Below are 56431 nucleotides of genomic sequence, written 5' to 3'. Positions count from 1 at the left end.
TAGCGTATGTTCCCAATGTGTACAAACTGTAAACCTGTTTTTGCACACTTATGATTTCCATTGCAGAGTGCCGCCGCCAATCCGTTTCACGCCGCGGATTGAGCTCAATTCATCCATCAGCCGGAGAAGCGCCTTGTCCTTCTGTTTCGCCTCGATCATAAAATCAATATTGGTTCCCCATTGCCTGAAGCGCTCCAAAAGCGGCAGCAAGAAGTTGGCGTCTACATATTCCGCATGGCTGCGCACCGCTTGCTCCGATTTTGGAGAGGAAAGATGGACCTTCGGCTGCAATCCGATCCGCTGCCATGTGTTGATCATCCGGGGCAGTGCTTCATTCAGGTCTGCATGATCATCCGAGTTTGCGTAAAAATGATGAAAATCAAAGACAAACGGAACATTCTCTTGTTCACAGACCTGAAGCGTCTCTTCCGTGGTGTACGTTTTATCGTCATTTTCCAGCGTCATCCGCTGTTTGATCTCTTTCGGAAGCATTTTCATGTTTTGATGAAATTGTTTCAGAGCGTTTTCTTTGTTTCCGTAAGCGCCGCCGATATGGATGTTGATAACTGAGCGGTCTGCAATCCCCATCGCTTCAAGCATGCGGTAGTGATAAGCCATATCGGTTACTGCATTTGCTGTAATGGATTCTTTAGGGCTAGTAAACAGGGTAAACTGGTTAGGATGAAAGCTTGTGCGCAGATTGTATTTTTTCACGAGCTCTCCAATCTCACGGAACTCCTTGCGAAACGGCGTCACAAAGTCCCACATCACGTCAGGATGAGTGGCCAGCGGCACAATTGAGCTGGAAAAACGGTACAATGGAATATCGTGGCCGATGATATAGTGAAGGGTTCTCGTGGTATTGCGCAAGTTGGCTTTCGTCACAGCCAAAAGGGCTTCTTTTCTCTCATCCTCGGGCAGCTTTGAATAACGGGCGAATGTCAGTGTTTTGGCGGGAGACGCATCCCAAAGGCTCATCGCATTTGAGACGAACCCGAATCTGAAAATCATAGGAACTCTCCTTTATAAAAAATAAGATAATGCTTTACCGAGCCATTCCGCCGGTCGCTGCCTGAACGTGCGCTTTTTGAAATTTTCTTTTGTCAGCAGCTCCGACTTTTTAATATCCTCTTCAATCGTGGCATAGACTTCTTTTGTAAATGCAACATCATCAATTTCAACGTTTACCTCTTCATTTAAAAACAGGCTGCGCTGATCAAAATTGGCTGTGCCGATGATGCTGAAGTGATCGTCAATGATCAAGGCTTTCACATGATAAAACCCTTGGTAAAAACGGTAGATGAGACAGCCGGCATCCAGCAGGTCCGAATAATATGTAAAAGCAGCTTCTCTGACCAGCGGGTGATCTGATTTCATCGGCACAATCAATGTAACGTCTACACCGTTTTTTCTTGCTTTGACCAAGGCCTGCTGAAGCGGTTTAGTCGGAATATAATATGGCGTGCAAATCGTAATGCGCTGTTTCGCCTGTGAGATATTTGCCAAATACGTTTTTTCAAGAGAATAGCCGTCAGTCGCATAAATCTTATGAGGGATATTCCCTTGGGGAAGCTCAGGCCAAACATCCGGACCCAGTTCGGCTGATCCGGTATTTCGTTTCAGGTCGGCTGTAAAAAGCGTTTGAAGATCTCGGACACCTTCTCCCGTCATACGCAGATGATAATCCTCCCAATTGCCGAACTTCGCCTTCTTCCCAAGGTATTCCTCACCAATGTTAAACCCGCCGACATAGCCGACTTTTCCATCCATCACAGCAATTTTCCGGTGATTTCGTTTTTGTATATGAAAAAAGAAATAAGGGAAACGGGGCCGATTCAGAAAATGAACGTGAACGCCGGCGTTTTTCATTGTCTCCAGCGCCGGTTTTTTAATTTTTTGGCTGCCCGACCAATCCAGAAGCAAATAAACCGATACGCCGGCCTGGGCTTTTGTTTTCAGCAGTGTGAACATATTGTGGCTGACCTCATCGTTTTTCATAATGAAAAACATCACGTGAACGGAAGAGACGGCATCGCGTATATCTTCCAGCATTCGTTCAACAAGATCAGCGCCGCAGTGAATCAATTCGATATCACTTTTCTTTTTTGAAAAAACAGGCTCGTACGCTTTCTTTCTGTATGCGGCGCGGCCCATAAAGATATCCAGCAGGATTAAAGCTAATAGTATGATGACAATGATGAGAATCACGAAAAATACCTTCATCCCGGCACTCCTTTCCGTAGTTGTAAGTAGTGTGCCCGAACAGCAGGAATTTAATTATTGACTGAACACTCATTCATTATTTATCATAAAGATAATCTTATACAGATTTTGGGGCAGGGGATCACGGTCTTCATCAGTAAAAAGGGGGAATTGGAATGAGCGGCTTTCTCATTGTCAATGCATTATTATTTCTGATTGTAACCGCTTACGCTGTTTATTTGTTTGTCTATTTGGTCAAAACAAGGCTTGCTTACATCAGGCTCGGCCAAAAGGAACAGTTCGATAAACGGATCAAGGAACGGCTTCAGGCCATATGGGTGAATGTATTCGGGCAGAAAAAACTGCTCAAGGATAAGAAAAGCGGCATCATTCACGTCATGTTTTTCTACGGCTTTATATTGGTTCAGTTCGGAGCGATTGACTTTATCATCAAAGGGCTGGTCCCGGATCGAAATCTGCCGCTTGGCCCGATCTATCCCGCCTTCACTTTTTTTCAGGAAATCGTTACGTTTCTGATCTTAATTGCGGTTGGCTGGGCATTTTACAGACGCTATATCGAAAAGCTCGTCAGGCTGAAACGAGGCTTTAAATCTGGACTTGTTCTCATTTTTATCGGCGGTTTAATGCTGACGGTTTTACTGGGGAACGCAATGAATCTGATCTGGCATGATCACGGGCTTTCTTGGAGCGAGCCGATCGCTTCAGGCATCGCGTTTTTGCTTGGGGGCGTCGGGGAGACGGGCGCCGCGGTGATTTTCTATATCGCATGGTGGGTGCATCTGCTGTTTTTACTGAGCTTTTTAGTGTATGTGCCGCAGTCAAAGCACGCTCATTTAATTGCCGGTCCTGCCAACGTCTTTTTCAACAGGCTTGAAGCGCCCGGAAAGCTCGAAAAAATTGATTTTACAGACGAAACGAAAGAAAGCTACGGAGCGGGAAAAATTGAGGATTTCAGGCAGTCCCAGTTGATTGATCTGTATGCGTGTGTCGAGTGCGGCCGCTGCACCAATATGTGCCCTGCGACAGGCACCGGAAAAATGCTGTCGCCGATGGATTTAATTTTACGCCTCAGGGACCACCTCACAGAAAAAGGCGCTGCCGTCACTTCGCGCTCGCCATGGGTGCCGGCTGCAGCTTTCCGGCATACGAAAGGGAACCAGCTGGCTGCGGCAGCCTCAGGGAGCGGATCACAGGAAGCCGCCGCCGCGCTAGATTACAGTCCGAGCTTAATCGGCGATGTCATTACCGAAGAAGAAATTTGGGCCTGCACCACTTGCCGGAACTGTGAAGATCAGTGCCCCGTCATGAACGAGCATGTTGATAAAATCATTGACCTTCGCCGCTATCTCGTGCTGACTGAAGGAAAAATGGACAGTGACGCACAGCGGGCGATGACGAGTATTGAGCGGCAGGGAAATCCGTGGGGCCTCAACCGCAAGGAACGTGAAAATTGGCGCGACGCAGCCCCAGATGCCGATATTCCGACAGTAAAAGAATTAAAAAAAGAGGAAAAAGAATTCGAATATCTTTTTTGGGTCGGTTCCATGGGTTCATACGACAACAGAAGCCAAAAGATCGCCATCTCCTTTGCAAGACTGCTGAACCAAGCAGGTGTGACCTTTGCGATCCTCGGCAACAAAGAAAAAAATTCAGGGGATACCCCGCGCCGCCTCGGAAATGAATTTTTATTTCAAGAACTGGCCGAAAAGAATATCTCGGAATTTGAAAAAAATAATGTGGAAAAAATCGTTACGATTGATCCGCACGCATACAATTTATTTAAAAACGAATATCCTGATTTCGGCTTTGAAGGCGAAGTGTATCATCATACGGAAGTGCTGGCCGATCTGGTGAAGAGCGGGAAACTAAAACCGCAGCACCCAGTTCATGAAACGATCACCTTCCACGACTCGTGTTACTTGGGACGGTACAACGAAGTCTATGATCCGCCGAGAGAGATTTTAAAAGCCATTCCGGGTGTGCGGCTTATTGAAATGGAGAGAAACCGGGAAACCGGCATGTGCTGCGGAGCTGGCGGAGGCTTGATGTGGATGGAGGAAGAGTCAGGCAACAGGATTAATGTCGCCAGAACAGAGCAAGCGCTGGCAGTTAATCCGTCGGTAATCAGCTCCGGCTGTCCGTACTGCCTCACGATGCTTGGGGACGGCACAAAGGCAAAAGAAGCGGAAGATCGTGTCAAAACGTATGACGTCGCGGAGCTTCTGGCTCAATCTGTCTTGGGCGCTGATATGACAATGGGGGAGAAGCGATGAATTTTTCATTAACAGAAGAACACGAAATGATTCGGAAATTGGTTCGTGATTTTGCGAAGCATGAGGTTGCACCGACAGCGGCAGAACGTGACGAACAAGAACGCTTCGATCGTGACCTGTTTCGGGAAATGGCGGATTTAGGATTAACAGGGATTCCGTGGCCTGAAGCTTACGGCGGAATCGGAAGTGACTACCTGGCTTATGTCATAGCGGTGGAGGAACTGTCAAAAGTCTGTGCCTCCACCGGCGTGACGCTTTCAGCCCATATCTCGCTTTGCGGCTGGCCGCTGTTTGCATTTGGCACGGAAGAACAAAAGGCAGCGTACTTAACACAGCTGGCCCTTGGGCAGAAAATCGGGGCTTTCGCTTTGACTGAAGCAGGCTCCGGTTCAGACGCCGGCGGGATGAAAACAACCGCTGAGCGAATCGGTGATGACTATGTATTAAACGGATCAAAAGTGTTTATCACAAACGGCGGCGCCGCTGATATTTATATTGTGTTTGCAGTCACTGACGCTGAGAAAAAGAAAAAAGGCATTTCCGCTTTTATTGTAGAAAAGGATTTTGAAGGATTTTTGACAGGCAAGAAAGAAAAGAAACTAGGCATCCGTTCTTCTCCGACAACAGAGATCATCTTTGAAGACTGTGTCGTTCCCGCAGAAAATCGTCTCGGTGAAGAAGGAGAAGGCTTCAAAATCGCGATGAAGACGCTTGACGGAGGAAGAAACGGCATTGCGGCGCAGGCTGTTGGCATCGCTCAGGGAGCGCTTGATGCGGCGCTTCAATACGCAAAAGAAAGAAAACAGTTCGGCAAATCGATTGCCGAGCAGCAGGGCATAGCTTTTAAACTTGCAGATATGGCGACAATGATAGAAGCTTCAAGGCTACTGACCTACCAGGCCGCATGGCTGGAGTCGTCAGGCCTTCCGTATGGAAAAGCCTCCGCTATGTCCAAACTGCTGGCGGGGGATACGGCGATGAAGGTGACGACCGAAGCTGTGCAGATTTTCGGCGGCTACGGCTATACGAAGGATTATCCGGTTGAACGCTATATGCGCGACGCGAAAATTACGCAAATCTACGAAGGCACCCAAGAAATTCAAAGGCTGGTTATCTCCAGAATGCTCGCAGAATAAGGCAAAACATCTATCAGTCGGATCACTCTTGTAAAATTATTTAAATTAACGCTGTTAAGGGTAGCATATTCTGTTTTATTTTGTTTATAATGAGAGGTATGGTTTGTATAAGAACGATACAATATCGCTTTCATTATTGATAAAACAGATACATATAAGTAATAGAAAGGGAGTGTCCGACCTTGGGTATCAAACAATATTCACAGGAACAGCTAAAGGAAATGGCTTTAGTTGAAATCGCTCACGAATTATTTGAAGATCATAAAAAACCAGTTCCTTTTCAGGAGCTTTTAAATGAAATTGCATCATTGCTCGGCGTAAAAAAAGAAGAGCTTGGAGACCGCGTCGCACAATTTTATACAGATTTAAACATTGACGGCCGCTTCTTGGCGCTCTCTGACCAGACTTGGGGCCTTCGCAGCTGGTATCCGTACGATCAGCTTGATGAAGAAACACAGCCGACAGTTAAGGCGAAAAAGAAAAAAGCGAAAAAAGCTGTTGAAGAAGATCTTGATCTTGATGAATTTGAAGAGGTTGACGAAGACGAGCTCGATTTGGCTGAGGTTGAGGAAGAGCTTGATCTCGATGCTGATGAGTTTGACGATATCGATGAAGATGACGACGAAGACGAGCTCGAAATTGATGATGATCTCATTGATGACGATGAAGAAGAAGATGAAGATGACTATGATGAAGGCGATGAGGATAAAAAATAGTAAAAGAATTTCATCCTCAAATCGATCTTGACTTTCATAGTCGAACTATGTAGTATGTATTTTGGGCTCTTCAAAAACGAAGAGAGAACATAGAACGTTATGCTCCCTTTCAAGAAATTGAAAGGGAGCTTTCTTATTTTCACCCCTCATTTTTCTTATAAATCATTTAAAAGGCTAAATGATTTCCTATAAAACGGTACATTTTAAGAAATGTAGCTTAGAGCGAAGAGAGGAGCAAACGAAATGACGAAATATATTTTTGTAACCGGGGGAGTCGTATCCTCACTTGGAAAGGGTATTGTAGCAGCTTCATTAGGGCGTTTGCTGAAAAACCGCGGACTGAACGTCACAATTCAAAAATTCGATCCATACATCAACGTCGATCCGGGAACAATGAGCCCTTACCAGCACGGTGAAGTATTCGTAACAGATGACGGCGCTGAAACAGACTTAGACCTGGGCCACTATGAGCGTTTTATCGACATCAACCTGAATAAATTCAGCAACGTAACAACAGGTAAAATCTATTCAACAGTTCTTAAAAAAGAACGACGCGGCGATTACCTCGGCGGAACAGTGCAGGTTATTCCGCACATCACAAATGAATTGAAAGACCGCGTATATCGCGCGGGTAAAGAAACAAACGCGGATGTCGTGATTACAGAAATCGGCGGTACTGTCGGAGACATCGAATCTCTGCCATTCCTTGAAGCGATCCGCCAAATGAAGAGTGACATCGGCCGTGAAAACGTGATGTACATCCACTGTACACTTGTGCCTTACATTAAAGCTGCCGGCGAACTGAAAACAAAACCGACACAGCACAGCGTAAAAGAATTAAGAAGCCTGGGCATTCAGCCAAACATTATCGTTGTTCGTACAGAAATGCCGATTTCTCAAGATATGAAGGACAAAATCGCATTATTCTGCGACATCGATACAAAAGCGGTTATTGAATGTGAAGATGCGGACAACCTCTATTCCATTCCGCTTGAGCTTCAAAAACAAGGACTTGATAAGCTTGTTTGCCAGCATATGCAGCTGGAATGCAAAGAAGCGGAAATGTCCGAGTGGAAAGAGCTTGTGAACAAGGTCAGCAACCTGTCTCAAACGACCACAATCGGACTTGTCGGAAAATATGTTGAGCTTCCTGACGCTTACATCTCTGTCGTTGAATCACTTCGCCACGCGGGCTACGCGTTTGACACTGATGTAAAAGTGAAATGGATTAACGCTGAGGAAGTAACAGAAAGCAACATCGGAGAGCTTACTAGCGGCACAGACGGTATTATCGTACCGGGCGGCTTCGGTGACCGCGGTGTTGAAGGTAAAATCATTGCGACAAAACATGCCCGCGAAAACAAGATTCCGTTCTTGGGCATTTGCTTAGGCATGCAGGTTGCATCTATTGAGTATGCCCGAAACGTATTAGGCTTAAAAGGCGCTCACTCTGCGGAAATTGATCCGTCAACTCAATACCCGATCATCGACCTTCTTCCTGAACAGAAGGATGTTGAAGATCTTGGAGGAACACTTCGTCTCGGCCTTTACCCTTGTAAGCTTGAAGAGGGCACGAAAGCATTTGAAGTGTATCAGGATGAAGTGGTATACGAGCGTCACCGCCACCGTTATGAATTCAACAACGAATTCAGACAGCAAATGGAAGACCAAGGCTTCGTATTCTCAGGCACCAGCCCGGACGGACGCCTTGTTGAAATTATTGAGCTGAAAGACCATCCTTGGTTCGTGGCTTCTCAGTTCCACCCAGAGTTCAAGTCAAGACCGACAAGACCTCAGCCATTATTCAAAGGCTTTATCGGAGCGTCTGTTGAAGCTGCAAATCAGAAGTAATAAAAAAAGACTTGCCGTTTGTCAAAAGCGGACAAGTCTTTTTTATTTGTTTCCGGCAAGATACAGCATGTACAATAAGTGATTATGCATACTCTTGCAGAATTTCTTTTAATGTAAATGATAGAGCATGGTAGACATACAATGCTGTCATTAATGAAGGGAAGCCGTAGCGGGTGCCGTCTTCATCGGGAACAAGCGGCATTTTCAGCTTTGAATCAATATGCACATCGCAATATTGTTCGATTCCGGCGCTGTCTTTGGATGCCGGTGATACGCAGACGACCCCCGCGCCTTTTTCATAAAGCTCTTTCGCGAGCGCCTGTTCTTCATCTGTACCTGTCCCTGAGCAAAACATCAGCACCCTGTCGCTTTCTGTCACATCATCAGCGTTAGCGGGAAACGCTTTGACGGAAGGAAGCGGTTCTTTGCTTTCGGTTGCCTCATGTAAGATGCCCTGAAGCTCATTAGCCCCGTATATATAGATGGAATGTCCGCTGATCACCGCTTGAGCGAGCAATCGCGCCCCATCTTCAATCGCGTCAGATTCCTTATCCTGAATGCGGGAAAAAATACCTGTTAACTGTGTTGTAAATATTTTCAACATAAGTGAATCCTCCTTTATAACGTACAATAACAGTATACAACAAAAGAGAAAATGCTCAGAAAATGTCGTAAAGTAGACTATTATAATTAAAGGAAATAGGAAAATCAAACAGAATACATAAACTACTGCTTACTTTTGACGAAAATCATAATATTGGGGTGTAAAATGATGAATGAAAAAATTTTAATCGTTGATGATCAATACGGAATACGTATTTTGCTTAACGAAGTGTTCAATAAAGAGGGCTATCAGACATTTCAGGCTGCGAACGGCCTTCAAGCGCTTGATATCGTGACAAAAGAACGCCCGGACCTTGTCCTTCTGGATATGAAAATTCCGGGTATGGACGGAATCGAAATTTTAAAACGGATGAAGGTCATTGATGAAAACATACGCGTGATCATCATGACGGCTTACGGAGAACTCGATATGATCCAAGAATCAAAGGAACTGGGCGCATTGACGCACTTTGCGAAGCCGTTTGACATCGACGAAATCAGAGACGCCGTCAAAAAATATCTGCCCCTGAAGTCTAACTGACAAAAAGAAGAAACAATTGAATGAGGTCATTGTGTTGCCGATTTGTCGAAAAGTTGGTATTCTAGTTATGGAGAAAAAGCGATCTGAGTATTTACATATGACAGCAAATTATGGGTCATGCTAGGGTGGAAAGCTTTTTTCGCTAGAAGACAATCAGGCTACATAAGGAGGACATTCGACATGCCTTTAGTTTCAATGACGGAAATGTTGAATACAGCTAAAGAAAAAGGTTATGCTGTAGGACAATTTAACTTAAACAACCTTGAGTTTACTCAAGCGATTTTACAAGCAGCTGAAGAAGAAAAATCTCCAGTGATCCTTGGTGTTTCCGAAGGTGCGGGACGCTACATGGGCGGCTTCAAAACAGTCGTAGCTATGGTAAAAGCACTAATGGAAGAGTACAAAGTGACAGTTCCTGTTGCGATCCACTTAGACCACGGTTCAAGCTTTGAATCTTGTGCGAAAGCGATTCATGCAGGTTTCACATCTGTAATGATCGACGCTTCTCACCATCCATTTGAAGAAAACGTAGCAACAACTTCTAAAGTTGTTGAGCTTGCTCATTTCCACGGTGTATCTGTAGAAGCTGAGCTAGGAACAGTCGGCGGACAAGAGGACGACGTTATCGCTGAAGGCGTAATCTACGCTGATCCTAAAGAGTGCCAAGAGCTTGTTGAGCGCACTGGCATCGACTGCCTTGCACCTGCATTAGGTTCTGTTCACGGCCCTTACAAAGGTGAGCCAAACCTTGGCTTCAAAGAAATGGAAGAGATCGGAAATTCAACTGGTCTTCCGCTCGTTCTTCACGGCGGTACTGGAATTCCGACTGCTGACATCAAAAAATCAATCTCACTTGGTACAGCTAAAATCAACGTAAATACTGAAAACCAAATCTCTTCTGCAAAAGCTGTTCGCGAAACGTTGGCAGCTAAGCCTGACGAGTACGATCCTCGTAAATACCTTGGACCTGCTCGCGAAGCGATTAAAGAAACTGTTATCGGTAAAATGCGTGAATTTGGTTCTTCAAACCAAGCTTAATTCAATTGGAACTTTTTATAGCCGCCTGACAGCTTGACAGGCGGTTTTCCGTCTATCTTTAGAAAGCGCAATCATATTCACAGTTCTGAAAATTCTTACTCAGGGAGGCTTTTTGTAAATGTTATTTTTTATTGATACAGCTAATATCGATGAGATTAAAGAAGCGTATGAATTAGGAGTTCTTGCCGGTGTAACAACGAATCCTAGTTTAGTAGCAAAAGAAGCTAACGTATCATTCCATGACCGCCTTCGTGAAATCACAGAAGTCGTTCCGGGCTCTGTAAGCGCGGAGGTTATTTCTCTGAAAGCTGAGGAAATGATCGAGGAAGGAAAAGAACTGGCGAAAATCGCTCCGAACATCACGGTGAAAATCCCGATGACGGCTGACGGTTTAAAAGCCGTAAAAGCACTTACTGACTTAAACATCAAAACAAATGTCACATTGATCTTCAATGCAAACCAAGCGCTTCTTGCTGCAAGAGCGGGCGCTACATATGTATCTCCATTCTTAGGCCGCTTAGATGATATCGGCCATAACGGGCTTGACCTGATTTCAGAAGTCAAGCAGATTTTTGATATCCACGGGCTTGATACGCAAATCATTGCGGCGTCAATCCGCCATCCTCAGCATGTAACTGAAGCTGCATTAAGAGGGGCTCATATCGGTACAATGCCGCTTAAAGTCATTTATCAGCTGACAAAGCACCCGTTAACAGACAAAGGAATCGAACAATTCCTGGCAGACTGGAACAAGTAATTCAAGCGGCGGCAAACAGAGTGTAATGTCTGTTTGCCGCGGCCTTTGCTTTTCACCGTCCTGATCCAGCGGACCTTCAGATGCACGCCGCTTACAGAGAAGGAATCATTGGGCTGCAGAAGCTGATATCGGAATGAGGGTTGCGTGCTGCTTTTGCCGGATGACGAAGATGTCTCTTTAGCCGGCGGGTCTCTGTCGATTTTTTGAAACCTATGCCCCCGCAAAGCTTCGCTATTTTCTTCCTGATATTTTACAATGTGTTGTATTCTTTCTCTTCGAATTGGCTAGATTTTGGACATGAGCTTTATTTGCAGAGACAGAATAAAATGCCATTTTATTTAGCTCCGCAGCTATCTTCTTATGGAAGGAGACTATCATGGAAAAGTTGAATATTGCCGGCGGTGACTCGTTAAACGGTACAGTACACATCAGCGGCGCTAAAAACAGTGCTGTTGCATTAATACCAGCAACCATTTTGGCAAATTCCGAGGTGACAATAGAAGGGCTTCCTGAGATTTCAGATATTGAAACGCTGCGTGACCTGTTACAGGAAATCGGCGGCAATGTGCATTTTGAGAATGGGGATATGATTGTAGACCCCACATCAATGATCAGCATGCCGCTTCCTAACGGAAAAGTGAAAAAACTGCGCGCGTCGTATTATTTAATGGGGGCGATGCTCGGCCGCTTTAAACAGGCCGTCATCGGATTGCCTGGCGGCTGCCACTTGGGCCCCCGTCCGATTGACCAGCACATCAAGGGCTTCGAAGCGCTCGGAGCTGAAGTGACCAATGAACAGGGCGCGATTTATTTGCGCGCTGAAAGGCTGAGAGGCGCACGTATTTATTTAGATGTCGTAAGCGTCGGGGCAACGATTAACATTATGCTTGCGGCTGTTTTGGCAGAAGGGAAAACCATCATTGAAAACGCTGCGAAAGAGCCGGAGATTATTGATGTCGCGACACTGCTCACAAGCATGGGCGCAAAAATCAAAGGCGCTGGAACCAACGTAATCCGAATCGATGGCGTAAAGGAACTGCACGGCTGCAAACATACGATCATCCCGGACAGAATTGAGGCCGGAACATTTATGATTGCCGGTGCTGCGATGGGCAAAGAGGTCATCATCGATAATGTAATTCCGACACACCTTGAGTCCTTAACAGCAAAGCTGAGAGAAATGGGCTTTCACATTGAGACGAGCGACGACCAGCTGCTTATTGTCGGCGGGCAGAAAAACCTAAAGCCGGTTGATGTAAAAACCCTAGTATACCCGGGCTTTCCGACTGATTTGCAGCAGCCGATGACAGCGCTTTTGACGAGAGCAAAAGGGACAAGCGTCGTGACTGACACCATCTATTCGGCGAGATTCAAGCATATTGATGAGCTGAGACGAATGGGCGCAAATATGAAGGTAGAGGGCAGATCTGCAATCATAACGGGACCTGTCGACCTTCAAGGCGCTAAGGTCAAGGCGAGCGATCTGCGGGCCGGAGCCTGTTTAGTGGTTGCCGGGCTGATGGCCGACGGCGTCACGGAAATTACAGGTCTGGAGCATATTGATCGCGGATACAGCAGCCTTGAGAAAAAACTCGAGGGTCTGGGAGCCACAATCTGGCGCGAGAGAATGACTGATGAAGAGATAGAACAGCTGCAAAATTCTTAATTGGTTATTTGCGAGAGGAGATCGTGTTGAGATGGAAAGAAGTTTATCAATGGAATTGGTTCGTGTGACTGAAGCTGCGGCATTAGCATCTGCAAGATGGATGGGCCGGGGAAAAAAAGACGAGGCTGATGAAGCAGCAACAAGCGCAATGAGAGACGTTTTTGATACAGTTCCGATGAAAGGAACTGTTGTGATCGGAGAAGGGGAAATGGACGAAGCGCCGATGCTTTATATCGGGGAAAAACTCGGAAACGGGTACGGTCCGCGTGTCGATGTCGCCGTTGATCCTCTCGAAGGCACAAACATTTTGGCAAGCGGCGGCTGGAATGCGCTGACGGTTATTGCAGTTGCGGACCACGGCACGCTTTTAAACGCTCCAGATATGTATATGCAGAAAATCGCAGTCGGTCCGGAAGCGGTGGGCTGCATTGATATTGAAGCTCCAGTCATTGATAACCTTAAAGCTGTAGCAAAAGCGAAAAACAAAGACGTCGAGGACGTCGTTGCCACCATTTTAAACCGTGATAGACACGAAAAAATCATTTCCGAGCTTCGCGAGGCCGGCGCCAGAATCAAACTGATCAATGACGGGGATGTCGCAGGCGCCATCAACACGGCTTTCGACCACACAGGCGTAGACATCCTGTTCGGATCAGGCGGAGCTCCTGAAGGCGTCCTATCTGCTGTAGCGTTAAAAGCGCTGGGCGGAGAAATTATCGGTAAACTTCTTCCGCAAAGCGAGGAAGAAATCATACGCTGCAACAAAATGGGCCTTGATTTAAGCAAAGTGCTGCGTATGGAAGACCTTGTGAGAGGCGATGACGCGATTTTTGCGGCTACCGGCGTAACTGACGGCGAGCTGTTAAAAGGCGTTCAATTCAAAGGGTCTGTCGGCACGACTGAAAGCTTGGTCATCCGTGCGAAGTCAGGAACTGTCCGTTTCGTTGACGGCAGACACAGCCTGAAGAAAAAACCAAATCTCGTAATCCGTCCATAACAAAGAGAAAAAGCGGGTGTTGACCCGCTTTTCTTTTGCAAAAAAGAGACAACCCTATCAATTGCGTGTCAAAACCTTATTTCAGTTGAATAATTGTTTGAAATAAGGTAAAAATAAAGAGTGCTGCGATTTTTAACTGCGTAATTCCTTCTTTTAAGCACTAGGAAAGTTTCAATTTCTACCGCATACAGACGATATAAGTATTGATCTTCTCATGTTTTTGTCCTCGCTTCCTTCAAAACTCATTAAGACAATCCTTTTAACAAAAGCGCCGATCATGGGTGGAAGTGTTACCGATAGAAGTTCCTTTATGTTAAAAAAAGAATGTGCTTTGGCGGATGTTGTGCAAAAGCAGCAGATTACATGTGTAAAGTAAGATATTGACTATGAAAAGCGTGGTGTTTTTTATGAAAGACGTATCTATTTCCTCTTTGGAAAATATGAAATTGAAAGAGCTATATGAACTTGCAAGACATTATAAAATCTCCTACTACAGCAAACTGACAAAAAAAGAGCTGATTTTCGCCATTCTGAAAGCGAATGCAGAGCAGGAAGATCTTCTGTTTATGGAAGGTGTTCTTGAGATCATCCAATCAGAGGGATTTGGCTTCCTGAGACCGATCAACTATTCTCCAAGCTCTGAAGACATTTACATCTCAGCTTCACAAATCCGCCGTTTCGATTTACGGAACGGAGACAAAGTATCAGGCAAGGTTCGCCCGCCAAAAGAAAACGAGCGCTATTATGGACTTTTGCACGTTGAAGCGGTAAATGGAGATGATCCGGAATCGGCAAAAGAGCGTGTTCACTTCCCAGCCCTTACTCCGCTTTATCCAGACCGCCATATGGTGCTCGAGACAAAACCGAATTTCTTGTCTACAAGAATTATGGACATGATGGCGCCGGTAGGCTTTGGCCAGCGCGGTTTGATTGTTGCGCCGCCGAAAGCCGGGAAAACGATGCTGCTGAAGGAAATCGCCAACAGCATTACAGCGAACCAGCCTGAAGCAGAGCTGATTGTGCTGTTGATCGACGAAAGACCGGAAGAGGTTACAGACATTGAACGTTCTGTTGCTGGGGATGTTGTCAGCTCAACGTTTGATGAAGTGCCGGAAAACCATATCAAAGTCGCCGAACTTGTGCTTGAACGCGCTATGCGCCTCGTTGAACACAAGAAAGACGTCATTATCCTGATGGACAGTATCACACGTCTGGCCCGCGCCTACAACTTAGTGATTCCGCCGAGCGGAAGAACACTTTCCGGAGGGATTGACCCGGCAGCGTTCCACCGTCCGAAGCGTTTCTTCGGGGCGGCGAGAAATATCGAAGAGGGCGGAAGCTTAACGATCCTCGCCACTGCTCTTGTTGATACAGGATCCCGTATGGATGATGTAATCTATGAAGAATTCAAAGGAACGGGCAACATGGAGCTTCATCTTGACCGCTCTCTGGCAGAACGCCGCATCTTCCCTGCCATCGATATTCGCCGTTCTGGAACGCGTAAGGAAGAGCTGCTTGTGCCTAAAGAGCATCTTGACCGTTTATGGTCTATCCGCAAAACGATGTCAGATTCGCCTGATTTCGCGGAAAAATTCATGAGAAAAATGAAAAAGACCAAAACAAACCAGGAATTTTTCGATATTCTCAATCAAGAATGGAAACAGGCAAATCTATCATCAGCCAGACGATAAAATCTATTTGCAAAAGAAGTAAATCACTGATATAATTTTCTCATATGCGTTTCGGACAATGCTCCGAAATAATAACTCTGTTTCCACACGGGATTCAGGGCGGAAGGAGATGGATACAATGAAAGCAGGAATTCATCCTAATTTCAAAAAAGCAACAGTTAAATGCGCTTGCGGAAATGAATTTGAAACAGGCTCAGTAAAAGAAGAGGTACGCGTTGAGATTTGCTCTGAATGCCACCCATTCTACACTGGCCGTCAAAAATTCGCTTCTGCTGATGGTCGTGTTGATCGCTTTAATAAAAAATACGGTCTTAAGTAATAATAGATTTCTCAACAGGCAAGAAGCACTTCTTGCCTGTTTTTTATATTGTCAAAAACACAGCTGGCAGAGAGAGGGGAGCAGAGCCAATGTACATAATGAAGCAAAGCGGGTGGCTGGAGCTGATTTGCGGCAGCATGTTCTCGGGAAAATCTGAAGAGCTGATCAGAAGAGTGAAGAGAGCAACTTATGCCAAGCAGGAGGTCAGGGTCTTTAAACCTGTGATTGACAATCGATACAGCGAGGATGCTGTAGTTTCCCATAATGGAACATCTATGACGAGCTATGCCATTTCTTCGGCTGAGGACATTTGGAATCATATCAGTGAGAGCACGGATGTGATTGCAGTGGACGAGGTTCAATTCTTCGATCGGTCAATCATTGGTGTTTTATCGTCTCTTGCCGATAAAGGCTACCGTGTGATCGCGGCGGGCCTTGATATGGATTTCAGAGGAGAGCCGTTCGGCGTTGTGCCGGATATTATGGCCATCGCTGAAAGTGTGACGAAGCTGCAGGCCGTCTGTTCCGTCTGCGGATCACCGGCAAGCAGAACACAGCGGCTCATTGACGGAAAGCCGGCTTCTTATGATGATCCGGTCATTCTGGTGGGTGCGTCCGAATCCTATGAAGCAAGATGCAGACATCATCACGAAGTCCCGGGAAAATCTAAAAACTAATACAAAACATGGGTAAAAAGATAGAAAGCACCGGCCGAAAAGCTGGTGTTTTTTTATATATTCTGATAACAATCAATTAAAAAATTTAATTAAGTGTATTAAAAAATTAAGTAATTTTCTTCCCTTGAATTTTGATTTTGACAGGCATAAAATAACTAACGTAATGTAAATAGTTTTGAGACATTGTTCGAATAATTGTCACAAAGTCGCATAAAGATCATGATCGGTTATTTTTAGATGAGTTATTACTTAACTTGGTTAACTATTTCAAGAAAGAAGGAGATTTGCTTGAATAACATTAAAAAAACTAAGGAAGGCCATTTAGAAACAACATTAAGAGGAAAAGAAGTTTTATCTATTCCTACTTTAAATAAAGGTGTTGCTTTTACATTAGAAGAAAGACAAGAACTTGGCTTAGAAGGACTTCTTCCGCCAACTGTACTTTCTCTTGATCAACAAGCAAAACGCGCATACGAGCAATTTAAAGCTCAGCCAGACCGCCTTCGTCAAAATGTTTACTTAAATGATCTTGCTAACCGCAATGAAGTTCTTTTCTATAAATTGCTGCAAAATCACCTTCGTGAAATGCTTCCTGTTGTGTACACACCAACAGTTGGTGAAGCAATTCAAGAATACAGCCATGAATACAGAAGACCTCAAGGTATCTACTTGTCAATCGACAACATTGACGGTATTGAAAAGGCTTTTGAAAACCTTCATGCGACAGCAGGCGATATTGATCTTATCGTTGCAACTGACTCTGAAAGTATCCTTGGTATCGGTGATTGGGGAGTAGGCGGTATTAACATCGCTATCGGTAAATTGGCTGTTTACACTGCTGCAGCTGGTATTGACCCTAGCCGTGTTATTCCTGTAGTGCTTGATGTCGGTACAAACAACGAAAAACTTTTAAATGATCCTTTATACATTGGTAACCATCATGAACGTATTTCTGATGAACGTTATGAAGAATTCGTTGATGCGTATGTAAAAGCTGCGCTTAAATTCTTCCCTAAAGCGCTTCTTCACTGGGAAGACTTTGGCAACAAAAACGCGCGCAATATCATGAAAAAATACAACAACGAAATCCTGACATTCAACGATGATATTCAAGGTACAGGCGCAATTACACTTGCTGGTGTGCTTGCTGCTATGAAGAAAACAGGCGCATCTATTAAAGATCAGCGTGTAGTTGTCTTCGGTGCAGGTTCAGCTGGTATCGGTATTGCTGACCAAATCCGTGACACAATGGTGCTTGCTGGATTATCTGAAGAAGAAGCAAACAAAGCGTTCTTCACACTTGATTACAGAGGCCTGTTAACAGACGATATGGAAGGCATCCTTGATTTCCAAAAACCTTACCTTCGCAGTGCAGCAGAAGTGAAAGACTGGAAACGTGATGAAAAAGGCCAAATTTCATTCGATGAAGTGGTTCGCCAAGCAAAACCAACGATCTTAATCGGTACTTCAGGGGTTTCAGGAGCGTTCACAGAGGAAATTGTGAAAGAGATGGCATCTCACGTAGACCGTCCGGTGATCATGCCGATGTCTAACCCGACTCACCTTGCAGAAGCTGTTCCTGAAGATCTGTTCAAATGGACTGACGGAAAAGTGCTTGTAGCAACAGGAAGCCCATTTGACAATGTCGAGTACAATGGCGTTTCTTATGAAATCGGACAATCTAACAACGCATTCGCATTCCCTGGTCTTGGCCTTGGTTCAATCGTAGCTGAAGCGCGTGTTATTACGCCTGCTATGTTTGCTGCAACAGCTGATGCGATTGCTGAAATGGTTGATTTTGAAACACCTGGAGCTGGATTGCTTCCAAGCATCGACAAGCTTCAAGAAGTATCTATTCAAGTTGCCATTGCTGTAGCTGAAGCAGCGATCAAAGACGGCGTAGCAAATCGTCAGCCTGAAGATGTAAAACAAGCTGTTCTTGATGCAATGTGGACACCTGAATACAAAAAAGTCATCGCAAAATAATTGAGCGTGTAATTTTTCTGTCCGAGGGAAAGCTTTGAATAAAGCTAAAGTATACGGACATAGGATTTGGAGGAGAATATTTTGAGCATCTTAGATATCTTAATCCTCCTGGCACCGATCTTCTTTGTTATCGTGCTGGGTTGGTTTGCAGGACATTTCGGAAGTTATGATGCCAAGTCAGCAAAAGGGGTAAGTACGTTAGTAACGAAATACGCACTTCCAGCTCACTTTATCGCTGGTATTTTGACAACTTCCAGAAGTGAATTTTTATCACAAGTTCCATTAATGGTTTCTTTACTTATCGGGATTGTTGGTTTCTATATCATCATTCTATTGGTTTGCAGATTTGTCTTTAAGTATGATTTAACGAACTCATCCGTATTTTCTTTGAACTCTGCACAGCCGACATTCGCATTTATGGGTATTCCTGTATTGGGAAGCTTGTTCGGTGCGCAAGAGGTTGCGATTCCGATCGCTGTAACAGGTATCGTTGTTAACGCGATTCTTGATCCGCTTGCGATCATTGTTGCTACAGTGGGTGAGTCTTCTAAGAAAAACGAAGAGAGCGGCGACAGTTTCTGGAAGATGACAGGGAAATCAATCCTGCATGGTCTTTGTGAGCCGCTTGCAGCTGCTCCGTTAATCAGTATGATCTTAGTGCTGGTTTTCAATTTCACTCTTCCTGAGCTGGGTGTTAAAATGCTTGATCAGCTTGGAAGCACAACATCGGGTGTTGCTCTCTTTGCTGTCGGTGTTACCGTTGGTATTCGTAAAATTAAACTCAGTCTGCCGGCTATCGGTATTGCGTTACTAAAAGTTGCAGTTCAGCCTGCGTTAATGTTCCTGATTGCTCTTGCAGTCGGACTTCCAGCTGATCAAACAACAAAAGCGATCCTTCTTGTTGCATTCCCTGGTTCTGCCGTTGCAGCCATGATTGCGACTCGTTTCGAGAAACAAGAGGAAGAAACTGCGACTGCGTTTGTGATCAGTGCGATTCTGTCATTGATTTCACTTCCAATTATTATTGCGCTTACTGCGTAATCAAAAAAGCTCCCTTTAAGGGGAGCTTTTTTTACTTTACGTTTGAAATTTAAACAGTGACAGCAGCGGTTTTTTTCTTGTTTTTATTTTTTCGGAAGAAGCAGCAGTCTCAGGGGTCGGCTGAGCGGTGAATTCTTTCATTTGTGAGGTCAGTGATTGCAGATCAGCAAGAATGTCATCAATTTCTCTTCTGTGCTGCAGAAGCTGATAGGATACGCCTTCATCGGCTTTTTGTTTAAGCTGGCGTTCCAGTTCCTCAATTCTTGCCAGCAGCCCGTTTTCGTCCTGTTTTTGCTGTAATAAGGTGTCAAGTTTTTGTTCGAGCTGTTCGATTCTTTTCTCTGTGTCACTGTTTGTTTTTTGGACAAGGAAGCCTGTGCGCTTCTTATTGCTTTGCGGCACATTGATATCCTGAAGCGCCGTGCCTTCAGAAATTTGTTTTTGAACAGATTTCAGGACTTGCACATCTTCAGCCGTAAACGAATAGTGTCCGAGCTCGTTACGTTCAGCCGGAAGGTTCAGCTGCTTCACCCACCGCTGCACTGTTTTTGCGGAGACGCCGAGTTCACTTGCTACCATATTTGTATTCATGATCCCATACCTCCTTTTTAGCTAGGTATTCGACCATGGGGAGCGGTTCCCTTCCTATTAGACAAAACAAGAAAAGATTCGGCAAAGAAAGTGGGCATCTCCCTTTTTTCTTCAAAAACCGTTATTGCTCATACAGCTCTAACGGAAGCTGATCGGGATCAAAAAAGAAGGTGAACCGCTTGCCTGTCAGCGGATCTGTCCTGATCGGCTCTGTCTCGATTCCTTTTTCGTGAAGCTCCTGAACAGCCTGTTCTAAGCTGCTGACCGTAAAGGCAAGATGACGGAGCCCTGCACCTTCAGGACGGGTTTGACGTGCGGGCGGATCAGGGAACGAAAACAGCTCAATGACGTACGAGCCGTTAAGCGATAAATCAAGCTTGTAGGAATCGCGCTCTTCTCGGTATGTTTCTTGTATCACCTGAAAACCGAGCTTATGTACGTAGAAAGCTTTCGACTTTTCATAATCTGAGCATATGATTGCAATATGATGTATGGATGTAAGCAATACGATCCCTCCTCTTATTCAGTATAGCAGAGGAGGCTTTTTTAACTGGGATTGAAATGCTTTTGACTGGCGATAGTCCCTATACTATAATGAGAATGTTACGCACAGGAAAACAGAGGTGAAGACCGTGTTAGACCGTTTAAAGTCAATCGAAGAACGATATGAAAAATTAAATGAGCTTTTAAGCGATCCAGAAGTTGTCAACGATCCGAAAAAGCTTAGAGAATATTCGAAAGAGCAATCTGATATACAAGAAACAGTTGACGTATATAGACAATACAGAGATGCGTCAGAACAGCTGGCTGATGCAAAAGCGATGCTTGAGGATAAGCTTGATGCTGAGATGCGCGACATGGTGAAGGAAGAGATTTCTGAACTCCAGAAGGAAACGGAAACACTGTCAGAACGTCTGAAGGTGCTCCTGATCCCGAAAGATCCTAATGATGATAAAAACGTTATCATGGAGATCCGCGGAGCTGCAGGCGGAGAGGAAGCCGCTTTATTTGCAGGCAACCTGTACAGAATGTATTCCCGCTATGCCGAGCTTCAAGGCTGGAAAACCGAGGTCATGGAAGCAAGTGTAACCGGAACGGGCGGCTACAAAGAGATCATCTTTATGATTACGGGCAGCGGCGCATATTCTAAACTCAAATATGAAAACGGCGCTCACCGTGTTCAGCGTGTTCCGGAAACAGAATCAGGCGGCCGTATCCATACTTCTACTGCAACAGTAGCATGTCTTCCTGAGGCCGAAGAGGTAGAGGTTGACATTCATGAGAAGGATATCCGTGTTGATACGTTTGCTTCAAGCGGACCGGGCGGACAAAGCGTGAACACGACAATGTCTGCCGTTCGTCTGACGCATTTGCCGACAGGCGTTGTCGTATCATGTCAGGATGAAAAATCTCAAATCAAAAACAAAGAAAAAGCAATGAAGGTTCTCCGTGCCAGAATCTACGATAAATTTCAGCAGGAAGCACAGGCTGAATATGATCAAACACGGAAATCGGCTGTCGGATCAGGTGACCGCTCTGAGCGTATCCGCACATACAACTTCCCGCAAAACCGTGTGACGGATCACAGAATCGGCCTGACCATTCAAAAGCTTGATCAGATTCTTGAAGGAAAACTTGACGAAGTGGTTGAAACACTGATTGTAGAAGATCAGGCAAGCAAGCTTCAGCAGGCGGATAGTTAAGATGAAGACGATATTTGAAGCCCTGAAATGGGCTTCTTCTTATTTAACGGAAGCGGGAAGAGAAGAAAATGCGGCTGAGCTGCTTTTGCTTTATGATACCGGAATGGATAGAAGCAAGCTGCTCGCCAGCCTGCAGGAACCGATCGGTGAAGATGAGCTGTATCGCTTTAAACGCCACGTCGATATGCACAAAGAAGGCGTACCGGTTCAGTACATTATCGGAATAGAGTTTTTTTACGGGCGGGAATTTATGGTGAATGATGATGTGCTGATCCCGCGTCCGGAAACGGAAGAGGTTGTCTGCCATCTTCTTGAGAAATATAGAAGTGTCTTTTCTGAAGGAGAACAGCTCGAAGTGGTAGATGTCGGCACCGGCAGCGGCGCAATAGCCGTCACGCTTGCACTGGAAAACAAAAACTTTTCTGTTTCAGCGATTGATATCTCCAAAGAGGCGCTGGACGTTGCTTCAGCCAACGCGGAAAAGCTCGGAGCGGAGGTGCATTTTCTTCAAGGCGACCTGCTTGAGCCCTTTATTAAGGCTGGAAAAAAAGCGGATATTATCGTCTCAAACCCTCCTTATATTTCTGAAGAAGAAATGGCCGATTTATCTGAGATTGTCCGTTTCCATGAACCTTTGCATGCCCTCACTGACGGCGGAGACGGGCTGAAATTTTATAAGCGGTTTATGGAAGCCATTCCGCTGGTCATGAAGAATACCGCGCTTGTCGTCTTTGAAATCGGGTGGAAGCAGGGCGCAGCTGTAAAAGAGCTGATTCTGCATGCGTTTAAGGATGTGGAAGTGGAAGTCCTGAAGGATATTAACGGAAAAGACAGAACCATATGCGCGGTAATTCATAAGAATAAATAAGCAGCTTGCTGGTGAGTTGAGATAAGAACGGGACCAGCAAGCTGTTTTAACACCAGCAAAGGGGATGTAAAAGATGAAAAAGGCCCTGACAGCAGGAATTTTACTTATTGCCATTGAAAGTATGGTGGGTTCTATTTTTGCGCAAGCCATTTCTTATGAATTCATTTTCGGCATTGCGTCTCTTGTTTTGATCGGGCTTGCCATTGTGACATCGGGTTTAGCTGTAAGCGGAAGCGACCAGCGGGCAAATTATCATTCAGAAACCAAAGAAGGCCGGACAGCCCGTTTGAAAATATCAGCTGCTTTCTTTGTTGCTGCCATACCTTCTATTCTATGTTATCTATTGACCGTTTTGATCTAATGAAAAAGGAAGCCCTTAGGAGGCTTCCTTTTTTTGCAGCAAAACAGAATCCCATATCCAGTAGACAATAGCTGTTAATACAGCGAAGATGTAAAAGGCTGTATTTTGAAGCAGGGATTGCCCGGAAGGCTGCAGCACGCCAAAGATGATCGCGTTGGCGATAAACGCCGCGGCAAGATAATACAGCAAGTACAAAGGGCTGAACCGTTTCGGCTTTTTATTCATCATGATCTGAAGCGGCAGCGCGAATAGTAAATAAGGAAATAAGAAATAAAAGGCCATCGTTACGAGAGCAGCTATAATAAAGGAATGAATGTAAATAATCGAATAAAGAACTGACATCGTGAACGCTGACAGCAGCACTGTGTAATTATATTTCATTTTAAACCTCCTAAAACACTATCGTACCATAAATTAGATTAAAAGCTTGCTAGATTTTTTTGCCGCTGCAGGTTTACTCCATACGTTCCTTGTCCATAATAGGGCTAGATACAAAGCACGGAGAGGAACGGTGGGGACCGATGAAAAAAACAGTTATCATTTGTATATATATGTTTCTTTTATTATCTGGGGCACTTGTAGGATTGGCGAAAGAAGAGACGGCACAGCAATCTGAAAATGAGCCGGTTGTCATTCCGGACGAGGCGATTCGCCTGAGAATATTGGCAAACAGCGATCGTGACGAGGACCAAGAATTAAAGCGTCATATCAGAGACGCTGTCAATAAAGAAATCACAACATGGGTCAAGGATATTACTTCTATTGAAGAAGCGCGGCGTTTGATCCGCTCAAAGCTGCCTGAGATCAAGGAAATTGCAAAAGAAACCATGGAAAAAGAAGGCGCCAGTCAATCAATATCTGTTGATTTTGACAAAATCTCATTTCCGACAAAACTTTATGGCAGCATGGTATATCCTGCTGGAGAATACGAAGCCATTCTGATTACGCTTGGAAACGGTGAAGGCGCCAATTGGTGGTGCGTGTTATTCCCGCCGCTCTGCTTTCTTGATTTTTCGAATGGGGAAGCGGTAAAAGAACAAGAAGATCAAGAAGCCTCAAAAAAACAAACGGAAAAAGCGCTTGAGGACTTAACAGCCAAAGCGGAGAAAGCTGAAAAAGAAGATGAGAAAGAGAAAGAAGACAATACAGAAGTAAAATTCTTCGTCGTAGAATGGTTTTCCGATCTTTTTTCTTAATCACCAGGTCTAAAAATAGATTTGCCTCATAGATTGGAAGAAAGAACGCTGAAAACGGGGTGAACGAATGTTTTATCAACTGCGGGTGGCGAGGGAAAAGGACGGAGACATACTTGAGGAATTTTTAAAACAGGCCAAAACGAATCATGAGGGCGTAAAGGAAGGGTTCACCCAGTTTCTGATGCTGGAGGACAGCGAGAAAAACATAGCCGGCTGTCTGGGGATCGAAAAAATCAGCTGCGATCAAGCCCTGCTTCGCTCACTTGTGATATCGGACAAGCTTCACCAAGGTCATATTGTATCGCTCTTTCAAAGTATGGAGGTGCTTTGTGAAAAGCATGAGATTAAAACGGTATACTTGGTAGCCAATCAGCATTCTTCGGCTGATTTCCTGGGGGCCATGGGCTTTGAACGGGCAGAGAGTGTGCCGGAAGAGCTGTTTGCCTCGGATCACTTCTGTGAATCAAGGCAAGCGGAAGGGGCCGTCTTAATGAAAAAAGCATCCGGATAAGTGAGATTTATACACAAACTTATCCACTTCTTTATATGCGTTGTCCACAATTTGTGGATAACGCTTGTTTTATTACAGGACATCTTTTATACTTTCAAAAGGATTACACGCGTAAAACGATCGTTTTATTGTTGTGAATAAGGAGTTTGGTCAGAAATGAAAACGAAAAGATGGTTTGTGGATGCAATGGACGAGTTATCCACAAATGATCCACAAATTGCACAAGCAGCCGCTTTGCTCCGGGAAAATGAGGTTGTCGCGTTTCCGACAGAAACGGTATATGGTCTCGGCGCAAATGCGAAAAGCACAGATGCTGTCAAAAAAATATATGAGGCGAAAGGGCGGCCGAGTGATAATCCACTGATTGTCCACATTGCGGATATCAGCCAGCTTGACGGTTTAACAGGCCCGGCGCCAGACAAGGCGAAAATATTAATGAAGCGCTTTTGGCCAGGGGCGCTTACACTGATTTTACCTTGTAAACCTGGTGCGCTGTCACCCCGTGTAACGGCAGGGCTGGATACAGTGGCCGTCAGAATGCCTGATCATCCGCTGGCTCTGGCACTCATCCGTGCCGCGGGTCTCCCGATTGCAGCGCCGAGTGCTAATTTATCGGGCAAACCAAGTCCGACAAAGGCTGAACACGTGGCTCACGACTTGGATGGCCGCATAGCTGGAATGATGGATGGGGGATCTACGGGGATCGGTGTCGAATCAACCGTACTTTCATGTGCAGGAGAAATCCCTGTGCTCCTTCGTCCGGGCGGCATTACAAAAGAACAAATAGAAGCCGAAATCGGACCGATTCTTGTGGATAAAGGGCTTGCTGATCAAAATGAGAAGCCGATTTCTCCGGGAATGAAATATACACATTACGCGCCGTCAGCGCCGCTTGTTATTTCTGAAGGAAGCCCTGAGCGCATTCAAACGCTTATTCAAGAATATCAGCAGGGCGGAAAACGGGTCGGCGTCCTGACGACAGAAGAAAATGCGGATTTTTATTCGGCTGACTATGTGAAGAGCTGCGGCAGAAGAGATCAGCTTGAAACAGTAGCGGCAGCCCTTTATGATGCATTGCGCAGTTTTGATGAAGAAAAGGTTGATTTTATTATTGCAGAATCGTTTCCTGACACAGGCGTCGGACTTGCTATTATGAACAGGCTGATGAAAGCAGCCGGAGGAAGAATGATCCGCTGACACAGTCAGAAGTTCTAACCCCTTTTGGACACGCATAGGCTAAAAAAGCGGGCGTGTCCAAGGGGGTTATGCATGTGATGTCGGATATGTTTATAGGCGAACTGATTACCTTAAGCATCATGGCGTTTGCTTTAGGTATGGATGCTTTTTCTGTCGGCCTCGGAATGGGCATGGTCAAACTCAGAAAAAAGCAGATAATCTATATTGGATTCATTATCGGTCTCTTTCACGTCATCATGCCTCTCGGAGGGATGGCGGCGGGAAATATGCTGTCAGGGCTCCTCGGCATGGTAGCCGTATATATCGGGGGTTCGCTGCTGTTTGTTCTCGGTGTTCAAATGGTGATCGCATCTTTTAAACAGTCAGAAGAACGTTTGATGTCACCGGCTGGGCCTGGCTTATTGTTATTTGCAGTCGGCGTCAGCCTCGATAGTTTCTCCGTCGGTCTGAGCCTTGGAATATACGGCTCGCATCCGCTTCTCACCATTACCCTGTTTGGGCTTTTCAGCATGATGTTGACTTGGCTGGGCCTGCTGATCGGAAAGCAAGTGCAGTCCTGGCTCGGCTCATACAGTGAAGCGCTCGGGGGGACCATATTAATCGTATTTGGCCTTAAGCTGCTTTTGCCAATTTAATATACCAAGAAAAGAAACGATGTCGCCGTTTCTTTTTTCTTCATATATAATAGAAAAAATAAGGGGTGACTGACATGAACATCATTTTTGTCTGTACTGGAAATACGTGCCGCAGTCCAATGGCTGAGGCGCTTTTTAAATCAATTGCAGAAGCGGAAGGGCTGGATGTCAGCGTCCGCTCGGCAGGCGTATTTGCCTCACCTAACGGGAAAGCGTCGCCTCACGCGGTCGAAGCGCTTTTTGAAAAGCGCATTGCCCTTAATCATGTTTCTTCGCCATTAACTGAAGCACATATGGAATCGGCAGATTTGGTTCTGGCAATGACCCACCAGCACAAACAGGTTATCATCAGCCAATTCGAACGTTATCGTGATAAAGTGTTTACGCTAAAAGAATATGTGACAGGCAGCCGGGGCGATATTATAGACCCGTTTGGCGGCTCTATTGAGATCTACAAAAAAACGAGAGATGAGCTTGAAGAGCTTCTTCAGCAGCTGGCAGAACGATTGAAAAATGACGGCAAATAACTTGTCACAGAATCTGCAGACAGGTCATTTGCAAATCCTGCGTGAAGGAGTAGAATATAGTGAAAAGCACATCGATATGGTGTGAATCAATGAGCGGACAGGCTGCGCGGTCAACAAAGCGGGCGGGCCGCATCACACACGCTGGGAGGATAAGCTGATGAAAGTAGCCATAGCATCGGATCATGGCGGCGTTCACATTCGAAACGAAATCAAAGATCTAATGGACGAATTGCAAATTGAATATGTTGATATGGGCTGTGACTGCGGCAGCGGATCTGTCGATTATCCGGACTATGCTTTTCCGGTGGCCGAGAAAGTAGTAAACGGTGAAGTGGACAGAGGCATTTTAATTTGCGGGACAGGCATTGGCATGAGCATTTCCGCCAATAAAGTCAAAGGCATCCGCTGTGCGCTGGCACATGATACATTTAGTGCAAAGGCGACGAGAGAACATAACGATACTAATATCCTCGCGATGGGCGAGCGGGTGATTGGACCCGGTTTGGCACGTGAAATTGCGAAAATCTGGCTGACCACTGAATTTACTGGCGGAAGACATCAAACCCGCATCGGAAAAATCTCGGACTATGAAGAGAAAAACCTGTAGGGGTGCTGCTCAATGAGTGAAATCACACAAACGTGGAAGACGATGCTGTCAGAGTTTCAGGACAAAGCGGGATTGAAAGAAAATCAGCTCTTTGTCCTTGGTTGCAGCACAAGCGAAGTGGCTGGCAGCCATATCGGCACATCGGGCAGTACAGACATCGCGGAAAGCATCTACAGCGGACTTGCAGAGCTGAAGGAAAAAACGGGAATCCATCTCGCGTTTCAATGCTGCGAGCATCTAAACAGAGCGCTTGTAGTGGAGGAAGAAACGGCCGAGCTGTTCAGGCTTCCGGCCGTTTCCGCTGTACCTGTTCCAAAAGCGGGCGGGGCGATGGCTTCTTATGCGTTTAAGCAAATGAAGTCTCCTGTTCTGGTAGAAACCATTCAGGCAGATGCCGGAATAGATATAGGCGACACGTTTATCGGCATGCACTTAAAGCCGGTTGCTGTTCCTGTACGCATTTCTCAGAACAGTCTCGGTGCTGCCCATGTGACATTGGCGCGCACACGGCCAAAGCTGATCGGCGGAATGCGGGCAGTTTATGAGTGTGAATGAGAAAGGACTGCATGGGCCAGTCTTTTCTTTAATTTTCGCGGCTGAAATAAATTCCGAACTTTAAATTAAATTTAAGTTATAAATATTCGTTTTTGCCAATAAAATTTTCGTTTTTTTGAAAATAATCTTTTACATCGGCCTAAAAAACCATGTACAATAGTGGTGGTAAAAACAAAGAACAGGATACGGATAGGAGAGGATCTCGCTGATGAAACATTTACCTGCGCAAGACGAACAGGTGTTTAACGCCATTAAAAATGAGCGTGAACGCCAACAGACTAAGATCGAATTGATTGCTTCTGAAAACTTTGTAAGTGAAGCGGTTATGGAAGCACAAGGTTCTGTTTTAACAAACAAATACGCTGAAGGATATCCTGGCAAACGCTATTATGGCGGATGTGAGCACGTCGATGTCGTTGAAGATATCGCTCGTGACCGCGCGAAGGAAATCTTTGGAGCGGAGCATGTAAACGTTCAGCCTCATTCAGGCGCACAAGCAAACATGGCTGTCTATTTCACGATTTTGGAACAAGGCGATACTGTACTTGGGATGAACCTCTCCCACGGCGGTCATTTAACACACGGAAGTCCAGTTAACTTCAGCGGTGTTCAATATAACTTTGTTGAGTACGGCGTAGATAAAGAAACTCAACATATTGATTACGATGACGTGCGTGAAAAAGCCCTCGCTCACAAGCCTAAGCTAATCGTGGCAGGAGCAAGTGCGTATCCTCGTACAATCGACTTTAAGAAATTCCGTGAAATTGCTGATGAAGTCGGCGCTTACTTTATGGTGGATATGGCGCATATCGCAGGACTTGTTGCGGCAGGCCTTCATCCAAACCCGGTTCCTTACGCTGATTTCGTTACAACAACGACACATAAAACACTTCGCGGACCTCGCGGCGGTATGATCCTTTGCCGTGAAGAGTTCGGCAAGAAAATTGATAAGTCCATCTTCCCTGGCATTCAAGGCGGCCCGCTGATGCATGTAATTGCCGCAAAAGCTGTTTCATTCGGCGAAGTATTGCGTGATGATTTCAAAACGTACGCACAAAACGTGATTTCAAACGCGAAGCGTCTTGCAGAATCATTAACAAAAGAGGGCATTCAGCTCGTTTCCGGCGGAACTGACAACCACCTCATCCTGGTTGATCTTCGTTCTCTCGGACTGACAGGTAAGGTTGCAGAGCATGTGCTTGATGAAATCGGGATTACATCAAACAAAAACGCGATTCCATACGATCCTGAAAAACCGTTCGTAACAAGCGGTATTCGTCTCGGAACAGCTGCTGTGACAAGCCGCGGTTTTGACGGAGAGGCATTGGATGAAGTCGGTGCCATCATTGCGCTTGCACTGAAAAACCACGAAGATGAAGGAAAACTTGAAGAAGCAAGACAGCGTGTAGCTGCTCTGACTGGCAAGTTCCCTCTATATAAAGAATTAGATTACTAAGATTGAAAAACCCGCCCGGGCTTATGCCCGGCGGGTTTTTTGACGATGTCCTTGAAACTCAATGTCTTTTTTTGTAGAATCAATAGAAGTGTGAAATTGTCGATGGGACAATAAAAAAGGAGCTGAAACACAGTATGGGAAAGGTTTATGTATTTGATCATCCTTTAATTCAGCACAAGCTGACATATATTCGGAATGTAGAGACAGGCACGAAGGATTTTAGAGAGCTTGTAGACGAAGTAGCCACGCTTATGGCGTTTGAAATTACCCGTGATCTCCCTCTAGAGGAAGTGGATATCAACACACCGGTTCAGACTGCGAGATCGAAAGTCATCTCAGGGAAAAAACTCGGGGTTGTTCCTATTCTCAGAGCAGGTTTAGGAATGGTTGAAGGCATCTTGAAACTGATCCCTGCGGCAAAAGTGGGACATGTCGGTCTGTACCGTGATCCTGAAACCTTAAAACCCGTGGAATACTATGTGAAGCTTCCTTCTGATGTGGAAGAGCGTGAATTCATCGTGGTTGACCCGATGCTGGCCACAGGCGGTTCCGCGGTTGAAGCGATTAACAGCCTGAAAAAACGCGGTGCGAAAAACATCCGTTTCATGTGTCTTGTAGCTGCGCCTGAAGGTGTGGAAGAATTGCAGAAGCATCATTCTGACGTGGATATTTACATAGCGGCGCTTGATGAAAAATTAAATGAAAAAGGTTATATCGTTCCGGGTCTTGGAGACGCAGGAGACCGGATGTTCGGAACAAAATAAAAAAGAAAACCCGCCAACGGGTTTTCTTTTTTATTATCCAGTTATTTGCTATTCGGTGAATCTCTATACAATTATAGGTGAAAATGTGAACATTCTGTGGAGGCTTACAGTATAAAAAGTTTTTTAACTTTAAACAGATTGACACATGTTAGGGGCTATTGTATGCTAAACGAGGGTATTATGAGAAGGTTTTCATAGCTTTCATTATAGTCCTCATCCCCAATGTAAATCCTCCCAGAAAACCCGTTTTATGAGGATTTATTCAAGCGAATGAAACAGCATCCCTGCAAGGCTTGCGGATGAATGATTTTTTCGAACAGGCCCGTTTTGCCGGACAAAAAAGGTCTTCTACTAGGGTTAACCGCTGATTTTGCCGTATCCAAGAAATACATTATTTTTTCATCAGGAGACAGATAGTTGATGGACGATCCCAAGCTACAATTTAGCAGACAACGAAAATATCTATTGTTCATTTTGGCAGCGTATGTACTGGGTTATGGTTTAACAGCGTATAAAACCGTTTTTTTAGGCCTTATTCTGGGAACTGTTTTCAGTTTGTTTAATTTTTTACTGCTCGTCAGAAGAATGAATGCTTTTGACAGGGCCGTTGCGAAAGGCAAGTCCATACGATCCCTTGGGAGCGCAGCGCGGTGGTGCAATGCGATTCTTGCTGCGGCTGTCGCCTATAAATATCCCGAGCATTTTCATATGGCAAGTACAGTTATTGGATTAATGACAATTTATCCTGTCATTATGATAGATTCCTTTATCCAGCTTAAACGTTCATCAATGGAAGAGAGGTGAAAACCCTTTGAATCATGAATACAGAACTATTGAATTTCTAGGACTTACTTTTAATCTGACAAACATTCTGATGATTACTGTGGCGAGTGTGATCGTGTTATTGATTGCCATCCTTACCACAAGAACGCTTTCGATCCGTCCCGGAAAAGCCCAGAACTTTATGGAATGGATTGTTGATTTTGTCCGCAATATTATCGGCAGTACAATGGATTTGAAAACAGGGGCTAACTTCTTGGCACTTGGTGTCACATTGCTGATGTACATATTTGTGTCGAATATGCTGGGGCTGCCGTTCTCTGTCACAATCGGACATGAGCTCTGGTGGAAATCTCCGACAGCCGATCCTGCCATTACATTAACGCTTGCCGTAATGGTCGTCGCTTTAACCCATTATTATGGTGTAAAGATGAAAGGGCTCAAGGAATATTCCAAGGAGTATTTAAGACCTGTTCCGTTCATGCTCCCGATGAAAATCATAGAAGAGTTTGCGAATACGCTGACTCTCGGTTTGCGGCTTTATGGTAACATCTTCGCCGGTGAGATTCTTCTCGGCCTGCTTGCGGGATTAGCGACAAGCTTCTATTCGCAAAGCGTGGTTCTCGGACTTGTCGGTACAATCGGTGCCATTCTGCCGATGCTGGCATGGCAGGCATTCAGTTTATTTATAGGTGCCATCCAGGCGTTTATCTTTACGATGCTGACGATGGTGTACATGTCTCATAAAATCAGTAATGATCATTAAAACATTATATCCAAACGGATAACATTTTAAAGGAGGAACTTTTTCATGAATTTAATAGCAGCTGCGATTGCAATTGGTTTAGGCGCACTTGGTGCAGGTATTGGTAACGGTTTGATTGTTTCACGTACGGTAGAGGGGATTGCCCGTCAGCCGGAGGCAGGTAAAGAACTTAGAACTCTTATGTTCATGGGTATCGCATTAGTTGAGGCCCTTCCTATTATCGCTGTCGTTATCGCATTCTTAGCGTTCTTTGGCTAAGCATAAAAGCCTTATATGAACTAAAAATGGCGAAGATCATTCCAAGAGAACCTTCGCCATTGCTTTATGTCTGATAAGCATCCCGCCTTGCCGGCTGAAAAGAGACAAGTGCGGCTGCTGGATCAGCAAAGAAAAACCTGCAGAAGGGAGTTGCCGTAGTAGATGTCTCAATTACCACTTGAACTAGGACTGTCGTTTAACGGCGGAGATATCCTGTTCCAACTGTTAGCTATGTTAATTTTATTAGCGCTTCTGAAGAAATACGCTTTAGGGCCGCTATTAAACATAATGAAACAGCGTGAAGATCATATCGCTGGAGAAATTACGTCTGCTGAAGAAAAAAATAAAGAAGCGCAGCAGCTTATTGATGAGCAGCGCGCTATGTTAAAAGAAGCAAGACAGGAATCCCAAACGCTTATCGAGAACGCGAAGAAACTGGGAGAGAACCAAAAAGAAGAGATTATTCAGGCTGCGCGTGCAGAATCTGAACGTCTGAAAGAAGCAGCCAGAACTGAAATCGTGAAGGAAAAAGAACAGGCGGTTTCTGCTCTCCGTGAGCAAGTAGCGTCTCTTTCTGTCATGATTGCGTCGAAAGTGATCGAAAAAGAACTGGATGAACAGGCTCAAGAGAAATTGATCCAGGACTATCTTAAAGAGGTAGGAGAAAGCCGATGAGTGGATCAGCTGTCTCTAAACGATATGCATCAGCTCTTTTTGATATTGCCAATGAGTCCTCTCAGCTCAATCAGGTAGAAGAAGAGCTAAAAGTTGTAAAAGAAGTATTTCAAAATGAAAAAGCGCTAAATGATGTGTTAAACCATCCGAAGGTGCCGGGCACTAAGAAAAAAGAACTCATCCAAAACGCTTTTGGATCTTTATCACAGTCCGTGCTCCATACGATTTTTCTTTTGATTGACCGTCATCGGGCATCAATTGTGCCTGATCTCACAGATGAGTTTGTGAAACTCGCAAACGAGGCCCGTCAAACAGAAGACGCGATTGTATATTCAGTTAAACCGCTGACGGATGCGGAAATTTCATCATTATCACAAGTGTTTGCAAAAAAAGCCGGAGTCGCTTCACTGAGAATCAGAAATGAAGTGCAGACGGATTTAATAGGCGGCATTAAAGTCCGCATTGGAAACCGGATTTTTGACGGCAGCGTAAGCGGAAAGCTTCAGCGCATTGAACGTCAACTTGCCGGGGAAAATCGATAGAAGGGGTGAAACCTAAGTGAGCATCAAAGCTGAAGAGATTAGCACGCTGATAAAACAGCAAATACAAAATTATCAATCTGAAATTGAAGTTCATGACGTAGGTACAGTCATCCAAGTCGGTGACGGTATCGCTCGTGTACACGGTCTTGACAACTGTATGGCCGGTGAACTTGTTGAATTTTCAAACGGCGTTTTGGGTATGGCTCAAAACCTTGAAGAATCAAACGTAGGTATCGTTATCTTAGGACCTTACACAGAGATCCGTGAAGGGGACGAAGTAAAAAGAACAGGCCGCATCATGGAGGTTCCTGTCGGTGAAGAATTAATCGGCCGTATTGTGAACCCGTTAGGTCAGCCGGTGGACGGACTTGGCCCGATCCTCACAAGCAAAACACGTCCGATCGAAAGCCAGGCACCTGGTGTTATGGATCGTAAATCCGTTCATGAACCGCTTCAAACTGGTATTAAAGCAATTGATGCACTGATTCCGATCGGACGCGGCCAGCGTGAGCTGATCATCGGTGACCGTCAAACAGGTAAAACATCTGTTGCGATCGATTCGATCTTAAACCAAAAAGACCAAGACATGATCTGCGTATATGTAGCGATCGGTCAAAAAGAATCTACAGTCCGCGGCGTAGTAGAAACATTGCGTAAGCACGGCGCGCTTGATTATACAATTGTTGTAACGGCGTCTGCGTCACAGCCGGCACCGCTTCTGTACCTTGCTCCGTATGCAGGGGTTACAATGGCAGAAGAATTTATGTACAATGGCAAGCACGTTCTTGTTGTATACGATGATCTTTCTAAACAAGCGGCTGCTTACCGTGAGCTGTCCTTGCTTCTTCGCCGTCCGCCAGGCCGTGAAGCGTTCCCGGGGGATGTATTCTATCTTCATTCCCGTCTGCTTGAGCGTGCAGCAAAGCTTAGCGACGCGAAAGGCGCAGGATCAATTACAGCTCTGCCGTTCGTAGAAACTCAAGCCGGAGATATCTCAGCGTATATCCCGACAAACGTTATTTCCATCACCGACGGACAGATCTTCCTGCAATCTGATTTGTTCTTCTCAGGCGTACGCCCAGCGATCAACGCCGGATTGTCTGTATCACGTGTCGGCGGTTCCGCGCAAATCAAAGCGATGAAAAAAGTATCAGGAACATTGCGTCTTGATCTTGCATCATACCGTGAGCTGGAAGCATTCGCTCAATTCGGATCTGACCTCGACCAAGCGACTCAGGCGAAACTGAACCGCGGTGCGCGTACAGTTGAAGTGCTGAAGCAGGATCTGAACAAGCCGCTTCCGGTTGAAAAACAGGTAGCCATTCTTTATGCGCTGACAAAAGGATATCTTGATGATATTCCTGTAGCGGACATCAGACGTTTTGAAGAAGAGTACTACATGTACCTTGACCAAAACCATAAAGAGCTGCTTGACGGAATTGCAAAAACAGGGAACCTTCCTGCTGATGAAGACTTCGCAGCTGCAATCGAAGGCTTCAAACGCACATTTGCACCAAGCAACTAACTCGAATGCTGATGAGAGAAAAAGGTTCTCTTTTTCTCTCTTTTTACGCAAATGAAGAGAAAAGGTGGTGAAATCTTTGGCCTCATTACGCGATATTAAGTCAAGGATCACGTCAACGAAAAAAACGAGCCAGATTACAAAAGCCATGCAGATGGTATCTGCAGCTAAGCTGAATCGTGCTGAAAACAATGCAAAATCATTTGTGCCATATATGGATAAGATCCAAGAGGTTGTATCAAATGTCGGAAAAGTATCCGGCAGCGCGAAACATCCGATGCTTCTCAGCAGAGAAGTGAAAAAGACGGCATACCTCGTCATTACATCTGACCGCGGTCTTGCTGGCGCTTTTAACAGTTCGGTTTTACGAAGTGCTTATCAGGCCATTCAAGAACGTCATCAGTCTAAGGATGAGTATGCAGTGATCGTTATCGGACGAGTGGGCCGTGATTTCTTTAAAAAACGCGACATTCCGATCATTTCTGAGTTAACAGGACTTGGAGACGAAGTGTCGTTTTCAGAAATTAAGGACCTTGCCCGTCAAACGATTCAAATGTTTATAGACGGTGCATTTGATGAATTGCACCTTGTATATAACCATTATGTCAGCGCCATTTCTCAAGAAGTGACAGAGAAAAAACTTCTGCCGCTATCTGATTTGGGCGGCGGTGGAAAAAGAACGGCGTCTTATGAATTTGAACCGTCTGAAGAGGAGGTTCTGGAGGTTTTGCTTCCTCAATACGCAGAAAGCTTAATCTTCGGTGCGCTTCTTGACAGTAAAGCAAGTGAACACGCTGCAAGAATGACGGCGATGAAAAACGCGACAGACAATGCGAAGGATCTTATCGATTCACTTTCGCTTTCTTACAACCGCGCTCGCCAAGCAGCGATCACACAAGAAATTACGGAAATTGTCGGCGGAGCAGCCGCTTTAGAATAGAAAGATTTTGTCAGGAGGGATAGCGATGAAGAAAGGACGCGTTAGCCAGGTATTAGGACCAGTTGTCGACGTACGTTTTGAAGACGGTCACTTACCTGAAATATATAATGCGATTAAAATTTCACAGCCGACTGGAAGTGAAAACGAAGTAGGTATTGATTTGACGCTTGAGGTCGCTCTTCATTTAGGCGATGACACAGTCCGTACAATCGCAATGGCATCTACGGATGGTGTTCAGCGCGGAATGGAAGCTGTCGATATGGGAGCGCCGATTTCAGTTCCGGTTGGTAATGTGACACTCGGCCGTGTATTTAACGTACTCGGAGAAAATATTGATTTAAATGAGCCGGTTCCTGCGGATGCGAAGAAAGACCCGATTCACAGACAGGCTCCTTCATTTGATCAGCTTTCAACAGAAGTTGAAATCCTTGAAACAGGAATTAAAGTTGTTGACTTGCTTGCTCCATACATCAAGGGCGGTAAGATCGGATTGTTCGGCGGTGCCGGTGTAGGTAAAACCGTATTAATCCAGGAATTGATCAACAACATCGCGCAAGAGCACGGCGGTATCTCTGTATTCGCCGGCGTAGGAGAGCGTACTCGTGAAGGGAACGACCTTTTCTACGAGATGAGCGATTCTGGCGTAATCAACAAAACAGCCATGGTATTCGGACAAATGAACGAGCCGCCGGGCGCACGTATGCGTGTTGCACTGACAGGTCTTACAATGGCTGAGCATTTCCGTGATGAGCAAGGACAGGACGTACTGTTCTTCATCGATAACATCTTCCGTTTCACACAAGCGGGTTCAGAGGTTTCTGCCCTTCTCGGCCGTATGCCTTCTGCGGTTGGTTATCAGCCGACGCTTGCAACTGAAATGGGTCAGCTTCAAGAGCGTATCACGTCTACAAACGTTGGATCCGTTACATCTATCCAGGCGATCTACGTGCCTGCCGATGACTACACTGACCCGGCGCCGGCAACGACGTTCGCTCACTTGGATGCGACAACAAACCTTGAGCGTAAGTTAACTGAGATGGGTATCTACCCTGCGGTTGATCCGTTGGCTTCTACATCACGCGCCCTTGCTCCAGAAATCGTTGGAGAAGAGCATTATGCGGTAGCCCGTGAAGTTCAATCAACGCTTCAGCGATACAAAGAGCTTCAGGATATCATTGCGATTCTCGGTATGGATGAATTGAGTGACGAAGATAAACTTGTCGTTCAACGCGCACGCCGCATTCAGTTCTTCCTTTCTCAAAACTTCCACGTGGCTGAACAGTTCACTGGACAAAAAGGTTCTTACGTGCCTGTAAAAGAAACGGTTCAAGGTTTCAAAGAAATCTTAGCCGGCAAATACGACCATCTTCCTGAAGATGCGTTCCGTCTTGTAGGCCGTATCGAAGAAGTTATTGAGAAAGCAAAAGAAATGGGTGTAGAAGTTTAAACTGGTCCTAGGAGGGTAAAAGCATGAAGACCGTTCAAGTCAATATCGTTACTCCCGACGGCCCAGTATACGATGCGAATATCGAAATGGTGAGTGTGAGAGCCGAAAGCGGCGATCTCGGTATTTTGCCAGGTCATATTCCAACCGTGGCTCCTCTTAAAATCGGCGCTGTTCGTCTGAAAAAAGACGGACAGACTGAATTGGTTGCCGTCAGCGGCGGATTTATAGAAGTTCGTCCTGATCAGGTGACCATCCTTGCCCAAACTGCTGAGACAGCGGAAGGCATCGATAAAGAGCGCGCAGAAGCTGCACGTCAGCGGGCGCAGGAGCGTTTGAATTCTCAATCAGATGATACTGACATTCGTCGGGCTGAGCTTGCATTACAGCGGGCTTTGAACAGATTGGATGTAGCAGGGAAATAATAAAAAAATCCTTCTCTTCATGAGAAGGATTTTTTTATGACTGCACAAGAGAATCAAACAGTGACAGCAGCGGCTGACTCTCTTTTTGACGCAAGTATAAACGGTCACAGCAATTCACGGTATGCCATGATTTACGGTGTCTTCTAAAGCCCATTGTATAAGCCCCGTCTGTATACGGATAAGGCTTTACGATCCATTCGGCATCTTCGTGATGGGCAATCACACAATCTATAAGATAAACACTGATCATCTTCTCAAATTCTTCAATAGGAAGATTCCAATCAGCAAGCAAAAGCTCTTGTATGCTTTGAAAATAAAGATGTTCAAGTTCTTCGAGGCTTTCTCTCGTTTGGGTGAGAGAAATGTTATAAAACTGACACAATTCATTCAGTTCTTCAATCTGTGACTGTCTATAATCATAATAGAATGCAATTGCTTCCCATTCCTGCTCAAATACAGGCAAGTCCTCACCATATTGCTTTTCAGGCTGAAAAAATGAATGATTCATAATTGCCAGCTCCTTTCCAAAAAAGTATACCATGCAAAAGAGCCGCTGTTTAAGCGGGGATTAGCCCTAGTTTTGGATGAATATTCCGTTCCGTATAAAATGTATCATCTTTATCTCTTCTTCTTATATAATAAGAAAGGGTATAAAGCGGAGAATGGATGAAAGGAGTGCGTATAGATGAGCGTATTGGGACAGCAGGCTGCAATTGGCATTATCGTTCACTTGATTTTTATCGCGGTCACTTGGTGGGCGCTTCAAGCCGTCAATATTGATCCGTTAATCAGAAAAGGCAAAGTCCTGCAGGCAAGACTTCTAATGATTTTGCTGACCATTGCAATCGGAACGACTGTCGGAAACTTCTTTTTGGATTACCTTAATTATTCACAGCAGCTTCCCTATTTATTTTGATAGGTTTTGATTGCCGAAAACATGGGAATGGCTGGGGAAGCGGGTTAAATCGCTTCCTGTAATCACGCGAGTTTTGACGAAGAATTCCACGTATGGCACCCCTTGCCTCCGGTAAAACTGGAGATTAGGGGGAGAGATCATAATGAAGAAAAAACAAGTAAGCTATGCTATTATTGTATCTGTTGTATTAAGTTTCGTCATTGCTGTTTTCCATACGATTCATGCGAGTGAGTTAACGCCATTAGCACAAATTGCAGAGGGAATGGAACGCCAGAATGTGTCAATTGATAAGTGGACTTTGCATGCAAAACAAAATATGTCTCTGACCGAAAAAGAATTTTATCAAAAAGTGCAACGTTTAAAATCAGAGTATCGTCAATATAATTGGGCACTTGCACAGGAAGACCAAATAGTAAAGGCCATTGGCACGTATACTGACAAAAAAAATCATACTTCTTTTAAACTGCAGCTTGTCACAACCCTCAAAAAACACAACCCAACTTCGTATTTATTATATGAGCAAATGAGTCTTGAGACACCGATTAGCTGGAATGATACATATGAACAGTTTGAACGGCAGGCACTCGGGATATTCCAAGAAAAAGTAGTTATTTTTACTTGTCTAAATGGTCATTTAGATGATAATATGGATATTGTTTTGCAAAAAAAAGCAAATCAGTTATTAAATGAATTTCAAGCAAGATCTGTTGAACATGTAGTTGAGCCAAGTTTCGTTTCTATTTCTGCGTATACAGATGAGTGGAAAGAGTCTATCATGACCTCAGAACATAAAATGAATTTGCAAATTGCACTTAGAAGTGCAGGAATGGGCGGAAAACATATCGTTACGGTTGGCACACCAATCGTTACGACTGAATATTAATATAGAGAATTTAGGGACGCGGAGGGGAATACCTTGGAAAAAATCATCGTCCGCGGCGGTCAAAAGTTAAACGGCACAGTCAAAGTTGAAGGCGCTAAAAATGCCGTTTTACCAGTTATCGCTGCATCTTTATTAGCAAGTGAAGAAAAAAGCGTAATTTGTGATGTACCTACGCTCTCCGATGTATATACAATTAATGAAGTGTTGCGTCATTTAGGAGCAGATGTGCATTTTGAGAATAATGAAGTCACTGTAAATGCTTCATACGCTTTGCAAACTGAAGCACCTTTTGAATATGTGCGTAAAATGCGTGCGTCTGTGCTTGTCATGGGACCGCTTCTTGCGCGTACAGGTCATGCAAGAGTAGCGCTTCCGGGCGGATGCGCAATTGGATCTAGACCAATAGACCAGCATTTAAAAGGTTTTGAAGCAATGGGCGCAGAAATTAAAGTCGGTAATGGCTTCATTGAAGCTGAAGTAAAAGGCCGTCTGCAAGGCGCGAAAATCTATCTGGATTTCCCAAGTGTGGGAGCAACAGAAAACCTGATTATGGCAGCTGCTTTAGCTGAAGGGACAACAACGCTTGAGAACGTGGCGAAAGAGCCTGAAATCGTTGATTTAGCAAACTATATCAACGGCATGGGCGGAAAAATCCGCGGAGCGGGCACCGGCACCATTAAAATTGAAGGAGTCGACAAGCTTCACGGCGTAAGACACCATATTATACCTGACCGTATTGAAGCGGGCACATTCATGGTTGCCGCTGCAATCACTGAAGGAAATGTTTTAGTTAAAGGAGCGGTTCCTGAACACCTCACTTCTTTAATCGCAAAAATGGAAGAGATGGGTGTTACGATTAAGGATGAAGGAGAAGGCCTTCGTGTGATCGGTCCGAAAGAACTGAAACCGATCGACATTAAAACAATGCCTCACCCTGGATTCCCGACTGATATGCAGTCACAAATGATGGCGCTTCTGCTTCGTGCAAGCGGCACAAGCATGATTACGGAAACTGTTTTTGAAAACCGTTTTATGCATGCGGAAGAATTCCGCCGTATGAATGGTGATATCAAGATTGAAGGTCGTTCTGTGATTATTAACGGCCCTGTACAGCTTCAAGGAGCTGAAGTTGCAGCTACTGACTTGCGTGCAGGCGCAGCGTTGATTCTTGCGGGGTTAGTGGCTGAAGGTCATACACGTGTTACTGAACTGAAACACTTAGACCGCGGTTATGTTGATTTCCATCAGAAGCTTGCCGGTCTTGGCGCAGACATCGAACGTGTAAACGATGAGTCTGCTTCTGAGCAAGAAAGCAAAGAAGTTGTCTCAGACTTAAACGCATAAAGGATTGAAAATCAGTATGTCATTCTGGCATACTGGTTTTTTATTTTTAGTGTATTATCATCATTATGCGCAAAATAGCAAAAAAGAATACGTAAATGACAAATAAAGTTTCTGTCCAAAAGGAGAGTCATATTAGCTTGTCCCTGCCCATAGACTAGACTAGAGTCGAATCCCGAGCAGGAGGCAGCTGAATATGAAACAATTCGCAATCACACTATCCGTACTATGTGCATTGATTCTCTTGGTCCCCACACTCTTAGTGATCCCGTTTCAGCATAATAAAGAAGCCGGGGCCAGAGGAGAATCAGGAAAGACAGCAGTCAACACGATACAAGAATCAAAAGGAGCGGAAACATTGAAAGCATCGCCTGTTTCTATTCCAGTCTATCGAACCGCCAATCAATCCGTAGAAGATATTCCGCTTGAAGAGTATGTCATCGGAGTCGTCGCCTCCGAAATGCCGGCTACCTTTGAACCTGAAGCGCTGAAGGCACAGGCTCTCGCCGCAAGAACGTTTATTGTCAGACTGATGGTTTCAAATTCTGCAGTAGAGGCCCCTAAAGGCTCGCTGGTGGATGATACTCAGATGTTCCAGGTGTACAAAAGCAAAGCGGAGCTGAAGAATCAGTGGGGCGCAGATTATGAAGCAAAGCTGAAAAAAATCACAGATGCGGTTGCCAGTACGCAAGGCAAAATCTTAACGTACAACAACCAGCCGATTGAAGCCTCCTTTTTCTCCACAAGCAACGGTTATACAGAAAATGCGGAAGCATATTGGACAAGTGCCATTCCTTATTTAAAAAGCGTCAAAAGCTCTTGGGATAAAAAGTCTCCGAAGTATAAGGCCACCAAAACCTTTACAGTGGCGCAATTTGAACAAAAGCTTGGCGTCCAGCTGAATGGGTCAAATACAGTCGGAAAAATTACCGGAGAGACACCGGGCCATCAGGTGGCAACAGCCGTCATTAACGGCAAGACGCTGAAAGGAAGGGACATACGCGAAAAGCTAGGCCTCAATTCAGCTGATTTTGAATGGAAACGAAACGGAGACACCATTACCATTACCACAAAAGGCTTTGGACACGGTGTGGGAATGAGCCAGTATGGAGCCAATTTTATGGCGAAAGAGGGCAAAACAGTTGATGAGATTGTGAAGTACTATTATCAAGGAACACAGGTTTCAACCGCCGATTCGTTTTTAAATAAATATATGGCGAAGAAATAAAAAGACGCTTCATAAAGCGTCTTTTTTGCCGTTTTTAAGCGTATATTCTGTTCCTAAGTCTATTTTTATGTAAGAGCGGTTAAAGACCTTCTAAAGGCCTCCTGCGTATTTTATAGCCTATATGATGATGAGGGAATCAGTTCCTTTTTCATATTTGCTGACACTGAGATTGTGGTAAAGTAATCCACATTGATCGACAGACTTCGACAGACTCATATAACGAAAGGCGAAAGGCTGACAATCATGATTTTTCATTTTGCTGTTAGGCGGAAATCACTAATAAAAACAAAGGTTTCTATGCAAAAGTAAACAGCGGCAATGGGGAAGCCCGCCCTATTTATTTCTCTGTTTTTGTCGATTACGATTAGTTATGTTCAGCGTTGAACATCTGCACGCAGAAACAAACTTGAAAAGGGGCACGAACATGAAGAAAAGATTTTCACTGATCATGATGACAGGATTGCTATTTGGACTGACGTCACCTGCTTTTGCTGCTGAAAAAACAGAACCGAAGGCTGAAGCTCCGGCAAACGTGGCGGTTTTGCTTGATGCCAGCGGAAGCATGGCGAAAAGAATAGACGGTGTATCTAAATTTAATTCAGCCAAAAAAGAAGTTTCAAAGTTTGCAAGCTCACTGCCTGCGGACACTCAAGTGAAAATGAGTGTGTTTGGTTCAGAAGGAAACAATAAGAATTCCGGAAAAGTTCAATCATGCGAAGCCATTCGCAACGTATACGGCTTCCAAAGCTTTAACGAACAGAGCTTCCTCAATTCTCTTAACACAATCGGGCCGACTGGCTGGACACCGATCGCAAAAGCGCTGAACGAGGCAAAATCTTCTTTCGATCAGCTTGATGCAAAAGGAGAAAAAGTCGTTTACCTGCTAACAGACGGTGAGGAAACATGCGGCGGCAATCCGATCAAAACAGCAAAAGAACTTCATAAAGACAACATCACAGTAAATGTCATTGGATTTGACTATAAAGAAGGGTATAAAGGCCAGCTGAACGCAATTGCTAAAGTCGGCGGCGGAGAATATTTCCCTGCTTATACGCAAAAAGATGTTGAGAAAATTTTCACTCAGCAATCACTGATGTTATCTAAATAAGAAAAAAAGAGGCTGAAAGGTCAGCCTCTTTTTTGTTTTTAACAAAACGTTCAAAAGTAAGCAGCTGCCCGCCTGTAGCATAGTAGCAGATTTCAGCTTTTCTCTCCTGATCACGGAGAAGAAAGAATGAATGGTGTCACATTCTTTCTATATTTTTTGGGTGAAAATGGCTAAAAAATATTGAGGTTTCCGGTGATTTTGAATAGAAAGTGAAAGGGAGATAAAAGGCAGCTTGCCCTATATCATTTTGTGGTTTCATATTCTAGCATAAAGAAGAATCCAACAAATGGTTGGAAAATATGATAAAGAAAGGAAGTTAAACATGAAAAAATTACTGACTGCCGGTATTATTGGACTGTTGACTGTCTCCTTTGCGTCCCCGTCTTTTGCCGCTGAGAAAAAAGCCGACACGAATGTAGCTGTCCTGTTTGATGGAAGCGGAAGTATGGTTCAAAAAACAGGAGGAGAACGAAAAATAGACATTGCCAAAAAATCAGTAAAGTCTTTTGCCGAGCTGCTTCCTGAGGATACAAATCTGATGCTTCGCGTCTTTGGACATGCGGGAAACAATAAACTTTCCGGAAAGGCTCTTTCATGCAGCACAACAGAAACGATTTACGGCCTTCATCCATATGAAGGAACGCTCTTTGACCATTCATTAAGCGGCATCAAACCGACCGGCTGGACGCCAATTGCCAAAGCGCTTTCTGATACAAGAAAAGAATTTGAAGCGTTTGATGCAGACGGGAAAAACGTGGTGTATTTAATCACTGACGGTGAAGAAACATGCGGCGGAAATCCTGCTGATGAAATTGAAAAGCTTCGTGAAGCGAATGTAGATACGATTGTAAATATTATCGGCTTCAACTTTGATGTGAAAGGAAACGCAGAAATGAAACAGGCGGCTGTTGCTGGCGGCGGAGAATATATTTCAGCTGACAGCGCGGAAGAATTCGAGCAGGCCTGGGAAAAAGAAGCACAAAAATTTACTGAGTAACCGAATGAAAAGGCGCTCCCCCAGGCGCCTTTTTCTATTGGTTTAAAAACAGGGCCGGCGGGAATGATACCCGTAAAAGGGGTGGAAAACATGAGATTGTTAGGACTGATATTTCTTATAGCCGCCGTGGTTTTCATATTGCTCGGTGTTTTTCTGAAACTGGCAGCTTTCTTTTTTGTCAGCATGCTCACTTTGATCGCAGCTCTTGTGCTGTTTATGATCCTGAAAAAGAATCAGCATAACCAAACGTAGAGTCCTTTAGAATGGGCTCTTTTTTTTATAACAGGATTCGACAAAATCTGAGGAGTGTGAAAAAATATAAAGGCAGGAACATTGCGGAGGGGAAGAGACATTGAACGATAAAGTAACTGCGGTCAGGGAGATATGGCGTTATGAACAAGGGGAAATGAGCAGGCAAACCGACCGGATGGTGACAGAATATCCGTTGACGGTGATGGTGAACGGCAGTGAGTTTGTCACGCTCGTTTGCACGCCGGAGCATATCAAAGAGCTTGTCATCGGATTTCTCGCATCTGAGGGTGTTATTCGATTTCAAAAAGAGATTAAAAGGTTTACAATAGATGAAAGTCTCGGTTTTGTGTATGTCGATCTCATTCATCCTGAGACATTGAATCAACAGGAATATACGAAACGGGTGATCGGCTCGTGCTGCGGAAAGGGCCGCCATTTTTATTTTCAGCAGGATGTCAAAACCGCCAAGACGGCTGTCAGTCAAATGAAGATTTCGCCTGAAACTTGTTTGGCGCTTATGAAGGATATGCAAAAAGAAAGCGGGACGTTTCAGGAGACGGGAGGCGTACATAATGCGGCGCTTTGCGATACGGAGAAAGTGCTTTTGATGCGCACAGATATCGGCCGTCACAACGCGCTTGATAAATTATACGGACATTGTCTGCTGAATGGGATGTCTGTTCGCGATAAACTGATTGTCTTCAGCGGCAGAATCTCATCAGAAGTGCTGTTAAAAGCGGCAAAAATCGGCGTGTCGATTGTGATTTCAAAATCGGCCCCGACAGAGCTTGCGATTCAAATGGCAGAAGAATTAAATATTACAGCGATCGGTTTTGTGAGAAACGGATCTTTTAATGTATATACACATCCCGAGAGAATTGGGGGACAGGAGGGGCTGCAGCAATGAATACAGAATCTCGCCAGATGTTAGATAAAAGGAACAGACCGCTCAGAGACCTTCGCATTTCTGTTACAGACCGCTGCAACTTCCGATGCACGTACTGTATGCCCGCCGAATTATTCGGCCCGGATTATCCTTTTTTAAAGAAAGAGGAGCTGCTTTCATTTGAGGAATTGGAACGGCTTGCGGCGCTGTTTGTCACCAGGTTCGGAGTGGAAAAAATCCGCTTGACCGGCGGAGAGCCGCTCATGAGAAAGGACATGCCCGAATTAATTAAAAAACTGGCCCGTATTCCAGGTTTACGTGATATTGCGATGACGACAAACGGGTCGCTGCTGCCTGTTTATGCCGACAAGCTCAAAGAAGCCGGTTTAAAACGGGTGACCATCAGCCTTGATTCATTAGAGGACGAACGCTTTAAAATGATCAACGGGCGAGGGGTTTCTGTCAGCAAGGTGCTTGAAGGCATTGAAGCGGCGAAACAAGCAGGGCTCGGCGTTAAAATCAACATGGTCGTCCAAAGGGGCGTCAATGAAAAAGATATCCTGCCTATGGCGCGCTATTTTAAAGAAAAAGGGCATATCTTGAGATTCATCGAATTTATGGACGTCGGCAACACCAACCAATGGGAAAAGAAAGACGTCATGACAAAGGCGGAAATCATTGATGTAATCAATGAACACATGCCGGTTGAACCGATCGCGCCTAACTATAAAGGGGAAGTTGCTTCAAGGTTTCGCTACTTGGACGGATCTGGCGAAATCGGCGTGATTTCTTCTGTATCTGATGCGTTCTGCGGCTCGTGTAACAGGGCACGCCTGTCTGCGCGCGGTGAGTTGTTTACTTGCCTGTTCGCTTCAAGCGGATATGACCTCAGAGCGCCGGTTCGGCAGGGATTAAGTGATGGCGAGCTGACAGCGATGATCGGCACAGTGTGGAAGAATCGGATAGACCAATATTCAGTTGACCGGACTCTTTCAAAAACAGCGGGCAAAAAGAAAGTGGAAATGTCTTATATTGGCGGTTAATATGATAAAAGCTTATCGGCTAAGTCCGGTAAGCTTTTTTTGTGTCAAAAACTGTAATGCGCCAAAAAGTGCAAAAAATCCAATCAGAAACCGAAAAATATAAGGATAGGCAAAAAGAAGGAATCACTGGAAGAAATTTTAATTCTAAAGCCATACAATATGATAAAATATAACCACTAGTTCATAGAAAGGGTTGGAGAGGCATGGCCGCTTACGAGATCCCGTCATCTCAAGTAGGAGTGAAAATCAATCAGTGGTATAAGCACATTTTAGCATTTCAAGTGGCTGATGCCGTTCAGCTGAAGGAAGAGATTGATCATGATATAGAACATATGGAAGAGGATCAGCTGCTTCTGTTGTACTATCAGCTGATCAGCTACCGTCATCAAATTATGCTTGATTATGTAAAGCCCGACCTGCACGAGGAATCTCAGCTCCAATATCGTGAATTGATCGAGAGGCTGGAAAGCAGCAAGGACAGCATCTCGGGATTATCTGAGTATTATTTTCATTTGTTCAGAGGGATGTATGAATTTGAACAGAACAATTACATCTCAGCCATATCTTTCTATCGGAAAGCTGAGAAAATGCTTGCGTTTGTAGAGGATGATATTGAAAGAGCGGAATTTCATTTTAAAGTAGCGGAAGTATTTTATATTATGAAGCAGACCCACTTTTCCATGAATCATGCGATACAGGCGCTTGAGACCTACAAGGCTCATGATTTTTACAGGGTCAGAAGAATTCAATGCCATTTTGTCATATCAGGAAACTATATAGACTACAGAAATTATGAAAAAGCGCTCGAGCATCTCGATGACGCTTATCGTTTGGCTTTACTGGAAGGACAGCCCCGCTTGATCGGATCAGCCCTCTACAACATGGGGAACTGTTATGATGAAAAAGGAGAACTGGACCAGGCGGCTGCATACTTTGAAAAAGCGCTTCCTGTCTTTGAGGAACACCAGCTGGAGCAGCTCCCGAAAGCGCTGTTCAGCTTAACGCGTGTACTCTTCAAAAAACAGGCTGACCAGGCGGCTATGCATTATTATGAAAAAGGGATTGCCATCGCCCGAAAACGAAACGACAGCTTCAGTCTGGAAAAATATAAATTTCTGCAGGCTCTATATGTGGAATCCGTTAATATGGATATGATTCAAGAGGTATTTGATTATATGGAAGCCAAGTCCCTGTATGTGTATATTGAGGAATTTGCTCTGGATGCGGCTGCATATTCCAGCCTTCATGAAAACTATAAAGATGCGGTGTTTTTCTATGAAAAAGCGGTCAGCATGAGAGCGCTGATTCTGAAGGAAGACTGTTTATATCAAGTGTAAGACGAAACCATCTGATGCCGGATGGTTTTTTTATACAAAAAAAGGGGAGCATCGGGACGTTTATTTCCGTGGAGAACAGGAAAAATCGCTACATACTGTTTTTGAACACAAACGAATGGAAAGTCGCGATTTTGTGAAACAGAGAAATGGCGGAGTGCATATGTGTTGTTGTTTATGACAAGCGTGAGGGGGAATTCAATGTTTGGATTTGATGATATGGTGAAGTTTCTATGGTCTTTCCTCATCGTTCTGCCGCTTGTATCTATTATACATGTTGCCGGGCACAGCTTTATGGCTTTTGTTTTTGGCGGGAAGGGTTCATTGGATATCGGAATGGGCAAAAAACTGTTCAAGATTGGGCCGATACAGGTCAGAACCATTTATTTTATGGATTCGTTTTGCCGGTACGGTGAGCTGAAGATCGACAACCGATTCTCACACGCACTTGTTTATGCCGGAGGCTGCCTGTTTAACTTAATAACCATTTTCGCAGTGAATTTGCTCATTATACACAGTGTATTGGAGCCAAATGTGTTTTTCTATCAGTTTGTCTACTTTTCTACGTATTATGTGTTTTTTGCCCTGCTGCCGGTCCGTTACTCAGAAAATAAATCATCTGACGGGCTGGCGCTCTACAAGGTGCTCCGTTACGGAGAGCGTTATGAAATCGATAAATAATATTCAAATGTTTACCGCTGCTCAGATCGGGAAGGTAACAAGTACACACTTAAATGAAGGGAGAGAATGACACATGGGTAACGATAGTGTAAAAGATAAAATGAAAGGCGGCTTAAATAAAGCCAAGGGAGAAGTGAAGGATAAAGTCGGAGATATGACCGACAAAACGGACATGCAGGCTGAAGGCAAAAAAGATAAGGCAAAAGGCGAGGTCCAAAAGGGTATCGGTGAAGCGAAGGATAAATTCACAGATAAAGATTAATCAGATCGGCAAGGCAAGAAACATTGTTTCTTGCCTTTTTTTTATGTGAATAAATATAACAAAAAAGACAATCGATTTGGTTAAAGTATCTAAATTTTTTAAATATTCTTTAAAGTAATGCGCCTGTTCTATATAATAAATGACATAAGTTGTTAACTTTTATGACATCAGTTGACTCAATCAGACAAAGGAGGTTCTGGATGAAAAGCAAAGGGGTTAGAATACAGGGTGTCTTTCTGATGTTTCTTATCATGATTCTGATCACGGGATGTACGGCGCCGAAGAAAGTGTCGGAAGCCAGCGGAGATGCGAAAAAAACAGTTGAAATTGACACAAGCGGGGATTCAGTGAAGGTTGGGATTCTTCACTCATTAAGCGGGACAATGGCGATCAGCGAGGTATCCGTCCGTGATGCAGAGCTGCTGGCTATTCATGAAATCAACCAAAAAGGCGGCGTTCTCGGCAAAAAGCTTGAACCCGTGGTGGAGGACGGGGCATCTGACTGGCCTACATATGCCGAAAAAATGAGAAAGCTGCTTCAGCAGGACAAAGCGGCGGCTGTATTCGGAGGGTGGACATCAGCGAGCCGCAAGGCGATGCTCCCGGTTGTGGAGCAAAATAACGGGCTGCTGTTCTATCCGGTGCAATACGAAGGCATGGAGTCATCGCCTCATATTTTTTATACCGGAGCAACGACGAATCAGCAAATCGTGCCGGCTGTCGATTGGCTGCTGAAGAATAAAGGCAAGACATTCTTTCTGATCGGCTCCGATTATGTGTTCCCGAGAACAGCCAATAAAATCATTAGAGCGCAAGTAAAAGCTGCTGGGGGAGAAGTTGCCGGTGAAGAGTATACGCCGCTCGGCCACACGAATTACAGTACACTGGTCAGCAAAATCAAAGAAAAGCAGCCGGATGTGATTTTTAACACATTAAACGGCGACAGCAACGTGGCATTTTTCAAACAGCTGAAAGATGCGGGCGTGACAGCTGATGATATTCCTGTCATGTCGGCGAGTGTCGCAGAGGAAGAAATTCGGGGGATCGGGACAGATGTGCTAAAAGGGCATTATGCGGTGTGGAATTACTTCCAAACAACAAATACAGCAGAAAATCAGACATTCGTGAAGAATTATAAAAAGCAGAACGGAGATAACAGGGTGACCAGTGATCCGATTGAAGCCGGGTATAATGCGGTGTATCTCTGGGCGGAAGCCGTTGAAAAAGCCAAGTCCTTTGAGATCGATAAAGTGAAGAAGGCGGCTGACGGGATTGCATTCAAGGCCCCGGGCGGCACAGTGAAAATCGATGGGGATACACAGCATCTTTACAAAACAGTTAGAATCGGGCAAATCACGGGGGATGGACAATTTAAAGAAGTATGGAACTCAGGTGATCCGGTAAAACCTGATCCGTATTTAAAAACGTACGACTGGGCAAAGGGGTTATCTAAATAAATCAAAGCCGTTTGCGGGAGAGGAGGCGGAACATGTCTGTCGTCGTGACTCAATTATTTAACGGGATCAGTCTCGGTTCTATTTTGATTCTCATTGCGATTGGATTGGCCGTTACATTCGGTTTGATGAACATTATGAATATGGCGCACGGTGAGCTGATGATGGCGGGAGCCTACACGACATATGTCATTCAGCAGCTGTTTTTAAGCTATTTGCCGGCTTCTCTCTTTTCCTATTACTTTTTTATTGCGGTCATCATGTCGTTTACAGTTGCGGCACTGCTTGGCATTGTCATTGAAAAAGTGATTGTCAGGCGATTATATGACCGTCCGCTCGACAGCCTTTTGGCAACATGGGGGGTAAGCTTGATCCTTCAGCAGGCAGCCAGATCGATTTTTGGCGCGCCGAATGTCGCTGTTCAGTCTCCTGAGTGGCTGTCGGGAGGAGTGACGCTGTTTTCGGTCACCTTTCCATATAAAAGGCTGTTTATTTTGGCGCTCGTTCTTTTTACGCTTGCGCTGCTGGGATTCTATTTGTTTAAAACTCCGGCGGGGCGGCGGATGCAGGCGGTTACGCTGAACCGGAGTATGGCATCATGTCTTGGTGTATCTGTGAGAAAAACAGATACATTGGCTTTTGCGCTCGGAAGCGGGTTGGCCGGTATTGCGGGGAGCTCACTCACCTTGCTTGGTTCGATCGGGCCTACTCTCGGTTCGTCATACCTTGTTGATGCCTTCATGATCGTCATATTAGGCGGAATCGGAAAATTAAAAGGAACGATTATCGGCGCGGTGACGGTCGGTTTGCTGAGCACATTCGTTGAGTATTCCACAAGCGCTACGATTGCAAAGGTAGTCGTGTTTGCGTTTATTATTCTCTTTCTGCAATGGCGGCCTTCGGGTCTTGCAAGCGTCAGAACGAGATTACTTGATTAGGGGGGTGCCGGATGAAGCAGTTTTCGCAATTCAGTCCGTATCTTGTGATGTTTGCCCTTTTTATCGCCGCTCCGTTCTTTCTTCAGGAGTTTCGATTGGGGCTGTTGGCGAAGTTTTTATGCTTTGCGATTGTAGCGGTCGGCATTTGCCTCATTTGGGGATATACAGGCATTTTGAGCTTGGGGCACGGCGTCTTTTTCGGATTGGGCGCCTACTGCATGGCGATGTATTTAAAAATAGAAGCCTCACCATCCGGCATTCCTGATTTTATGGAGTGGGCGGGAGTCAGCGAACTGCCGTGGATCTGGGCTTTGTTCAGGCACCCTTTCGCTGCAATTGCGGCGGCTGTCGCTGTGCCTGTGCTACTGGCGTTTCTGCTCGGTTATTTTACGTTCCGCAACAATATAAAGGGAGTTTATTTCTCTTTGATATCACAGGCTGTCGTCGTTGTGGTGGTCACACTGTTTATCGGCAGCCAGGAAATCACCGGCGGCACCAATGGACTTACCAGCTTCTATACGATTTTTCAATATTCTCTGGCTGATCCTGCCTTGAAGCAGATCCTGTATTTTGCCACAGTCTTTTTTCTCGGCCTTACTGTTGTGTTCGCTTTGTTTCTTACGAGAAGCCGCTTTGGCCGGCTTTTGCAGGCGGTTCGCGACGGAGAGAACAGGGTGCGTTTTTTCGGTTATCATTCCACCGTTTTTAAAGTGTTTATTTACTGTGTGTCCGCTGCGATGGCGGGAATTGCCGGGATGCTGTTTGTGCTTCAGGACGGGATGATCTCGCCGGAAATGATGGGCATCATCCCTTCAGTGGAAATGGTGCTGTGGGTGGCGATCGGCGGCAGGCACTCCATTTTCGGAGCTGTGCTGGGCGCGCTGTTAACGAACGGCATGAAAAGCTATTTAAGCGAATATTATCCCGACATTTGGCTGTATTTCCTCGGTGCGCTGTTTATGATCGTCGTGCTTTACTTGCCAAGAGGGATTGTCGGACTGTTTGAAAAGCTTGGAACCCAGCTTTCCTTCTCTAAAAAGAAAGGAGCGGCTGCATATGAAACCGATACTTATCTGCCGTGACGTGAAGGTTCAGTTTGACGGGTTTTGGGCGCTGCAGGGGGCAGATATCAGTGTACAGGAACATGATATTCACTTTTTGATTGGGCCGAATGGCGCCGGGAAAACAACCATGCTGGATATCATTTGCGGGAAAACAAAGCCGCATTCGGGCGAGATTGTGTTTCAGGAAACGGCTGAACTGACAAAGGTTCCGGAATATCAGATCGCGAAAATGGGCGTCGCCAGAAAGTTTCAGGCTCCGAGTGTCTTTACGCAGCTGACGGTGTTTGAAAACCTCGAGCTTGCCATGAAACAGAAAAAAACGATCCTTTCACTGCTGACAGCGCGCATGACAAAACAGCAAAGTGACAGGATCATAGACATTCTGCAGCTGATTGGGTTAGATGATAAACGGGATCTAACAGCTGGCAGCCTGTCACACGGGCAGAAACAATGGCTCGAAATCGGCATGCAGCTCGCCATGGAGCCGAAGCTTTTGCTGCTGGATGAACCGATCGCCGGTATGACGGGAAAAGAGCGTGATAAAACCGGGGCTCTCCTTGAGGAGATTGCCAAAACGTGTTCCGTTTTAATTGTGGAGCACGATATGGAGTTTGTCCGCTCGTTTTCCAGAAAAGTCACGGTGATGCATGAAGGGAGAGTGCTTTGTGAAGGATCGATGGATGAGATTACAAGCAATGAAGAGGTGGCAGCGGTGTATTTAGGAAGGAGCGGAGCGTCATGATAGCAGTCAGTAATGTGACATCCGGTTATGATCAATCCATGGTTTTGCATAACCTCAGCATGGAGGTCCGCCCCGGGCAGATCGTCGCTGTATTAGGCCGAAACGGAGTCGGCAAATCCACTTTGCTGAAAACGATCATCGGCCTGATCCCGGCCAAACAGGGACAGATCCGTTTTCATCAAACGTTTGTTCAAAACGAAAAGACGGAAAAACGGGCAAGAGCTGGAATTGCGTACGTGCCCCAAGGGAGAGACATCTTCCCCGCTTTAACCGTTCGCGACAATCTTTTGCTCGGAGAAGAACCGCTTCCTAAGAAGGAGCGGAGAGGGCGGATCAAGGAAGGGATTTTCCAGTGGTTTCCTGTTTTGAAGGACATGCTCGACCGGAAAGGCGGCGATTTAAGCGGAGGACAGCAGCAGCAGCTTGCGATTGCCAGAGCGCTGATGGGAAATCCAAAAATTATTTTACTTGATGAACCAATGGAAGGAATTCAACCCTCAATCGTGGAATTGATTCAAAAAGTCATCTTAGAAATTTCCAGAAAAGAAGAGACTGCAATTGTTTTGGTGGAACACAGCTTAGAGAACGCCTTAACGTGCGCTGATTATCTTTACGTCATGGACAGGGGAACGGTCGTCGCTCACGGAAAGGCTGACGATGAAACGGCTCGCCGTTTTGAAAGGCATCTCACCGTATAATCAGCATCCTGAGAAAGGGAGGTGATGGCCCGCCTGCATCGTTCCGGAGATTCATGTAACGCAATCCGCTTTATGAATGACGATAATAAGGAGGACCTAAGATGAAACTGACACCGGTTGAACAAGAGAAATTGCTCATTTTTGCAGCGGGAGAATTAGCCAAACAGCGAAAGGCGCGCGGCGTTCTGCTGAACTATCCCGAGGCTGCCGCTTATCTCACCTGTTTTATCATGGAAGGCGCGCGTGACGGAAAGGGAGTGGCGGAGCTGATGGAAGCCGGCCGCCATGTATTGACTGAAAAAGATGTCATGGAGGGCGTGCCTGAGATGCTGGACAGCATTCAGGTGGAAGCTACATTCCCTGACGGAGTGAAGCTTGTCACAGTACACCAGCCGATTTCTGCGGAGGTGAAGTCATGAAGCCGGGAGCATTTCAGATTGCTGAAGGGACCATTACGATTAACGAAGGCCGCCAGACACGGGAGATAGCGGTGAAAAACACCGGATCACGTTCCATTCAGGTCGGTTCACATTTTCATTTTGCGGAAGCCAATGGTGCGCTATCGTTTGACCGCGAACAAGCCATCGGCATGCGTATCGACATTCCGTCAGGCACATCGGTCCGTTTTGAGCCAGGTGAGGAGAAAACGGTCACGCTTGTTGAATTCAGCGGACGAAAAACAGTAAGAGGACTGAACGGAATGGCCGATACGTATATCGATGAACGCGGGAAAGAAAAAACGTTAGCCAACTTAAAGAAAGCCGGCTGGATGGAGGGTGTGATTCGATGAAAATGTCACGGGAGCAATACGCGGAGCTGTTTGGTCCGACAACGGGCGATAAAATCAGATTGGGCGATACGGATTTATGGATCGAAGTCGAAAAGGACTTCACTGTTTATGGTGAAGAAATGATCTTTGGAGGCGGAAAAACGATCCGTGACGGCATGGGCCAAAACGGCAGCATCACAGGAAAAGACGGCGCTTTGGATTTGGTGATCACCAACGTCGTGTTATTGGATTACACAGGCATTGTCAAAGCAGATGTCGGTGTAAAGGACGGCCGGATCGTGGGTGTCGGAAAAAGCGGCAACCCCGATATCATGGACGGGGTCGATCCGCATATGGTCATTGGTGCGGGTACAGAGGTGATCTCCGGTGAAGGCAAAATTTTAACGGCTGGAGGAGTGGATACGCACATTCACTTTATTTGTCCTCAGCAGATGGAAGTTGCGCTTTCTTCAGGAGTCACGACTCTTCTTGGAGGCGGAACGGGACCTGCTACAGGAAGCAAAGCGACAACATGTACGTCAGGTGCATGGTATATGGCAAGGATGCTGGAAGCGGCCGAGGAATTCCCGATCAATGTCGGCTTCTTAGGAAAAGGGAACGCATCCGATAAAGCGCCGCTGATCGAACAGGTGGAAGCCGGCGCCATCGGCCTGAAGCTTCATGAAGACTGGGGCACGACGCCAAGCGCTATCAAAACGTGTATGGAAGTTGTGGATGAAGCCGATATTCAAGTCGCAATCCATACGGATACGATCAATGAAGCGGGCTTCCTGGAAAACACGCTCGACGCAATCGGAGACCGGGTGATTCATACATATCACATTGAAGGAGCAGGCGGGGGCCACGCTCCGGATATTATGAAGCTCGCCTCTTACGCGAACATTCTGCCGTCATCCACAACGCCGACAATCCCTTACACCGTCAATACGATGGATGAGCACCTTGACATGATGATGGTCTGTCACCATTTAGATGCGAAGGTGCCCGAGGACGTGGCGTTCAGCCATTCCAGAATCAGGGCTGCGACGATTGCGGCAGAGGACATTCTCCATGATATCGGCGCGATCAGCATGACATCATCGGATTCCCAAGCGATGGGGCGGGTTGGCGAAGTCATTATCCGCACTTGGCAGGTGGCTGACAAAATGAAAAAACAGCGCGGCGCTCTCATTGGAGAAAACGGAAACGATAACGTACGTGCGAAACGCTACATTGCCAAATATACGATTAATCCGGCAATTACTCACGGCCTCAGCCATGAAGTCGGTTCTGTAGAAAAAGGAAAGCTCGCTGACCTTGTCCTGTGGGATCCTGTATTTTTCGGCGTGAAACCGGAATTGGTCTTAAAGGGCGGCATGATAGCACGCGCGCAAATGGGGGATCCAAACGCGTCTATCCCGACTCCGGAGCCTGTGTTCATGCGCCAAATGTATGCTTCCTATGGTAAAGCCAACCGCTCAACTTCCGTCACGTTTATGTCCCAGGCGGGCATTGAAAGGGGTGTGGCGGAAAGGTTAGGGCTGGAAAAAAGAATTTCTCCTGTGAAAAACATCCGCAAGCTGAGCAAGCTGGATATGAAATTAAATGCTGCTTTGCCGAAGATTGAAGTCGATCCGAAAACGTATCAGGTCTTTGCTGACGGAGAAGAATTGTCCTGCCAGCCTGTCGATTATGTTCCGCTGGGACAGCGATATTTCTTATTCTGACAAGACACGGCCGGAGTGCATCCGGCCGTTTTATTGACTAAACGGATGCGCAAGAAGCGCAAATTTAGTGTATATTATATGTTGACAAATGAATTAAATGTAACTATTATAGTTACAACGGTGGTGAAAAAACATGATTAACAGCCGTCTTGCTGTTGCCATTCATATTTTATCGCTCATTTCGATGGATGAAAAAGCGTCTTCTGAAATCATCGCTGACAGTGTCAACACCAACCCGGTTGTTGTAAGAAGGATGATCAGCCTGCTGAA

64 protein-coding genes (1 of these 64 cut by a window edge) are annotated in these 56431 nt (G+C 45.3%); 57 read left to right on the top strand and 7 right to left on the bottom strand.

The features are described from left to right. Positions 1–48: 48 nt before the first annotated feature. A complete protein-coding gene (uvsE, locus tag NSS75_RS20015; RefSeq protein WP_198098131.1) occupies positions 49–1011 on the bottom strand; it encodes a UV DNA damage repair endonuclease UvsE in 963 nt (320 codons plus the stop codon). Positions 1012–1023: 12 nt separating this feature from the next. Then, positions 1024–2223 carry a cardiolipin synthase gene (cls, locus tag NSS75_RS20010; protein ID WP_216393962.1) on the bottom strand — a complete coding sequence of 400 codons (1200 nt, stop codon included), beginning with the start codon at positions 2221–2223 and terminating at the stop codon, positions 1024–1026. A gap of 155 nt (positions 2224–2378) precedes the next feature. On the opposite strand from cls, the gene NSS75_RS20005 reads away from it, so the two are divergent. From NSS75_RS20005 to pyrG, 4 genes are all read left to right on the top strand, one after another. Next, complete coding sequence (locus NSS75_RS20005) at positions 2379–4496, top strand: heterodisulfide reductase-related iron-sulfur binding cluster (RefSeq protein ID WP_024123194.1); 2118 nt, start codon at positions 2379–2381, stop codon at positions 4494–4496. After that, positions 4493–5632 carry an acyl-CoA dehydrogenase AcdA gene (gene acdA, locus NSS75_RS20000; RefSeq protein WP_059292344.1) on the top strand — a complete coding sequence of 380 codons (1140 nt, stop codon included), beginning with the start codon at positions 4493–4495 and terminating at the stop codon, positions 5630–5632. The genes NSS75_RS20005 and acdA overlap by 4 nt, the downstream gene beginning before the upstream one ends. A 182-nt stretch (positions 5633–5814) precedes the next feature. After that, positions 5815–6348 (top strand): DNA-directed RNA polymerase subunit delta, encoded by a 534-nt coding sequence (rpoE, locus tag NSS75_RS19995; protein WP_024123192.1) that lies wholly within the window; start codon positions 5815–5817, stop codon positions 6346–6348. A 243-nt stretch (positions 6349–6591) separates the two neighbouring features. Beyond that, positions 6592–8199, top strand: coding sequence for a CTP synthase (glutamine hydrolyzing) (gene pyrG / locus NSS75_RS19990; protein ID WP_095712807.1), 1608 nt, complete (start codon positions 6592–6594; stop codon positions 8197–8199). Positions 8200–8281: 82 nt separating this feature from the next. Here pyrG and NSS75_RS19985 read toward each other — a convergent pair whose 3' ends face one another. After that, entirely contained in the window at positions 8282–8803 is a 522-nt protein-coding gene (locus tag NSS75_RS19985; protein WP_185848510.1) for a DUF2529 domain-containing protein, read from the bottom strand. Between the two features lie 165 nt (positions 8804–8968). On the opposite strand from NSS75_RS19985, the gene spo0F reads away from it, so the two are divergent. The 11 genes from spo0F to NSS75_RS19930 all read left to right on the top strand — a co-directional run bounded on the left by spo0F (position 8969) and on the right by NSS75_RS19930 (position 19515). Next, entirely contained in the window at positions 8969–9343 is a 375-nt protein-coding gene (gene spo0F, locus NSS75_RS19980) for a sporulation initiation phosphotransferase Spo0F (protein WP_003227621.1), read from the top strand. Positions 9344–9523: 180 nt separating this feature from the next. Then, entirely contained in the window at positions 9524–10381 is an 858-nt protein-coding gene (locus tag NSS75_RS19975) for a class II fructose-bisphosphate aldolase (protein ID WP_024123189.1), read from the top strand. A 118-nt stretch (positions 10382–10499) separates the two neighbouring features. Further along, positions 10500–11138, top strand: coding sequence for a fructose-6-phosphate aldolase (fsa, locus tag NSS75_RS19970; protein WP_024123188.1), 639 nt, complete (start codon positions 10500–10502; stop codon positions 11136–11138). 376 nt (positions 11139–11514) lie between these two features. After that, complete coding sequence (locus tag NSS75_RS19965) at positions 11515–12804, top strand: UDP-N-acetylglucosamine 1-carboxyvinyltransferase (protein WP_024123187.1); 1290 nt, start codon at positions 11515–11517, stop codon at positions 12802–12804. 31 nt (positions 12805–12835) lie between these two features. Continuing rightward, complete coding sequence (glpX, locus tag NSS75_RS19960) at positions 12836–13801, top strand: class II fructose-bisphosphatase (protein WP_044159762.1); 966 nt, start codon at positions 12836–12838, stop codon at positions 13799–13801. 214 nt (positions 13802–14015) lie between these two features. Beyond that, the gene (locus NSS75_RS19955; protein WP_032731180.1) at positions 14016–14177 is read left to right on the top strand and encodes a hypothetical protein; all 162 of its coding nucleotides are present in this window, start codon (positions 14016–14018) and stop codon (positions 14175–14177) included. Positions 14178–14208: 31 nt separating this feature from the next. Continuing rightward, complete coding sequence (rho, locus tag NSS75_RS19950; protein WP_010332253.1) at positions 14209–15492, top strand: transcription termination factor Rho; 1284 nt, start codon at positions 14209–14211, stop codon at positions 15490–15492. A 118-nt stretch (positions 15493–15610) separates the two neighbouring features. Further along, a complete protein-coding gene (gene rpmE, locus NSS75_RS19945) occupies positions 15611–15811 on the top strand; it encodes a 50S ribosomal protein L31 (RefSeq protein WP_003151132.1) in 201 nt (66 codons plus the stop codon). An 89-nt stretch (positions 15812–15900) separates the two neighbouring features. After that, entirely contained in the window at positions 15901–16488 is a 588-nt protein-coding gene (locus NSS75_RS19940; RefSeq protein ID WP_024123184.1) for a thymidine kinase, read from the top strand. Positions 16489–16776: 288 nt separating this feature from the next. Beyond that, on the top strand, positions 16777–18474 hold the full coding sequence (gene malS, locus NSS75_RS19935) for an oxaloacetate-decarboxylating malate dehydrogenase (protein ID WP_024123183.1): 1698 nt from the start codon (positions 16777–16779) through the stop codon (positions 18472–18474). A gap of 81 nt (positions 18475–18555) precedes the next feature. Then, positions 18556–19515, top strand: a complete 960-nt coding sequence (locus NSS75_RS19930; protein WP_024123182.1) for an AEC family transporter — start codon at positions 18556–18558, stop codon at positions 19513–19515. A gap of 36 nt (positions 19516–19551) precedes the next feature. Here NSS75_RS19930 and racA read toward each other — a convergent pair whose 3' ends face one another. After that, positions 19552–20106, bottom strand: a complete 555-nt coding sequence (gene racA / locus NSS75_RS19925; protein WP_024123181.1) for a chromosome-anchoring protein RacA — start codon at positions 20104–20106, stop codon at positions 19552–19554. A gap of 121 nt (positions 20107–20227) precedes the next feature. After that, entirely contained in the window at positions 20228–20617 is a 390-nt protein-coding gene (locus tag NSS75_RS19920; RefSeq protein WP_176471064.1) for a VOC family protein, read from the bottom strand. A gap of 121 nt (positions 20618–20738) precedes the next feature. On the opposite strand from NSS75_RS19920, the gene prfA reads away from it, so the two are divergent. The 3 genes from prfA to NSS75_RS19905 all read left to right on the top strand — a co-directional run bounded on the left by prfA (position 20739) and on the right by NSS75_RS19905 (position 23038). Further along, positions 20739–21809 (top strand): peptide chain release factor 1, encoded by a 1071-nt coding sequence (gene prfA, locus NSS75_RS19915; protein ID WP_024123179.1) that lies wholly within the window; start codon positions 20739–20741, stop codon positions 21807–21809. A 1-nt stretch (position 21810) separates the two neighbouring features. After that, positions 21811–22677, top strand: a complete 867-nt coding sequence (gene prmC / locus NSS75_RS19910; RefSeq protein ID WP_103671874.1) for a peptide chain release factor N(5)-glutamine methyltransferase — start codon at positions 21811–21813, stop codon at positions 22675–22677. Between the two features lie 73 nt (positions 22678–22750). Then, the gene (locus NSS75_RS19905) at positions 22751–23038 is read left to right on the top strand and encodes a DUF5316 family protein (protein WP_024123177.1); all 288 of its coding nucleotides are present in this window, start codon (positions 22751–22753) and stop codon (positions 23036–23038) included. A 15-nt stretch (positions 23039–23053) separates the two neighbouring features. On the opposite strand, the gene NSS75_RS19900 is transcribed toward NSS75_RS19905, so the two are convergent. Beyond that, entirely contained in the window at positions 23054–23419 is a 366-nt protein-coding gene (locus NSS75_RS19900) for a UPF0715 family protein (RefSeq protein ID WP_024123176.1), read from the bottom strand. A gap of 140 nt (positions 23420–23559) precedes the next feature. Here NSS75_RS19900 and spoIIR point away from each other — a divergent pair, with 140 nt between their 5' ends. From spoIIR to NSS75_RS19810, 18 genes are all read left to right on the top strand, one after another. After that, positions 23560–24234 carry a stage II sporulation protein R gene (gene spoIIR / locus NSS75_RS19895; RefSeq protein ID WP_059292349.1) on the top strand — a complete coding sequence of 225 codons (675 nt, stop codon included), beginning with the start codon at positions 23560–23562 and terminating at the stop codon, positions 24232–24234. A 67-nt stretch (positions 24235–24301) separates the two neighbouring features. Continuing rightward, a complete protein-coding gene (locus NSS75_RS19890) occupies positions 24302–24745 on the top strand; it encodes a hypothetical protein (protein ID WP_024123174.1) in 444 nt (147 codons plus the stop codon). Positions 24746–24901: 156 nt separating this feature from the next. Beyond that, a complete protein-coding gene (locus NSS75_RS19885; RefSeq protein ID WP_339234627.1) occupies positions 24902–25942 on the top strand; it encodes an L-threonylcarbamoyladenylate synthase in 1041 nt (346 codons plus the stop codon). 77 nt (positions 25943–26019) lie between these two features. After that, positions 26020–26577, top strand: a complete 558-nt coding sequence (locus tag NSS75_RS19880; RefSeq protein WP_188323825.1) for a manganese efflux pump MntP family protein — start codon at positions 26020–26022, stop codon at positions 26575–26577. A gap of 74 nt (positions 26578–26651) precedes the next feature. Next, positions 26652–27104 (top strand): low molecular weight protein arginine phosphatase, encoded by a 453-nt coding sequence (locus NSS75_RS19875; protein ID WP_095712813.1) that lies wholly within the window; start codon positions 26652–26654, stop codon positions 27102–27104. A 157-nt stretch (positions 27105–27261) separates the two neighbouring features. Further along, positions 27262–27711 carry a ribose 5-phosphate isomerase B gene (rpiB, locus tag NSS75_RS19870; RefSeq protein ID WP_024123169.1) on the top strand — a complete coding sequence of 150 codons (450 nt, stop codon included), beginning with the start codon at positions 27262–27264 and terminating at the stop codon, positions 27709–27711. Between the two features lie 12 nt (positions 27712–27723). After that, the gene (locus tag NSS75_RS19865) at positions 27724–28266 is read left to right on the top strand and encodes a TIGR01440 family protein (RefSeq protein WP_024123168.1); all 543 of its coding nucleotides are present in this window, start codon (positions 27724–27726) and stop codon (positions 28264–28266) included. Between the two features lie 208 nt (positions 28267–28474). After that, on the top strand, positions 28475–29722 hold the full coding sequence (glyA, locus tag NSS75_RS19860; RefSeq protein ID WP_044159736.1) for a serine hydroxymethyltransferase: 1248 nt from the start codon (positions 28475–28477) through the stop codon (positions 29720–29722). A 134-nt stretch (positions 29723–29856) separates the two neighbouring features. Beyond that, positions 29857–30486 carry a uracil phosphoribosyltransferase gene (upp, locus tag NSS75_RS19855; protein WP_103671878.1) on the top strand — a complete coding sequence of 210 codons (630 nt, stop codon included), beginning with the start codon at positions 29857–29859 and terminating at the stop codon, positions 30484–30486. A gap of 420 nt (positions 30487–30906) precedes the next feature. Further along, entirely contained in the window at positions 30907–31290 is a 384-nt protein-coding gene (atpI, locus tag NSS75_RS19850; RefSeq protein ID WP_010332235.1) for an ATP synthase subunit I, read from the top strand. 7 nt (positions 31291–31297) lie between these two features. After that, positions 31298–32032, top strand: a complete 735-nt coding sequence (gene atpB / locus NSS75_RS19845) for a F0F1 ATP synthase subunit A (RefSeq protein WP_024123167.1) — start codon at positions 31298–31300, stop codon at positions 32030–32032. Between the two features lie 45 nt (positions 32033–32077). After that, positions 32078–32290, top strand: coding sequence for a F0F1 ATP synthase subunit C (atpE, locus tag NSS75_RS19840; protein WP_003151167.1), 213 nt, complete (start codon positions 32078–32080; stop codon positions 32288–32290). 162 nt (positions 32291–32452) lie between these two features. Continuing rightward, the gene (gene atpF / locus NSS75_RS19835) at positions 32453–32965 is read left to right on the top strand and encodes a F0F1 ATP synthase subunit B (protein ID WP_024123166.1); all 513 of its coding nucleotides are present in this window, start codon (positions 32453–32455) and stop codon (positions 32963–32965) included. After that, on the top strand, positions 32962–33507 hold the full coding sequence (locus NSS75_RS19830) for a F0F1 ATP synthase subunit delta (protein ID WP_101859817.1): 546 nt from the start codon (positions 32962–32964) through the stop codon (positions 33505–33507). Before atpF ends, NSS75_RS19830 begins: the two co-directional genes overlap by 4 nt. A gap of 16 nt (positions 33508–33523) precedes the next feature. Beyond that, positions 33524–35032: a F0F1 ATP synthase subunit alpha gene (gene atpA, locus NSS75_RS19825; RefSeq protein ID WP_044159727.1), complete on the top strand. Its 1509-nt coding sequence runs from the start codon at positions 33524–33526 to the stop codon at positions 35030–35032. A 76-nt stretch (positions 35033–35108) separates the two neighbouring features. Then, positions 35109–35969 carry an ATP synthase F1 subunit gamma gene (gene atpG / locus NSS75_RS19820; protein WP_010332230.1) on the top strand — a complete coding sequence of 287 codons (861 nt, stop codon included), beginning with the start codon at positions 35109–35111 and terminating at the stop codon, positions 35967–35969. A gap of 25 nt (positions 35970–35994) precedes the next feature. Further along, the gene (gene atpD, locus NSS75_RS19815; protein ID WP_339234616.1) at positions 35995–37416 is read left to right on the top strand and encodes a F0F1 ATP synthase subunit beta; all 1422 of its coding nucleotides are present in this window, start codon (positions 35995–35997) and stop codon (positions 37414–37416) included. A 23-nt stretch (positions 37417–37439) separates the two neighbouring features. Further along, positions 37440–37838, top strand: a complete 399-nt coding sequence (locus NSS75_RS19810) for a F0F1 ATP synthase subunit epsilon (protein WP_010332228.1) — start codon at positions 37440–37442, stop codon at positions 37836–37838. A gap of 34 nt (positions 37839–37872) precedes the next feature. Here the strand turns inward: NSS75_RS19810 and NSS75_RS19805 are convergent, their stop codons facing one another. Further along, entirely contained in the window at positions 37873–38346 is a 474-nt protein-coding gene (locus tag NSS75_RS19805) for a hypothetical protein (RefSeq protein WP_044159725.1), read from the bottom strand. 177 nt (positions 38347–38523) lie between these two features. On the opposite strand from NSS75_RS19805, the gene NSS75_RS19800 reads away from it, so the two are divergent. The 21 genes from NSS75_RS19800 to NSS75_RS19700 form a co-directional block, all read left to right on the top strand. Continuing rightward, a complete protein-coding gene (locus NSS75_RS19800; protein WP_024123158.1) occupies positions 38524–38754 on the top strand; it encodes a DUF1146 family protein in 231 nt (76 codons plus the stop codon). Between the two features lie 142 nt (positions 38755–38896). Beyond that, the gene (locus tag NSS75_RS19795) at positions 38897–39637 is read left to right on the top strand and encodes a YwmB family TATA-box binding protein (protein WP_024123157.1); all 741 of its coding nucleotides are present in this window, start codon (positions 38897–38899) and stop codon (positions 39635–39637) included. Positions 39638–39670: 33 nt separating this feature from the next. After that, positions 39671–40981, top strand: coding sequence for a UDP-N-acetylglucosamine 1-carboxyvinyltransferase (gene murA, locus NSS75_RS19790; RefSeq protein ID WP_024123156.1), 1311 nt, complete (start codon positions 39671–39673; stop codon positions 40979–40981). Between the two features lie 193 nt (positions 40982–41174). Next, a complete protein-coding gene (gene spoIID, locus NSS75_RS19785) occupies positions 41175–42206 on the top strand; it encodes a stage II sporulation protein D (RefSeq protein WP_024123155.1) in 1032 nt (343 codons plus the stop codon). Between the two features lie 424 nt (positions 42207–42630). Then, a complete protein-coding gene (locus NSS75_RS19780; protein WP_101859818.1) occupies positions 42631–43314 on the top strand; it encodes a VWA domain-containing protein in 684 nt (227 codons plus the stop codon). A 322-nt stretch (positions 43315–43636) separates the two neighbouring features. Then, complete coding sequence (locus NSS75_RS19775; RefSeq protein WP_101859853.1) at positions 43637–44311, top strand: VWA domain-containing protein; 675 nt, start codon at positions 43637–43639, stop codon at positions 44309–44311. 90 nt (positions 44312–44401) lie between these two features. Next, entirely contained in the window at positions 44402–44563 is a 162-nt protein-coding gene (locus tag NSS75_RS19770) for a hypothetical protein (protein ID WP_010332220.1), read from the top strand. A 100-nt stretch (positions 44564–44663) separates the two neighbouring features. Continuing rightward, positions 44664–45470 (top strand): formate dehydrogenase accessory sulfurtransferase FdhD, encoded by an 807-nt coding sequence (fdhD, locus tag NSS75_RS19765; RefSeq protein WP_024123152.1) that lies wholly within the window; start codon positions 44664–44666, stop codon positions 45468–45470. Beyond that, complete coding sequence (gene moaA, locus NSS75_RS19760) at positions 45467–46492, top strand: GTP 3',8-cyclase MoaA (RefSeq protein ID WP_095712818.1); 1026 nt, start codon at positions 45467–45469, stop codon at positions 46490–46492. Before fdhD ends, moaA begins: the two co-directional genes overlap by 4 nt. Positions 46493–46695: 203 nt before the next feature. Then, positions 46696–47829, top strand: a complete 1134-nt coding sequence (locus NSS75_RS19755; RefSeq protein WP_268496537.1) for a tetratricopeptide repeat protein — start codon at positions 46696–46698, stop codon at positions 47827–47829. 198 nt (positions 47830–48027) lie between these two features. Beyond that, entirely contained in the window at positions 48028–48507 is a 480-nt protein-coding gene (locus NSS75_RS19750) for a hypothetical protein (protein ID WP_024123147.1), read from the top strand. 73 nt (positions 48508–48580) lie between these two features. After that, positions 48581–48769 (top strand): CsbD family protein, encoded by a 189-nt coding sequence (locus NSS75_RS19745; RefSeq protein WP_024123146.1) that lies wholly within the window; start codon positions 48581–48583, stop codon positions 48767–48769. Positions 48770–48969: 200 nt separating this feature from the next. Then, positions 48970–50226, top strand: coding sequence for an urea ABC transporter substrate-binding protein (gene urtA / locus NSS75_RS19740; RefSeq protein ID WP_339234604.1), 1257 nt, complete (start codon positions 48970–48972; stop codon positions 50224–50226). A gap of 32 nt (positions 50227–50258) precedes the next feature. After that, positions 50259–51161, top strand: coding sequence for an urea ABC transporter permease subunit UrtB (gene urtB / locus NSS75_RS19735; RefSeq protein WP_216393956.1), 903 nt, complete (start codon positions 50259–50261; stop codon positions 51159–51161). A gap of 11 nt (positions 51162–51172) precedes the next feature. Further along, positions 51173–52243 carry an urea ABC transporter permease subunit UrtC gene (urtC, locus tag NSS75_RS19730; protein WP_326323605.1) on the top strand — a complete coding sequence of 357 codons (1071 nt, stop codon included), beginning with the start codon at positions 51173–51175 and terminating at the stop codon, positions 52241–52243. Beyond that, a complete protein-coding gene (urtD, locus tag NSS75_RS19725) occupies positions 52218–52967 on the top strand; it encodes an urea ABC transporter ATP-binding protein UrtD (RefSeq protein ID WP_095712822.1) in 750 nt (249 codons plus the stop codon). The genes urtC and urtD overlap by 26 nt, the downstream gene beginning before the upstream one ends. Then, positions 52964–53665: an urea ABC transporter ATP-binding subunit UrtE gene (gene urtE / locus NSS75_RS19720; RefSeq protein ID WP_103671884.1), complete on the top strand. Its 702-nt coding sequence runs from the start codon at positions 52964–52966 to the stop codon at positions 53663–53665. The genes urtD and urtE overlap by 4 nt, the downstream gene beginning before the upstream one ends. Positions 53666–53766: 101 nt before the next feature. Next, on the top strand, positions 53767–54084 hold the full coding sequence (gene ureA / locus NSS75_RS19715; protein WP_024123140.1) for an urease subunit gamma: 318 nt from the start codon (positions 53767–53769) through the stop codon (positions 54082–54084). After that, entirely contained in the window at positions 54081–54455 is a 375-nt protein-coding gene (gene ureB / locus NSS75_RS19710) for an urease subunit beta (protein WP_024123139.1), read from the top strand. The genes ureA and ureB overlap by 4 nt, the downstream gene beginning before the upstream one ends. Further along, complete coding sequence (gene ureC, locus NSS75_RS19705; protein WP_024123138.1) at positions 54452–56161, top strand: urease subunit alpha; 1710 nt, start codon at positions 54452–54454, stop codon at positions 56159–56161. Before ureB ends, ureC begins: the two co-directional genes overlap by 4 nt. Before the next feature lie 133 nt (positions 56162–56294). After that, positions 56295–56431, top strand: partial view of an Rrf2 family transcriptional regulator gene (locus NSS75_RS19700; protein WP_095712824.1) — the 5' portion only. Its footprint extends 265 nt past the window's final position; the window shows 137 of its 402 coding nt (coding positions 1–137); the start codon lies at positions 56295–56297; its stop codon lies off the right edge, out of view.

Source organism: Bacillus sp. FSL K6-1012, assembly GCF_037964915.1.
GTDB lineage: Bacteria > Bacillota > Bacilli > Bacillales > Bacillaceae > Bacillus > Bacillus halotolerans.
The sequence above is the reverse complement of the archived record's forward strand: the minus strand, read 5'-3'. Positions and strand labels throughout refer to the sequence as shown.

What these genes read in the sequence shown, in the direction of transcription:
- uvsE (WP_198098131.1), bottom strand. Translation starts at nt 1,011, where the DNA reads ATGATTTTCAGATTCGGGTTCGTCTCAAATGCGATGAGCCTTTGGGAT.
- cls (WP_216393962.1), bottom strand. Translation starts at nt 2,223, where the DNA reads ATGAAGGTATTTTTCGTGATTCTCATCATTGTCATCATACTATTAGCT.
- NSS75_RS20005 (WP_024123194.1), top strand. Translation starts at nt 2,379, where the DNA reads ATGAGCGGCTTTCTCATTGTCAATGCATTATTATTTCTGATTGTAACC.
- acdA (WP_059292344.1), top strand. Translation starts at nt 4,493, where the DNA reads ATGAATTTTTCATTAACAGAAGAACACGAAATGATTCGGAAATTGGTT.
- pyrG (WP_095712807.1), top strand. Translation starts at nt 6,592, where the DNA reads ATGACGAAATATATTTTTGTAACCGGGGGAGTCGTATCCTCACTTGGA.
- NSS75_RS19985 (WP_185848510.1), bottom strand. Translation starts at nt 8,803, where the DNA reads ATGTTGAAAATATTTACAACACAGTTAACAGGTATTTTTTCCCGCATT.
- spo0F (WP_003227621.1), top strand. Translation starts at nt 8,969, where the DNA reads ATGATGAATGAAAAAATTTTAATCGTTGATGATCAATACGGAATACGT.
- NSS75_RS19975 (WP_024123189.1), top strand. Translation starts at nt 9,524, where the DNA reads ATGCCTTTAGTTTCAATGACGGAAATGTTGAATACAGCTAAAGAAAAA.
- fsa (WP_024123188.1), top strand. Translation starts at nt 10,500, where the DNA reads ATGTTATTTTTTATTGATACAGCTAATATCGATGAGATTAAAGAAGCG.
- NSS75_RS19965 (WP_024123187.1), top strand. Translation starts at nt 11,515, where the DNA reads ATGGAAAAGTTGAATATTGCCGGCGGTGACTCGTTAAACGGTACAGTA.
- glpX (WP_044159762.1), top strand. Translation starts at nt 12,836, where the DNA reads ATGGAAAGAAGTTTATCAATGGAATTGGTTCGTGTGACTGAAGCTGCG.
- NSS75_RS19955 (WP_032731180.1), top strand. Translation starts at nt 14,016, where the DNA reads ATGTTTTTGTCCTCGCTTCCTTCAAAACTCATTAAGACAATCCTTTTA.
- rho (WP_010332253.1), top strand. Translation starts at nt 14,209, where the DNA reads ATGAAAGACGTATCTATTTCCTCTTTGGAAAATATGAAATTGAAAGAG.
- rpmE (WP_003151132.1), top strand. Translation starts at nt 15,611, where the DNA reads ATGAAAGCAGGAATTCATCCTAATTTCAAAAAAGCAACAGTTAAATGC.
- NSS75_RS19940 (WP_024123184.1), top strand. Translation starts at nt 15,901, where the DNA reads ATGTACATAATGAAGCAAAGCGGGTGGCTGGAGCTGATTTGCGGCAGC.
- racA (WP_024123181.1), bottom strand. Translation starts at nt 20,106, where the DNA reads ATGAATACAAATATGGTAGCAAGTGAACTCGGCGTCTCCGCAAAAACA.
- prmC (WP_103671874.1), top strand. Translation starts at nt 21,811, where the DNA reads ATGAAGACGATATTTGAAGCCCTGAAATGGGCTTCTTCTTATTTAACG.
- NSS75_RS19905 (WP_024123177.1), top strand. Translation starts at nt 22,751, where the DNA reads ATGAAAAAGGCCCTGACAGCAGGAATTTTACTTATTGCCATTGAAAGT.
- NSS75_RS19900 (WP_024123176.1), bottom strand. Translation starts at nt 23,419, where the DNA reads ATGAAATATAATTACACAGTGCTGCTGTCAGCGTTCACGATGTCAGTT.
- spoIIR (WP_059292349.1), top strand. Translation starts at nt 23,560, where the DNA reads ATGAAAAAAACAGTTATCATTTGTATATATATGTTTCTTTTATTATCT.
- NSS75_RS19890 (WP_024123174.1), top strand. Translation starts at nt 24,302, where the DNA reads ATGTTTTATCAACTGCGGGTGGCGAGGGAAAAGGACGGAGACATACTT.
- NSS75_RS19885 (WP_339234627.1), top strand. Translation starts at nt 24,902, where the DNA reads ATGAAAACGAAAAGATGGTTTGTGGATGCAATGGACGAGTTATCCACA.
- NSS75_RS19880 (WP_188323825.1), top strand. Translation starts at nt 26,020, where the DNA reads ATGTCGGATATGTTTATAGGCGAACTGATTACCTTAAGCATCATGGCG.
- NSS75_RS19875 (WP_095712813.1), top strand. Translation starts at nt 26,652, where the DNA reads ATGAACATCATTTTTGTCTGTACTGGAAATACGTGCCGCAGTCCAATG.
- rpiB (WP_024123169.1), top strand. Translation starts at nt 27,262, where the DNA reads ATGAAAGTAGCCATAGCATCGGATCATGGCGGCGTTCACATTCGAAAC.
- NSS75_RS19865 (WP_024123168.1), top strand. Translation starts at nt 27,724, where the DNA reads ATGAGTGAAATCACACAAACGTGGAAGACGATGCTGTCAGAGTTTCAG.
- glyA (WP_044159736.1), top strand. Translation starts at nt 28,475, where the DNA reads ATGAAACATTTACCTGCGCAAGACGAACAGGTGTTTAACGCCATTAAA.
- upp (WP_103671878.1), top strand. Translation starts at nt 29,857, where the DNA reads ATGGGAAAGGTTTATGTATTTGATCATCCTTTAATTCAGCACAAGCTG.
- atpI (WP_010332235.1), top strand. Translation starts at nt 30,907, where the DNA reads ATGGACGATCCCAAGCTACAATTTAGCAGACAACGAAAATATCTATTG.
- atpE (WP_003151167.1), top strand. Translation starts at nt 32,078, where the DNA reads ATGAATTTAATAGCAGCTGCGATTGCAATTGGTTTAGGCGCACTTGGT.
- atpF (WP_024123166.1), top strand. Translation starts at nt 32,453, where the DNA reads ATGTCTCAATTACCACTTGAACTAGGACTGTCGTTTAACGGCGGAGAT.
- NSS75_RS19830 (WP_101859817.1), top strand. Translation starts at nt 32,962, where the DNA reads ATGAGTGGATCAGCTGTCTCTAAACGATATGCATCAGCTCTTTTTGAT.
- atpD (WP_339234616.1), top strand. Translation starts at nt 35,995, where the DNA reads ATGAAGAAAGGACGCGTTAGCCAGGTATTAGGACCAGTTGTCGACGTA.
- NSS75_RS19810 (WP_010332228.1), top strand. Translation starts at nt 37,440, where the DNA reads ATGAAGACCGTTCAAGTCAATATCGTTACTCCCGACGGCCCAGTATAC.
- NSS75_RS19805 (WP_044159725.1), bottom strand. Translation starts at nt 38,346, where the DNA reads ATGAATCATTCATTTTTTCAGCCTGAAAAGCAATATGGTGAGGACTTG.
- NSS75_RS19800 (WP_024123158.1), top strand. Translation starts at nt 38,524, where the DNA reads ATGAGCGTATTGGGACAGCAGGCTGCAATTGGCATTATCGTTCACTTG.
- NSS75_RS19795 (WP_024123157.1), top strand. Translation starts at nt 38,897, where the DNA reads ATGAAGAAAAAACAAGTAAGCTATGCTATTATTGTATCTGTTGTATTA.
- spoIID (WP_024123155.1), top strand. Translation starts at nt 41,175, where the DNA reads ATGAAACAATTCGCAATCACACTATCCGTACTATGTGCATTGATTCTC.
- NSS75_RS19780 (WP_101859818.1), top strand. Translation starts at nt 42,631, where the DNA reads ATGAAGAAAAGATTTTCACTGATCATGATGACAGGATTGCTATTTGGA.
- NSS75_RS19775 (WP_101859853.1), top strand. Translation starts at nt 43,637, where the DNA reads ATGAAAAAATTACTGACTGCCGGTATTATTGGACTGTTGACTGTCTCC.
- NSS75_RS19770 (WP_010332220.1), top strand. Translation starts at nt 44,402, where the DNA reads ATGAGATTGTTAGGACTGATATTTCTTATAGCCGCCGTGGTTTTCATA.
- moaA (WP_095712818.1), top strand. Translation starts at nt 45,467, where the DNA reads ATGAATACAGAATCTCGCCAGATGTTAGATAAAAGGAACAGACCGCTC.
- NSS75_RS19755 (WP_268496537.1), top strand. Translation starts at nt 46,696, where the DNA reads ATGGCCGCTTACGAGATCCCGTCATCTCAAGTAGGAGTGAAAATCAAT.
- NSS75_RS19750 (WP_024123147.1), top strand. Translation starts at nt 48,028, where the DNA reads ATGTTTGGATTTGATGATATGGTGAAGTTTCTATGGTCTTTCCTCATC.
- NSS75_RS19745 (WP_024123146.1), top strand. Translation starts at nt 48,581, where the DNA reads ATGGGTAACGATAGTGTAAAAGATAAAATGAAAGGCGGCTTAAATAAA.
- urtA (WP_339234604.1), top strand. Translation starts at nt 48,970, where the DNA reads ATGAAAAGCAAAGGGGTTAGAATACAGGGTGTCTTTCTGATGTTTCTT.
- urtB (WP_216393956.1), top strand. Translation starts at nt 50,259, where the DNA reads ATGTCTGTCGTCGTGACTCAATTATTTAACGGGATCAGTCTCGGTTCT.
- urtC (WP_326323605.1), top strand. Translation starts at nt 51,173, where the DNA reads ATGAAGCAGTTTTCGCAATTCAGTCCGTATCTTGTGATGTTTGCCCTT.
- urtD (WP_095712822.1), top strand. Translation starts at nt 52,218, where the DNA reads ATGAAACCGATACTTATCTGCCGTGACGTGAAGGTTCAGTTTGACGGG.
- urtE (WP_103671884.1), top strand. Translation starts at nt 52,964, where the DNA reads ATGATAGCAGTCAGTAATGTGACATCCGGTTATGATCAATCCATGGTT.
- ureA (WP_024123140.1), top strand. Translation starts at nt 53,767, where the DNA reads ATGAAACTGACACCGGTTGAACAAGAGAAATTGCTCATTTTTGCAGCG.
- ureB (WP_024123139.1), top strand. Translation starts at nt 54,081, where the DNA reads ATGAAGCCGGGAGCATTTCAGATTGCTGAAGGGACCATTACGATTAAC.
- ureC (WP_024123138.1), top strand. Translation starts at nt 54,452, where the DNA reads ATGAAAATGTCACGGGAGCAATACGCGGAGCTGTTTGGTCCGACAACG.